A 57,671-nucleotide genomic window follows, 5' to 3' on the forward strand; every position below is an offset into this window, starting at 1 on the left:
TCGATCACGTGCTGGAGACGCTCGGCCAGGAGCGTGCCCGCACCGAGGCGCTGCGCCGGCGGGTGACCGACGCGCTCCATTATCCGGCCTTCGTGCTGCTCGCCGCCGGCGGCGTCCTGGTCTTCTTCGTCGTGTTCGTGCTGCCGCAGTTCTCCGCGGTGCTGCGCGATTTCAAGGCGAAGACCGATCCGGTGGTCGAGACCTTCATGGCGCTGTCCGACCTCCTGCGCGGCAACGGCGTCGAGATCGGCGTCGGCGCGCTCGTGATCGTCGTCGCCGGCGGGCTCCTGCTGCGCCGTCCGGCCGTCAAGAGCGCGGTGCTGGGCGGGCTCGCACGGCTGCCGGTGCTCTCGCTGGTGTTCGAGTTCTACCGCACCGCCCTGTTCTGCCGCAGCCTCGGCGTGCTGCTCGGCAGCGGCGTGACGCTGACCCAGACGCTGCGCATCCTGATCGACATCATGGCGGCGACCGGCGACGCGGCCGTGTGGAGCGCCATGGCCGATCGCGTCCGCCACGGCGGCAAGCTGTCGGAGGCCCTCGCCGGCGCCTCGGTGCTGCCCGCCATGGCGGTGCGCATGCTGCGGCTCGGCGAGGAGACCGGGCAGCTCCCGGTCCTCTCCGGGCGGGTCGCCGAGTTCTACGAATCCAAGCTGCAGCGCCAGCTCGACCGCATGGTCGGGATCATCGGCCCCGCCGCGATCGTGCTGATCAGCGTCGTGGTCGGCGGCCTGATCGTGTCGGTGATGACGGCGCTGCTCTCGGTCAGTCAGGTGGTGGGATGACGAGGGGAGGTGCGAGATGCGGGTTCGTGCACGGCGGGTGAGACGGTCGGCGCCTCGCCGCCGGGGGCGTGGCGGCGAGGCTGGCTTCACGCTGGTCGAGATGCTGGTGGTGATCACCATCATCGGCCTGATCATGGGCCTCGTCGGTCCGCGTGTCCTCAATTACCTGAGCGACTCGCGCGTCAAGACGGCGAAGATCCAGATCCAGAGCTTCGCCAGCGCGCTCGACCTGTTCTATCTCGATGCCGGGCGGTTCCCGTCGAACGGCGAAGGGCTCGACGCGCTGGTCCGCCCGGTCAGCGGCATCAGCGCGTGGAACGGGCCCTATCTGAAGGGCGGCACGGTGCCGAGCGATCCCTGGGGCCACCCGTATCTCTATCGCTTCCCCGGCGACCGCGGCGGCTACGAGGTGCGCTCGCTCGGCTCGGACGGGCAGGAGGGCGGAACTGGAACCGCAGCCGACATCGCCTCGGGCCAGGACTGAGCGGCGCCGAGCGACCGCCGGCTTCACGCTGCTGGAGGTCGTCTGCGTCCTCGCGCTGGTCGCGATGCTGGCCGCGATCGTCGTGCCGCAGGTCTCGCGCGGCACGTCGGGGCCGCGGCTCGACGCCTATGCCGTGGAGATCGCGAGCGTGCTGAAGGCCGATCGCAGCGCCGCCATCCGGGCCCGCACCGCGGTCGCCGCGGTGGTCGATGCGCCCCGGCGGACGATCGTCGGTGGTGCCGGCGGCCGGGTCGTCCGGCTGCCGGAGGACGTGACGGTCGACGCCCTTCTGCCGCAGCGCTGCGAGGGGCGGCCGGCGATGTCGACCATCGGCTTCCTCGCCACCGGCATGTCGTGCGGCGGCACGATCCGCCTGTCGCGGCCCGGCCGGGCCGTCGAGGTGCGGGTGAACTGGTTGACCGGAGGGATCGACATTGTCGCGTCGGCGGCACCGTGACGAGCGCGGCTTCACCATGGTCGAGGTCGTGGTGGCGCTCGCCTTGCTGGCGGCCGGCCTCGCGGCGATCGCGTCGCTGGTCGCGACCACGGCGACCGGCGCGCGCACGCTCGAGCAGCGCGTCGCGCTCGCCGAGGCGGCGCGGCTCGTCGCCACAGCCCTGCCGCGGCCGGAGGCGATGACGGCCGCGGATCTCGCCGGCACGGTCGCGGGCCATCGCTACGAGGTGCGCGTGTCGCCGTATTTCGGCGGCGGCGCGGCGGTGGCGGATTCGCCGTGGCTGCCGGTGCTGGTCGAGCTGCGGGTGCGCGCGCCGTCGGGCGCCGTCTTCGCCACCGAGACGGTGCGGCTGCAGCGCCGGCCGAAGCCATGAGTCGCACGAGCAGTCGCCCACCCACCCGGAGCCGCCCCTCGACCGGCCCCGGCGCGGCCGGCTTCACGCTGTTCGAGATGCTGGTCGCGATCGCCGTGATGGGGCTGGTGATGGGCGTGCTGGGTCAGGTGACGGGCCGCTGGATGCCGGACTGGAGCCGCGTGCTGCTGCGCGTCGAGCGCACCGAGCAAGTGGCGATCGTGCTCGACCGGCTCGCCGCCGATCTCGCCGCCGCCGAGCCGATCGCGGCCGGCCGGACGTCGCCGCGGCCGCTGTTCGAAGGCGACGAGACCGGCGTCACCTTCGTCCGTCCGGCCCTCGGTCCCAACACGCCGCCCGGCCTCGAGGTGGTGCGGATCGTCGAGACCGCCGACAGCCGCGGCCCGGTGCTGGTGCGGCTGCGCGCCCGCTACGTGCCGCCGGCCGAGGGCGACGATCCGTTCGCCGGCATCGCCTTCGCGGATCCGGTGGTGCTGCTGCGCGCCCCTTGGCGGGTCGGCTTCGCCTTCGCCGGCGGTGACGAGGCGGACCGCCGCTGGCAGCCGAGCTGGGTGCGCAAGCCCAAGCTGCCGGGCGTCGTGCGCATCACGGTCCGCGACCTCTCCCGGGCGGGCGGCGCGCTCGAGACGGCGACCCGCGTGCGGATCGAGGAGGCCGGTCCCAAGCCGCCGCCGGAGGGCGACGAATGACGCTGTCCCGCCCTCGCCGGTCGGCGCGCCTGCCGGTGTCGTCACGGTCCCGCCGCGGCGGCTTCGTCGTCGTCGCGGTGCTGTGGATCATGATGGCGCTCGCCACCGTGGCGTCGATCGCCTCGGTCTATGTGGCGCAGTCGGCGACGGCGCTGTCGCTGGTCGACGCGCCGGCCGAATCCGATGCGCTGATCACGGCCGCGCTCGAGCTCACCGCTCTGCAGCTCTCGTCGCGTGCCGTGACGCCGGTGCCGACCCGCGGCGGCTTCGCGTTCCGTCTCGGCCGGGCCGACCTGCGGGTCGAGTACGTGGCCGAGGCGGCGCGGATCGATCTCAACGGCGCCGGCAAGGGGTTGCTCGCCGGTCTGTTCGCGTCGCTCGGCGCGCCGCCCGAGGCGGCCGAGGCCCATGCCGAGCGGATCATCGGCTGGCGCAAGCGTCTGAAGCCTGCCGCCGAGGCCGAGGAGCGCGAGCACTACCGCGCGGCCGGCCTCGCCTACGGGCCGCGCCAGATGCATTTCGACAGTGTCGACGAGCTGTGGCTGGTGCCGGGCCTGCCGCCCGGCCTGGTGCAGCGCGCGCTGCCGCTCGTCACCGTCTACACGGGGGCCAATGTCGTGAACATCCTCGACGCGCCGCCCGAGATCATGGCGGCGCTGCCCGGCATGACGCCGCTGCGGCTCGCCGACTTCCTGTCGCGCCGCGCCGTGCCCGGCGTCGAGCCGAAGGATCTGCTGGAGGTGCTCGGGCCGCGCCAGGTCGGGGCGGGGGTCGGCGCCGCGGGCGGCGGCGGCGACGTCTACCGGGTGCGGATGCGCGTCGCCTTCGCCGACGGCCGGCGGCAATCGCCGGAGGTGGTCGTCAAGCTCGGCGGCGGGAGGGCGCCCTACACGGTGCTGTCGTGGCGCGACGACATCGACCCGGTCACCGGGACGGCGCGGCTGCCGGGAGAGACGCGATGAGCCTGGCAGCGGACATCGGGGCCTCGTTCGGCCTGTGGATCGACACGCTCGCCCGGCTGGCGAACGAACGGCTCGGCGTGCTGAAGCCGGTGCGCCGGATCGAGGTCGTCGAGGAGCCGGACGGCCGCTTCACGCTGCGCCCGCCGGCGCAAGGGGGGCGCCAGCAGGCGCGCCGCAAGCAGGCGCGCCGCAAGGACATGCCGGCGACGCCGGCGCGCGTCACCATCGTCGACGGGGTGGTCGGTGACGATCTGCCCGACGCCTGGGCCGCCGCGCTGCGCGGCAGCCGGGTCGATCTCCTGCTGCAGCCGTCGCGCGTCCTGAGCCGGCCCCTCGACCTGCCCCGGAAGGCCGGCGAGTTTCTCGACGGGATCGTGCGGTCGCAGATCGACCGCCTGACGCCGTGGAGCGTCGCCGACGCGGTCTATCACTGGACCGGGCCCGTCGAGGCGGGCGGCGACCGCATCGCCGTGACGGTCGTCGCCACCGCGAAGGCGCCGGTCGTCGCGCTGTCGCAGGCGCTGACCGATCTCGGCGCGACGCGCGTGGACGTCGCGGTGGGCGGGCTCGCGGCGGGGACCGGGCCGATCACGCTCCATGCGCAGCGGATCGGAACCCGCGAGCCGCATGCCGGACTGCGCGTCGCGCTCGCCGTCGTGCTCGTCGTGTCGGCGCTCGCCGCGACGCTCGCGCTCGGCGCCGGCGGGCTCGTCGCCGATGGGCTGGAGAGCGAGCGGGCCGCCATCGAGCGGCGCATCGCCCAGCGGCGCGTCGCGTTGCGGGCGGGCCGGAACCCGCAGGCGAACTCGGCGCTCGACCTGCTCGCCCGCCGCAAGCACGCGACCCCGGCCGCCGTGATGGCGCTCGAATCGCTGTCGGCGGCGCTGCCGGACCACACCTACGCGACCGAGCTGCGCATCGAGGGCGACAAGCTGCAGGTGATCGGGTTCAGCCGCGACGCCGCCGCGCTGATCGCCATCATCGAGCAGTCGCCGCAGTTCACCCGCGCGACCTTCTTCGCGCCGACCACGCGATCGACCGCCGAGCCCGGCGAGCGGTTTCATATCGAGGCTCGGCTGCGGCCGTATTTCGGAGGCGGCTCGTGAGCCTGGTGGAGCGCACGCGCCGGCTGCTGGCGCGCTTCCCGGTGGCCGCCGCGGCCCTCTATGGGGGCCTCGTCGTCCTCTTCGTCGCCGTCGCCGTGACGACGGCGCTCGATCTCGCCCAGCGGCGCGACGAGGTCGCCGCCGCGGCCGCCGTGCTCGAGCAACTCGCGGCGCGCGCCGCGGCGCGGCCGGCCGTCGTCGCCCCGGTCGACGCGGCGGTGCCTCCGGGCTCGCCGTTTCTCGAAGGTGCGACGATCTCGGTCGCGGGCGCCGCGCTGATGCAGCGGGTCGCGACCGCGGTGACCCGGGCCCGCGGCACCATCCTGTCGTCGCAGGTCGACACCCAGGGCCCGCAGGCGAAATCCGGCTTCGTCAGCGTGGTGATGAACGTCGAACTCGATTTCTCGTCGATCCAGCCGCTGCTCTACAATCTCGAGGCGGGGATGCCGTTCCTGTTCGTCGATCAGCTCGTGATCCAGTCGCCTCACGGTCCGCAGAAGGGTGCGACGATGCTGCGGGTGTTGCTGGCCGTCTCCGGGCAATGGCAGGGAGCGAGCCCATGAGCGTGCCGCGAAACTCCGGCGGGCGTTCGATCGCCACCCTCGTCCTGGCGGCCGGGCTCGGCGTGCCGACGGTGGGCGTCGCCGCTCCCGGGCCGGTGGCGCCGCCTTCGGTGGCCGGGCCGGCCATCGCGCGGTCCGACGCCGATCTCGAGCGTCCCGGGCCGGTGGCTCCGGCCATGGTGCCCGGTCCGCGGGCCGAGACCGCGGAGGTCGCCCCCGCGCAGGGCAACCCGCTGTGGTCGGTGCCGCTCGGTCGCCTCACCACGACGCGGCAGCGGCCGCTGTTCGCGCCGACCCGGCGGCCGCCGGCCCTGCCGCCGGGCGCAGCCGTGCCGCGGCCGGTCGTCCGGCCGGTCGAAGCGGCGCCACCGCGGCCGCCCGAGAAGCCGCCCCTGCAGCTCGTCGGAACCGTGGCTGGACCCGACACGGCGGGCCTCGGCGTGTTCGTCGACACCGCCACCAAGGCGGTTGTCCGCCTGAAGGTCGGGCAGGATCACAAGGGCTGGATCCTGCGCCACGTGCAACTGCGCGCCGTCGCCCTGGAGAAGGGTCTCGATCGCGAGGTGCTGACCATCCCGCCGCCCGAGACCGCGAGCCGGCCGGCCGGCGGGACGACCGCGCCGGTCCCGCCGACGCCCGGGATGGCGGGCGTCGCGCCACCCGCTCCCGGCGGCTTCGGTCCCGTGCAAGGTTCCGGTGTCGAAGGTGCGGGCACCCAAGGTCCGGGCGCCCAAGGTCCAGGCGCCCAAGCCCCGGCGCCGTCCTCGCGGCTCCCGGCTCCGCCCCCCGGCCTGCCGGCGCTACCTGCCGGTCTACCGCCCGGATTTTTCGGCCCGCCGCCGATCGGACCCGCGGGGGCGACACCGCGCCCCGGCGCGCCGGCCCCATAGCGGTCCTCGAAGCCGGCCGCGAGAGGCGGCCGGGAACCGGAAAACCCATTTCGCGACAACCGACCGAGCCCGGTTCCGCGGTGTGCCCGGAGGCATGATGCTGACGTTACAATAACGTTACGGTATTAAGACGTAGATCATGATTGATAAATCGTTATAGTCGGGGCGCGGAGACGCCATGGCGCGTATCGCCACGATATCGCGGTGATACCGCCGTCGCGTCGCCTTGTGAACGTCGCCCTCGCGAAGATCACCGCCGTGCGGGTCGCCTCCATGCAGGTGGCTGCCATGCGTGTCGCCCGGGCGAGAACGCTGCCCGACGCGAGTCCCTTGTGCGGGGCGCGGAGCGAGATCGACCGATGACCAAGTCCGCAAGCCACCTCCGCCGCGGCCTCGCGCCGCTCGGTCCGCAGCCTTGCGACACGCCGCCCTGCGTGCGCGCGGCCCGCGATCTGCCGGGTCGCGAGCGGGCGCCGGGACGCGCTTCGGCGCGGGCCGCCGCGCTGCTCGCCGGGGTCAGCCTGCTGGCGCTGGTGACAGCCGGCGGGCCGGGCCATGCCCTCAACCTGAAGAGCCCCGGCGTGGTCTCGCCGGGCGCGGCGGCGGCCGCCGCCCAGCAGGCCGCGGCCGCGCAGGCGGCCGCCGCGGCGCAGCAGGCCAAGGAGTCGCTCGCCGCCGCGGCCGCCGCCCTGCAGGCGCTGCGCGCCAGCCAGGACGCGGCCCGCAGCCTCGCCCTGCAGGCGGGCGCGACGGTGCCCAACGGCATCGCGACGGGGGGCCTGATGCCGCAGGGCGGCGTCACCCGCGACGCGTCGTCCACGGCGGCGGAGACGCGGTGGATCGTCGACGGGGCCGATCCGACGCTCTGGCAGGGCGCCTCCCGCACTGTCACCGAGACCACCGAGGGCGGACGCACCACGGTCGGCGTCACCCAGACCGAGAAGAAGGCGATCCTGAACTGGGAGACGTTCAACGTCGGCAGCGCGACGACGCTCGCCTTCGGCCAGCAGGCGGCGGACTGGACGGTGCTCAACCGCGTCGGCCCGTCGGTGGCGCCGAGCCAGATCCTCGGCAACATCACGGCCAAGGGCGGCGTCTACGTCATCAACCGCAACGGGATCATCTTCGGCGGCGGCGCGCAGATCAACGTCCACGCCCTGGTGGCGTCGACGCTCGATGTCGGTCAGCTCGGCACCGACCGGCAGACCCGCGACGGGTACTTCCTCAACACCGGCATCGCCACCGGTCAGGCCTTCTCGGTCTTCGACCCGAACGGCGGCGTCACGACGTCGCTGCAGGCCGACGTCCTCGTCCAGCCCGGCGCCCGGATCACGACCGACATCGTCGACCTCGATTCGCCGGGCTTCGTCTTCCTGTTCGGCGCCAATGTCCGCAATGCCGGCACGATCACGTCGCCGGGCGGGCAGGTCGCCATGGTGGCGGCTCGGCAGATCGAGATCACGCCCGGCGTCGACGCGGCGGCCGACTTCCCCGCCGACGTGCTGCCGAGCGACCGGTCCTTCAAGGGCGTCGGATTCCTGATCCGCAACTATTCGAACAGCTATCGGGCGACCGACGGGTCCGGCGATTCGTGGAAGGCCGGCGATCCGGTCGACAAAGCGTTCAAGGCGGGTACCGGCGGGGTCGTCAACGACGGCCTGATCGAGACGCCGCGCGGCATCGTCACCCTGGTCGGCGACAAGCTCCGCCTCGGCAGCGGGGGCGTCATCTCGGCCGATACCGGCATCAGCCGCAACAGCATGGTGCTGATGCACGCGACGACCAGCATCGACGTCGACGGCGTGATCAGCATGCTGCCTTACGACGACCCGGACACGCCCACTCTGCCGCTCGGCGGCAGCGGCAGCACCGTGCAGAGCTTCGCACCGGCCTATGTCGAGCTCGCCGCCCAGAGCACCGTGACGATGAGCGGCAGCGGGCTGATCTCGGCGCCGTCGGCCAGCGTGACGCTCACCGGCCTCACCTTCACGAACGCCACGTCCGGCGCAGCCGGCTCGCGCGATCTCGGCATCGGCACCACCCAGTTCAATCCCAGCGTCACCGGGCCGCAGCGGGTGCTGCTCGCGGCGGGCGCCGTGATCGACGTCGCCGGACTGCAGGACGTCGAGGTTCCGGTGTCGTGGAACTACGTCTCCTTCGAGCCGCGGTCCGAGTTCGCCGACATGCCGCTGCAGCGCAGCAGTGCGCTGTACGGTCAGGAGCTGTGGATCGACATCCGCGCGTCCGGCACCCGCAGCGACGGAACGACCTGGGTCGGCACGCCGCTCGCCGACGCCAGCGGCGTCGTCGCCGGCGTCGGGCGCAGCATCTATCAGCTGATGACGACCGGCGGAAAGGTGAGCCTGACGACCGAGACGACGGCCCCGTCGACGACCCAGACCGGACGCGAGGTGATCCAGCAGGCCGGGTCGGTGGTCAACATGGCCGGCGGCAGCGTGAGGTACACGGCCGGCATGGTCAACACGACCCGGCTGCTCGGCATCGACGGTCGCATCTACGCGATGGAGAACGCCAGTCCCGACATGATCTATGTCGGGATCTTCGGGCAGTTCACCCGCAATCACCAGCGGTGGGGCGTCAGCGAGACCTGGGGCCTGCCGACGCAGCGCTGGGAGGGGGGGTACGTCGACGGCGCCGATGCCGGCGGCTTGACGGTCGCGACCATCACCCCAGTGCTGCAGAGCACGATGCTGTTCGGCTCCACGCCGGGCGAGCGGCAGATCCGGACGGCGGCGCTGCCGTCGCAGGGCTATCTCGACCTGACCACCACGTCGACCGTGGTCATCGGCGCGAACGGCGCGGTCCTGCCGGCCGACTTCGCCACCGCCTATGCGAGCACGGCGCTGCCGCAGACCAATCCGATCTCGGCCGCGCTCGCGGTCTCCGACAATTTCCGGTCGACCAGCAAGGTCCAGACGCTGCTGTCGGCCGACACGCTGTCGTCCTGGGGGCTGAGCGCGCTCACGATCACGTCGAACGACCTCGTGGTGCAGAAGGGCAGCACCGTCACGCTCGCCGCGGGGGGCGAGTTCACGGTGAAGACGGGCGGCGCCATCGACATCGCCGGCACGGTCCGGGCGGCGGGCGGCGCGATCAGCCTGACGACGGATTCGAACGCCGTGAAGTCGGCCGTCGACGGGCAGACGCTGTCGGTGACGGCGTCGGGCCATTTCGACGTCTTCGTCGGCGGCACGCTCGACGTCAGCGGCCGATGGGTGAACGACACCGGGCGGTTCGGCGGCGACTCGGGGGCGCAGGGCTCGGCCTACACGGATGGAGGAACGATCGCGATCCAGACCAACAACTGGAGCGCGGCCGGCAACGATCGGACCGGGAGCATCCTGCTCGCCCAAGGCAGTGTCCTCGATGTCTCGAGCGGCGGGTACGTGTCGCCGAGCGGAACCGCCAAGATGGCATCGTCCGGCCTGATGAGCGGGAAGGGCGGCAGGATCTCGTTGGCTCTCTACGGCACCCAGTGGGACGAGGAGCGCCCTCCGGTTCGTCCGGTCGGCGGAGGCATCGCCCAAATCCAGCTCGACGGCACGCTGCGCGGCTTCGGGTTCGAGACCAACGGCACGCTGGAGATCTCCGCGCCGCTCACCGTTCGGATCGGCGGCACGCTGGCGGCGGGGGAGGAGTCGGCGATCCGCATCTCGTCGATCGACGCGACCAAGGGCGTGGCGCTGCCGCTCTCGCTGTTCACCGACGGCGGCTTCGGCGCCTACACGATCGCCTCAACGCCCGACGGCTATTCCGGCAAGCCGAGTGGCGTCACGGTCTCGGCCGGGGTCGAGCTCGCGCTGCGTCAGGTCAACCTCGCCAGCGACGTCGATTACGGCACGGTGCCGACCGGCACGACGATCGCAGACGTGGCACCCCGCGCCGTGCAGCCGCTCGACCGCCGCGCGCCGGTGAATCTGACGTTGAGGGGCGACACGATCCTGATCGACGCCGACGCGACGCACGGCGCCGCCCGCATCGTCACCGATCCGGGCGCCGTCGTCACGCTCGCCGGCCGCGCCGACCTCGTGAAGTTCGGCCGCGCCGTCAATGTCCTGATCCTCGGCGAGATCGAGAATCACGGCGGCACCGTGGCCATCAACGCCGAGCGGACCTGGTTCGGCGCGACCGCGAAGATCGACCTGTCGGGTGTCTTCGTCGAGCGCAGCGACTTCGGCCTGCCCGGCGGACCGACCATGAGCGGCACGGTGCTGGCGGGCGGCACGCTCGCGATCGAGGCGGCGCGGACGACCGATCTGCAACCGACCGCGACGTCGGGGGCGACCACCGAGACGAAGCTCGACCTCTCCGGCACCTATGTGGTGGCCGAGGCGGGCGCCGTGGTCGACGTCTCGGGCGCGACCGGCACGATCGTGGTGCCCGGCACCGTGTCGGAGCCGAACGCCGTGTTCCAGGCGTGGAGCGACGCCGGCACGGTCCGGGTGAACGCCGGCGCCTTCGTCTGGGGCGGCAGCTTCGTCGCCGACGCCGATCCGCGCGCCAACCGCGGCACCCTGATCCTCGGCGGCTCGCCGACCGTCAATCTGCGGCAGACCTCGACGGCCGTGCGGGCCGCGCTCGCCGCCGTCACCTCGCCGGTCACGGCGTCGGCGCTGACTGCACTGACGGCGACCCCCTCGCTCGCCGCCTACAACAACACGATCGAGGTGGCGGTCGCCGATCTCGGCGCCTTCGACAATGTCTATCTGTACGCCGGAACGTCGCGGGGCGGCGCCGAGCGGATCTTCACGGGGCTCGACGGCGGCACCGAGATCTACAATCACCGCAACCCGAATCTCGGCTCGATCTACATTCGCGAGAGCATCGACTGGACGGTCGCGAACCGCCTCGCCATCGCGGCGCAGGGCATCTATGCGACGGGCGCGACCGCCACGTCGGCGACGCTCTCGGCGTCCTATGTGGCGCTGACCGGCGGCGGCCCACGCTGGACGACGCCCGGTACGGGCACCGGCACCTTCACGGTGGCGGCCCAGACCATCGACGTCGAAGGGGCGGCTGTGGGCGGCTTCGGCCGCGTCGCCCTCGTCGCGGCGAACGATATCCGCCTGAGCACGCCCAAGGTGGTCAACGGCATCGATCCGACCTCCAAGGCCGAGACCAATGCCGCGACCTTCGCGGGCCGGCTCGATCTCGACGGCAGCCTGGTGATGGAGGCGCAGCGGATCTACCCGGTCAGCGCGGTGGACTTCACCATCCAGACTCCCGGCACCGTGACGGTGCGGGCGCCGGCCGGCAGCGACACCACCCTGCCGCTGTCGGCGGGCGGCTCGCTCACCGTGCTCGCGACCGACATCGTCCAGGGCGGCAACCTGTTCGCGCCGCTCGGCAAGATCACGCTCGGCAACACCAATCCCGACGTGTCGCCGATCGTCACCCGCAGCGTGACGCTCGTCGACGGCAGCCTGACCTCGGTGACGCTCGCCGACACCGTGGTGCCCTACGGCGCGACGCTCGACGGCACCGGCTGGTATTACAACGCGTCGCTCGCGCCGCTGGCGACGCCGCCGTCGAAGGGGCTCGTGCTCGACGGCGGCACCGTCGACGAATCGGCGGGGGCCGTGATCGACGTGCGCGGCGGTGGCGACCTGCTGGCGACGGAGTTCGTCCAGGGCAAGAACGGCTCGCGCGACGTGCTGGCGCAGCCCGGCGTCTACGCCCTCGTTCCGACCCGCAGCGACACCATCGCCGCCTTCGACATCCACTTCACCACGGCCGACAACGCGAGAACCGCGACCGACGCCACCGCCAGCAAGCCGGGCGATGCCTATCCGCTCGCCGGCACCCAGATCACCATCGCGGGCGGCGGCGGCATCCCGGCCGGCACCTACACGCTGTATCCGGCCCACTATGCGACCCTGCCCGGCGCCTATGCGGTGAGCGTCTCCGGCAAGGTCGGCGGCGTCACGCTCGGCAGCGCGTCGGGCACCCGCATCGCCTCCGGCACCACGTTGCCGGACGGCACTGTGCTGGTCACGGGGCAGTACACCCAGTCGACGGCGTCCGGAAAGACGACCTCCGGCACCGAGCTGTTCGCGATCCGGTCCGGCAGCGTCTGGCAGCAATACAGCGAGTATGCCTTCTCCGGCGCGAACGCCTACTTCACCAGCAAGGCCGTGCACGACGGCACCGTGGTGCCGCGGCTGCCGGTCGACGCCGGCCGCGTCGCCGTCGTGGCGCAGCAGCAGATCGTCCTCGACGCCATCGCCCGCACCCAGCCGGGGCCGGGCGGCCGCGGCAGCGAGCTCGACCTTTCGGCGGCCAAGCTCGCCGTCGTCGACCACGCCCGGATGGCGGCGAACGATCCGTCCCTGCAGGCGTTGCGGGCCGAGGGCTACGTGACGTTCGACGTCGCGCAGCTCGACGCGATCGGTTTCGAGAGCGTCCTGTTCGGCGGCCTGCGCTCCGACACGGCCAAGGGCACCCGAATCGACGCCAAGTCGATCCAGGTGCTGGTCGACTCGAGGGGCGAGGCGCTGTCGGCGCCGGAGATCCTGCTCGTCGCCCAGCAGGGGCCGCGCACGCAGCAGACAGTCCGCTACTATCTGAAGGCCGACATCGACGGCACCGCCCCGATCGACACGATGGTCGAGGTTCCGGTCTACGCGCCGGCCGCCGGCAGCGGCACCGTGACGATCGCGTCGGGCAGCATCATCGACGTCAGCGGCACCATCAATGCCGGGGCGGGGCGATATTATTACTTCGACAACCCGACCGTCGATCCGGCGGCGGCGGCGGCGCTCGCCACCTATCTGGGCGGCACTCTCGATGGAACGACGATCACCGGCGCGCAGCTGACCAAGCTGCCGCTGTACGTCGCCGGCGGCGTCGATGCGAACGGGGCGACGATCTGGGTGCCGCAAACCACGCAGCCCGGATCTCCCGAATATGCGGCGCTCGTCGCCGCGCTGAACGCCGTCTACAAACCATCCGCGACCGGAGCGCCGGGCGCCCTCTTCGCCGCGTCCGCCGACCCGGGGCTGCGCGTCGCCGGGCCGACCAGCGACGCGCTGGTGGTGAGCTTCGCCAATCAGGGCGATTACACGCTGCGCAACACCGTCGCGCTGTCCGACAACGGCGCCGGGCGGGTGGTGATCCAGCCGGGCGCCACGGTGCGGGCGCCGGACGCCACCGTCACGATCCAGGCGACCACCCATACCGACGCCATCGGGCTCGGCGCCGACACGCTCGTCGCCCGGCAGGTCGACCTCCGGGCGCCGACCGTGACGATCGGCGCCACCGGTCCGGCGGCCGCGCTGCGCATCGTCGGCGACACGTTCCGCCGGGTCGAGGGCCTCTCGGTCACGGCACTGTCCGGCGTCATCACGCTCGGCGGCGACTTCACGAGCGACACGCTCCAGCGGCTGACGCTCGATGCCCGGACCATCCTCGGCATCGGCACGAGCGCGTCGATCCTGACGCCGAACGCCGCCGTCACGCTGGTGAACTCCGGCACGGCCGGGGCCTCGACCCTCCCCGCGCCGACTGCCGGCACCTTCACGATCGCCTCCTCCGAGCTGGTGCTCGGCGGCGGCAAGCAGGCGATCCTCGGCTTCGTCGCGGCGGACTGGACGGCGAGCCGGCAGATGCGGGTCGCCGCGTCCGGCACGTTGGGGCTCGGCTTCGATCCGGCCCGCCTCGACGCGACGACGGGTGCGCCGCCGTCCACGGCCCCGGCCGTCGCCCTGACCGTGACGACGCCGTCGATCCTGGTCGCCGGCGCGAGCGCGACCGGAACCGGCTCGCAGTTCGCCCTGATCACCAAGGGGCAGGCGCGCTTCACCGGCCGCAGCGGCACCGACGAGCCGGCGCCCGGCGCGGAGCTCGGCGGCAGCTTCGCCGTGACGGCGGCCGGCATCGTGCTCGACACGGTGCTGCAGGCGCAGTCCGGCACGCTGGCGCTGACCGCGACCACGGGCGACGTCGTGCTCGGCGATCACGCCTTCGTGGCCGCCGGCGGTTACGCCAAGACGATGGTCGACCAGACCGTCTACGTGATGGGCGGCAAGCTGACGCTGACCGCCGACACGGGCCGCGTCGTCACCCGTTCGGGCAGCGTCATCGACCTCGCCCAGCCGGCCGGCGGGCTCGGCTACGGCGGCGAGCTGATCATCTCGTCCGACGGCACGCCCGTGCTGGACGGGCAGCTGCGCGGCAGCGGTGGCCCGGGCCTCGGCGGCCGCTTCGAGCTGACGACGAAAGGCGCGCTCGACACCGCGCGGTTCAACGCGCTCGCCGACGCGCTCTATGCCGGCGGCTTCGACGGCCTGATCGACATCCACACCCGCCAGGGCAATCTCGAGCTTCTGGAAGGCCACACGCTGAAGGCCAACGCCGTGGCGCTGACCGCCGACGGCGGCGTCGAGGTTCCCGGCGACGGCAACGGCGACGGCACCGTCACGTCGGGTGAGACCAAGTGGATCGTCGACCCGACCGGCGCGACCGGCCGCGTCGTCATCGCCGGCACCATCGACGCCCGCGGTTACGACGGTCTCACCGTGGACGGCACCGGCCAGGCCGGCGGCCAGGTCGCGCTGTGGGGCGGCAACGCCGTGGTGCTGACCGGCACCGACGGCGGCCGGGCGGGCGGAAAAATCCTCGCCTCGACCGAGCACGCCGACGAGCGCGGCGGCGACGTCGCCATCGGGGTCGCCTGGGACGCCAAATGGGACGCCGCGACCAAGATCGGCGGCATCGACCTGCAGGCCGGCTCGGTGATCGACGTGCACGGCGGCACCAAGGGCGGGCTCTCCGGCGGCACCGTGACGCTGCGGGCGCCGCGCGACGGCAACGACGACGTCAAGGTGCAGCGGATCGAGTCGACCGTCACGGGCGCCCGCGCCGTGGGGATCGAGGCCTATGTGGCGTTCAGCACCTCCGGCGAGGGCGGACTCGGGAATGTCGGCTGGGACGGCGTGGTCGATCCGGCCGGCTACTACAAAGTGCTGCCGACCGGCCAGATCATTCTCGAGAACGGCACCTGGACGGGCGTCGGCGGCTGGACCCTCTCGATCGGCGGCACCTACACGTCGGCACCCGTGGTCGCCATCAACGGCGTGAACCAGACGACGGTGCTGAAGGTGGCGAGCTCGACGCTCTCCGTCAGCAGTGGCGGTTCGTACTCGCAGCTTCCGATCGTGACCTATGTCGCCGACGGTCAAGTGGTCGCGCAAGGAACGGCGCCCGGACGGGTCACCGCGATCGCGATCACGGGCGGGCCGGCCGTATCGACGTCGGCGCCTGTCATCTTCTCCGGCAGCACCCTGGTCGGGACCGGGATCGTGCAGAACGGGGTGCTGGTCGGCGTCAACGTCACCAACACGGCGCTCACCACTCTGCCGTCCAGCCTGTTGGTGATCGGCAGCGGCACGATCACAAACGGTACTGGAGGAGTGGCGTTCTCCGGCACCTACACGGTGACGAGCGGAGCCGTCACCGGCATCACGTCGCTCGCCAGCTTCTCCGGAACGCCGACGATCGCGATCGACCCGACCTATGCGGTCGGTGGCGCGACGGCGACCGTGAACGCCGCCGCCTCGACCGTGGGTCTCGGCGTGGCGGTCAAGATCGCGAGCAGCACCGGATACAGCGCGGCGCCGACCGCCGCGGCGGTGTCGATCAACGGCGTGACGTGCCCCGTCGCGACCTGCACCTGGACGACGGCGAGCGCCGGCACGGGCCAGCTCGTCGACGGCGTCTTCGTCGCCGAGAATTTCGTGCCCCGGACCGGCACCTACAGCACGACGAGCCCGACCCCCATCGGCACCGCGTCCTACACGCCGTCGACCGGCACCGGCAACGCCCACTACACGTTCTACAACGACACGCTGGCGAAGGTCGTCGACGGCACCTGGACGTATTACGGCGCGTCGTTCGGCTTCTCCAACGCCGTGTCGCGCCTGCTGGTGCCGCTCGCCCAGAAGCTCGGCGACGGCGTCGTCCACCTCACGCCGGGCGTCGAGCTGATCAACCCGGTCACCTGGGCGAACCAGGGCAACATCACGGTCGTCTCCAACTGGAACCTGGCGGCCGGCACGGCCTACAATCCGACCACCGGCACCAAGCTCGCGGACGGATCGAAATACGTCCAGGTCGACGATCCGTCCGGTGCGCCGCCGAGCTATGTCGATCTCCTCTACCGCTACGTCGGTGACTACGGCACCGGCCGCAAATACGTCGAGCCCGGCGCGCTGACCCTGCGGGCCCTGAACGACGTCAAGATCAAGGCGTCGATCTCCGACGGGTTCTTCCAGTTCGGGAACACGCTCGACGCCAGCTACCGGACGTCCGTCGCGACCTACCTGAACAACACGACGGCGAGCAACCCGACGATCGACGGCGGGCTCTATTACATCCGCGGCTATTCCAGCGCCTACACGGTTCCGGTCGCGCCCTACCGGGCGGCGTCGAACGGCACCAGCCCGACCACCGACGCGCTCGCCGCGGCCGATCTGTTCCCCAACCAGCTCCGGGTCTGCGTCAGCGCGAATTGCGATCCGGGAGCCGGCGCGGTCGAGGTCGCCACCGTCACGGATCCGGGCTCGTGGTCCTATCGGATCACGGCCGGTGCCGACACGGCGAGCGCCGACCCGGGCGCCATGCGGGCACCGACCGGCGCGACGCGCGGCGACATCGTGGTCGACGGTCATGCGACCACCACTCTGAGCTATCGACAGAGCGGCACGACGACGGGGACGACGACGGTCGATCTCGCCACCATGGTGCGGACCGGCACCGGCGACATCACGCTGCGCGCCGCGCGCGACGTGATCCTGGCCGACACGGTCGCGCCGGGCGTGATCTACGCGGCCGGCGTCAACACGCCCAAGCTCCCCGATCCCGGTTATTCCTCGGTCGGCGGGGCCGTGGTCGCCGCCGATCCGGACGGCTTCTACGAGCCGGTGCTGGTCGGTTACGGGGCTGCCAGCGACAACGGTCTCAAGATCGCCGGCGGACTCTACGGCCCGGTGACGGCCGCCGCCTTCCCGCACAAGGGCGGCGACGTCGACGTCGAGGCGCAGCGCGACATCGTCGGATACGCCGGGTCGACCGCGACCGCACGGACCGGCTACCAGTATTACGAGCCGTGGCTCCTCTCGCTGGCCGGCACGTCGTCGTACCAGCTCGTCACCATCAACGCAGTCGATGTGTTGCTCGGCACCCTCGGTGCCGGCAGCTACGCGCCCAGCGCGACGACCAGCACGCCGCAGACGGCGTGGTGGATCGAGTACGGCAGCTTCCGCCAGGGCATCCTCAGCGCCGGTGGCGACGTCACGCTGACGGCCGGGCGCGACATCAAGGACGTCTCGGTCTCGCTGCCGACCACCGGGCGGGTGAGCGGCGGCCTCGTCTCGCGCGCCAGCGGCACGCTGAGCACGCCGGTCGTCCACCTCTACGACAGCGGCACCATGGCGGTGCGGGCGGGGCGCGATCTGCTCGGCGGCGCCTATTATCAGGGCTCCGGCCACGGCACCGTGACGGCGCGCGGCTCGATCGGTGCCTACGGCAGCATCAAGAACCTCTCCACCAGCAGCGTGACCTTCCCCAACGTCCCGGTGCTGGCGGTCGACACCGGCCGACTGTTCGTCACCGCGGGCGGCGCCCTCACGGTGGCGAGCCCGGTGAACCCGGCCGCGCTCCACCAGCAGGCGCAAGTCACCGCCAAGGGCACGTCCGCGACCTACATGGACACCTACGGACCGGACAGCCTGGTCAGCCTGACCGCGGTGTCGGGTGATCTCACCATTCGGGTCGCGCCGACGTCGATCGGGACCACGGCCGCGGCCGACACCACGGCCAACCCACTGGCCGTTCCGGTGAGCGCCGCGGCCACCTATCCGGCCAGCTTCGCGGCGGTCGCCGTCAGCGGCGACATCGTCACCACCGGGATCGTGGCATCGTCCACTCTGCAGTTCGGCACCGTCGGCATGATGCTGAGCGGGTCCGAGCACGGCAGCCTGCGCCTCCTGGCGGACGGCAGCATCGATCTGACGTTCGGCTATCGGAACGGAACCTACAACGGCTTCGCTGTCGCCGGGGTGGTGGCTCCGCCCTACGTCTCGGCGGGGCCCGCGTTGCTCGATGCGGCCTTCGATCCGTTCCGGCCGAATGCGTGGTACGGCACCCGCCCGGACGACCCGACCTTCGCGGGCGAGGCGCTGAGCAAGCCGGTGCTGGCGCATGCCGACGATGCGGCGGTGGCCCGCATCTACGCCGTGACGGGCGACATCCGCGCGGCCGGCGCCACGACCAAGGTCAGCAACCTGGATCGCACCGTCACGGGCCTGATCCGGGTCGAGCTCAATCAGCCGGCCGAGATCTATGCCGGGCGCGACATCGTCGACCTGAATCTGATCGTCCAGAACACCGCGGCGAGCGACGTCAGCAGCGTGATCGCCGGGCGCGACATCACCTACACGGGCTACAACAACGCCGGCGGGCTCCAGGTCGCCGGGCCCGGCACGTTCCTGGTTCAGGCGGGCCGCGATCTCGGCCCGTTCGTCGCGCCGGCCTTCAACACCCCCGACCGGCTGCTGATCCAGCAGGGCATCGCCTCCGTCGGCAATGCCAGCGAGACGCCGGTCGGCAATGTCCGAATCGCCGGCCAGCCGATCGGGCTCTACAACGCCGCCTTGGTCGGCGCCTACGAGAAGGGCTACAACGTCGGCAAGTCCCGCAACAGCCTGCTCGGCTCCACCGGCGCCGATCTCGTCGTGCTGTTCGGGGTCGCGGGCGGCCTCGACACGACCGCGATGGCGGCGACGTATATCGACCCTGTCGACGCGACCACGGTCGCGCACACCTATGCGGGCGAGTTCGAGGCGTTCCTGGCGCGGATGAACATCGCCCGCGATCCGAGTCGGAGCCTCCTCGACGCCTTCGCGGCGCTGTCGCCGAACCTGAAGACCGTGTTCTCCGCGCAGATCCTGTTCGCCGAGCTGAAAGCGGTGGGCGAGAGCGTGAAGACGGGTGCCGACTATGCCCGCGGCTATACGGCGGTGAGCACGCTGTTCCCGGCGCGCCTCGGCTACACGGCGAACGATCTGACGGGCGGCAGCAACGGCGCGAACCTGCAGGTGTCGACCGGCGACCTCGACCTTCGGCACGCGACCATCCAGACGCGCTTCGGCGGCGACATCTCGATCCTCGGGCCGGGCGGCGACGTCATCGTCGGCTCGCTCGCCACCGAGCCGAACACCAATCTGAAGCTCCGCGACCTCGGCCTGATGACCTTCGCGGGCGGCCGGATCGCGACCTTCACGGACGGCAGCGTGCTGGTGAACTCCAGCCGCGTCCTGACCACCCAGGGCGGCGACGTGCTGATGTGGAGCTCGAACGGCGACCTCGACGCCGGCCGCGGCTCCAAGACGACGCTGTCGCTGCCGCCCCTGCAGGTGGAATACGACAGCGACGCCTATCAGTCCGTCGATCTCGGCGGCCTGGTGACCGGCGCCGGCATCGGCGTGCTCAAGACGTCGCGCCTGGCCCGCACGTCCAACACCTATCTGCTGGCGCCGCGCGGCATCATCGACGCCGGCACGGCCGGCATCCGCGCCTCCGGCAATCTCACGGTCGCGGCCGTCACCATCGTCAACGCCGACAACATCAAGGTCGGCGGCGCGACCACGGGCGTGCCGACCGTGACGGCGCCCAACGTCGGCGGGCTGACGGCCGCCTCCAACGCGGCGGGGGCGGCGGCGAAGCCGGCCGAGACGCCGACCGCCGGCGGCCGCGGCGACCAGGCCTCGGTCTTCGTCGTCCAGGTGGTGGGCTATGGCGGCGGTGACGCCGACGGCGGATCGACGCCGACCCCGGTCTCGCCGCCGGCGCCGCCCGCGGCCGGGCCGTCCGCCTCGCCGACCGGCTCACCAGACGGGTCGGCCGCGCCCGCGGGGCGTTCGTCGCGGCCCGGCAACGACACGAACGACCAGGGTGGGCGGTGATTCACTGCGGCGCCGATGGCGTCCGGGGACTCGCGAGGCGCAGCCTGAGGCCCACCAGCGGCTCGCTGCCGGTCGGGCCGTGGAGCACGACGCGCGGCGCGACGAAGCGGGCGATGGGCGCCGCGAGGAACAGGGCTTCGATCACCACGGCGACGCCGGGCCGCGGCGCGTCGAGTGCGACCATGACATGCGTGATCGCCCGGCTTTCATTGCGCGTCCCGACGAAGTCGCCGGGCCGGACCGCCGCGGCCGCCTCGCCGTCGCCCGCGAGCCTCACCGCGTAGCGCAGCTCGAACCCCGACAGATCGAAGGTGCCCGGACCGTCGGGGCCGGAGACGTCGCCCGGCGCGAGGCCGAACGGATCGATCGCGAAGCCTTCGATCCGAGCGGGCAGGTCCGGCCCGCCGAGCCATGCACCGGGCGCGGTGGCGACGACATCGCCGCGTCCGACGAGCCGCCCCCGCAGCCGCAGCCCATGGACCGTGACGGTGGCGCGCGAGGTGCCTCGGGCGGCGAGATTCGACGGCTCAGCTTCGCTGGCCGGAGGCTCGTTCGGCCGTTCGTTCGGCGGCTTGGTCATCGGCACGTCAAGGGCCTCTGCTTGCTGGGACCGGGGCGGTCGGCGCGGTCGCCCGTGATGATATCGCCGATCGATATGACGTTTGCCCGGTGCGGCAGCATGACGACCACGTGCCGGGCCGCAGGCGCCGATCCAGGTCCGTCCGATGAACGTGCTGTTCGTCCACAACAACTTCCCGGCCCAGTTCGGCGCCGTGGCGCAGGCGCTGGCGCGCGAGCAAGGCGTCCGCGTCGCGGCGATCGGCAGCCCGACGGCGCGCCCGGTCCCGGGCGTGACGGTGCTGCGCTACGACGACGCCCGCCGCGCCGATCCGGCCGTGGTCCATCCCTTCGCCCGCCGGTTCGAGACCGAGTGCCGCCGCGCCGAGCAGGTGCTCTATGCCGCGACGGCGCTGCGCGCGTCCGGCTTCGTGCCCGACGTCGTCGTCGCGCATCCCGGCTGGGGCGAGACTCTGCCGCTGCGCGAGGCGTTCCCGACCGCACGCCACATCGTCTATTGCGAGTTCTATTACGCCGCCGAGGGGGGCGACGTCGGCTTCGATCCGGAGTTCCCCGGCTACGGGCTCGACGGCCGGGTGGCGATCGACATGAAGAACGCCGCGACCCTGTTGGCGCTCGCCGGCCGCGCGCGCGGCGTGTCGCCGACCCGCTGGCAGCGCTCGACCTATCCGGAGAGCCTGCAGCCGCTGATCGAGGTGGTGCACGAGGGCATCGACACGACGCGAGCGACGCCCGATCCCGTCGCGACCGTCGTGCTGCCCGACGGGCGCCGTCTGCGCGTCGGCGACGAGGTGATCACGTTCGTGGCCCGCAACCTCGAGCCGTTGCGCGGTTATCACGTGTTCATGCGGTCGCTGCCGCGGGTGCTCGCCGCGCGGCCGAACGCGCGCGTCCTGATCGTCGGCGCCGACGGCCCGGGCTACGGTCTGCGGCCGCCCCCCGGCACCACCTGGAAGGCGCGGTTCCTCGACGAGGTGGCGCCGCGACTGGATCGCGAGCGGGTGCATTTTCTCGGTCCCGTCGCTCACGACGTCTTTCTCGACGTGCTGCGCGTCTCGTCGGCGCACGTGTATCTCACCTATCCGTTCGTGCTGTCGTGGTCGCTGCTCGAGGCGATGAGCGCCGGCTGCCTGGTGATCGCCTCCGACACGCCCCCGCTGCGCGAGGTGATCGACGGCGACACCGGCGTGTTGGTGCCCTTCTTCGACGTGCCGCGACTCGCCGACACGGTCGTCGAGGCGCTCGCCGCGCCCGAGCGGTTCCGGCCGCTGCGCGCGGCGGCGCGCCGGCGCGTGACGGCGCATTACGACCGCGACCGCGTCTGCGTGCCGCGGATGCTGCGCTTGGTTCGCGGCGAGGCCTGACGCCGCGGGGCTCCGGCCGGCGACCGTCATGGTCACGTCAAAGCGGCGTCATCCCGGGGAATCGCCGATCGCAGGGTGGCGAGGCCGAATGTCGCGGAATGGTACTCTCTCCTTTCAATGTTAAGATTCGAGTTGAATGTGACCGAAAATGATCGCACAAGATTAACATAGACGCGAAGCCCATGGCCTTTCGACAGGCCACGCGTCCGAGATCGAATGACCGATCATGCGCGCGGGCGTCCTGTGCCCCGCGACCAGTGCGACCAAGTCTCACGATGCCGGATGCGGCGAGGAGGATATGATGAGCGACACGATCATGGGGACGCCGGATGGCGACATGCTGGTCTCGACCAGCATGTCGGGCGACGGCAACGAGGTGCTGGGCCTCGGTGGCAACGACACGGTGCTGGGCGGTGCCGGGTCCGACACGATCGACGGCGGTGCGGGTGACGACTGGCTGGTGTCGCAGAGCGTCGTCGGCGAGGCGACCGTCGTGACCGGCGGCGGCGGCAACGACTGGCTGTGGAGCGGGCTCGGCGCCGACACGCTCTCCGGCGGCAGCGGCAACGACGTGCTCGTCTCCCGCAGCGCGTATGATAGCCCCACCACCGAGGCCGTGCTGCTCGATGGCGGCACCGGCAACGACACGATGTTCGGTGGCACCGGCGACGACACCCTCCTCGGGGGGGCCGGCAACGACCAGATCGTGGTCGGCTCGGGCCACCAGGTGGCGCTCGGGGGCGCCGGCGACGACCTGATCATGGACGGTGTCGCCGGACAGGGCTGGGGCCTGTCCTCCGGGTCGTCGACGCTCGACGGCGGTGCCGGCAACGACTACATCGTCGGCAGCGGCTCCGACACGCTGCTCGGCGGTGCCGACGACGACATCCTGATCTCGCACAGCGGCACCGGCGACAGCGCCTGGCTCGACGGCGGCACCGGCAACGACACGCTGATCGCGGCCGGCTCCGGGAACGACGTTCTCGCGGGCGGCGACGGCGACGACATGTTCGTGTTCTGGACGTCGACCGGGAACTTCACCATCAGCGGCGGCGCCGGGAACGACTCGCTCGTCTTCGATCAGTTCGCGTCGACCGACGCGACCGTGGTGGCGAAGGGCGACCAATACGAGATCACGTTCGCCGGGCACGATCTCACGCTGACCGTGTCCTACGTCGAATCGCTGCTCTTCGGCCACGACGGCACGGTTCTGATGCTGGCCTGATCCGGACCGACGCGGCGGTGCCTCGGCTCATCGGGGCGCCGCTCGTCGTCGGCGGCGCATGGCCGCCGCACGGCCCGCCGCTCGGGCGACGGCTTCAGCCGGCCGCGGACACTCGATCCGGCGTGGTCGCCGGGGTGACCGGCGTCACCATCAGGGCATGCACGGCTCGAAGGTCGGCTACGCAGCCTCGCAGCCGCTCGTCGATTTGGTGCTCGACCAGGCGATCGAGAAAGCGGGCGACGAGCACCGCGTCGAGCTTGGCACGGGTCCGCCCGTCACGGCTCTTGCGGCGATCGAGCGGGATCGCCGCGGCGGCGGCGCGGGCCTGGGCCGCGTCGCAACCGAGCAGGGCGCCGAGTTCGTCGTAGTCCAACCAGATTTGCGGCACGGCAGTCTCCATCGGTGCGCGATTGTCGCTCCCGCCGCCCTAACATTCGTTTAACGGTGCCGCCGGCGAAGGCCCGCGCGGGAGCCGTACCGAGGAGGCCGGCCGCACCGCACGACCGCCTTCGGTCACATTGGCTTTATGCTGGAGCGGTAGCGTCCGCCGCATGCTGGAGCAGTAGCGTCCGCCGCCGCCCCGTCGCGTGCCGACTCCTGCGGCGAGGGCCGGCGCGGGCCGGCGGCGTCGGCGAGACCCGTCGAATATGATACAAATGATAGCGGATGCACGTGGCGAGGTGACGTCACGATTCGAGGAGAGGCAGATGCCACGAACGATCCGCCGTCCCGCCGGGCGGCCGGTCGCGTCCGGAGTCCCCGTGGGCGTCGCGGGTGGTGCCGCCCTCGCGCTCGCCGTGCTGATCTGCTCGACCGGCCTCGCCGTGGCGCAGGCCGCCGGCTCCGGCGAGCGTCGTGAGGCGATCATCGGCGGCGGCGGCGCGCCGTCCTCCATGTTCCAGCGCTGCATCGACGTCGAGGTCGGCGGCGATCGCGGGTTCGGCTGTCTGAACGAGCAGCTTCGCCGCGAGGTGGATCGCGTCCATCCGAGCCTCAACCTGCCGCCGCTCGACGCCGGCTCCTCGGATCTGCGGGTCGGGAACGTCAACCAGGCCGCGGTGCAGCAGCAATACGGTCGCAACTTCGGCGTCTCGGCCTATCCGTACCGGCCGCCGCCTCCCGTCTACGCGATCCCGCGCCGATGATGTCGGTGGTGCCGTCCTCGGCCCGTGACGTTGCGCGGGCCGATCGGAGGCGCGCGCTCGCCGCGACGCCGCTCATGCTCCTGTCCTGCATGGCCGTCGCCGCCGCCGCGGTCACGACCTTCGCCACGAAAGCGGTCCCGCCGACCGTCCCGGCGACGGTCGCGGCCGCGGCGTCCGCGCTGCGTCCGGATGGCCGACGCGCAACGGTCGAGCCGGCGCGGGACGGGGCGGTGGACGACGCGCAGGCTGCCCTCGGCTCGCCGGATTCGGCGCTTCCGAGCGACGACGCCATCGACGCTCACGACGTGGACGCTCACGACGTCGACGCCCGCGACGGGGACGACGCCAAGGTCGACGATGCCGACGACGTGCCGCCGCTTCGCCTCGAGATGCCGACCGTGCGGGCGCTCACCGCGGCCGATCTGCCGCCGGCCAGCGTCTTCGCCTATGGACGTCGGGACCGCCTGCGCGGCCTGCCGGGTCGTGCGTGGTCGGCCGACATGGTGGCGCGCCTGCTTGCCGCCGGCGACCGCACCGGCTTTCGCGCGATCGCCGAGCGGGAGGCGCGGGCGTTCGGGATCCCGCCGGAATTCGCCGACGCCGTGATGGCGATCGAGAGCAGCTACAACCCGGCCACCATCGGGGCGGACGGCGAGATCGGCCTGATGCAGCTCATGCCGGCCACGGCGCGCATGCTGGGCTTCGCCGGGACGCTCGAGGAGCTCGCGGTTCCGGAGACCAACATCCACTACGGCGTGCGCTATCTCGCCGGCGCCTGGCGGCTCGGACGTCAGGACATCTGCACGGCGGCGATGAAGTACCGGGCCGGTCACGGCGAGACGCGCTTCTCGTATCGCTCGGTCGACTATTGCCTGAAGGTTCGGGCCCATCTCGCGGCGCGTGGCGTCGTGGTCACGGGCGCCGTGCCCGAGCCGACCTTCGGAGAGCCCGTTGGAGCCGGCGCGGTGCGCCGCCCGTCGCTCGCGGCACGGACCGATCTCGACGCGCTGAACGCCGGACTTCGCCAGATCGGCGCCGCTCCGGCGCGAGATACCGCACGATGATCGGCCGCAATTCGATACTGTTACGCTATCGATCACGTCGAATTCCCACAGCGCGGAACATCTGGCCGTGCGCGCGGGCCACACTCTCGCGCCATGTTAGGTCTCTCCGTTACTGTTGTTACAGCGTCACAAATTCGTTGTCCCCCCTCGTTAGGTTTCCGCGCGATTGATGCGGGTGGGGTCGGAGTGTTATGTGTGCGGTTTCGACCGTTATAGGGGCGGGCCATCGGCGTGACCGTAGGACGTGGCGCGCTCGCCCGCCGGTCCGGCAGCGCCCGGTGACGGACGACGGAATCGCCGGCGTCGCATGCGACGAGACGGCGGGCCCGCAGCGCGTCGGCATGCGCGTCCGGTCGCGGATCGCCGGGACGGCATTGGTGGCGGTCGCCGTCGCGGTTCACGCTTCGCTCGCCGCCGCGGCGCCGTCCCGCGCCGGCGACACCGCCACGGTCGATACCGCCGCCGCCGACACCGCTGCGGCCGGCGCGGGCCGCGACGCCGGCGGAGGTGCGGCCACGGACCGAGCCTCCAAGCCCAAGGACGCCAAGGTCAAGGACGCGAAGGGCAAGGACGCCAAAGGCACGGCCGACAAGCCGGCCGAGACGGTGCGGTTCGACATCGACGAGTACCGAGTGGAGGGCGCCGAGGCGCTGCCCGACATCGAGGTCGAGGAGGCCGTGTACCCGTATCTCGGCCCGAACCGCACGCCCGAGGACGTCGAGAAGGCCCGCGCCGCGCTGGAGAAGGCCTATCACGCCAAGGGCCTGCAGACCGTCACGGTGTCGGTGCCGCAGCAGAACGCGCTGCGCGGCTTCGTCGTCCTCAAGGTCGCGGAGAACAAGGTCGGGCGGCTGCGGGTCAAGGGTTCGCGCTATTACGATCTCGACGTCGTGAAACAGAACGCCGGGTCGCTGCGCGAAGGCAAGCTGCCGAACTTCAAGGAGGTGACGAAGGACATCGTCGCCCTCAACGCCTGGCCGGACCGCCGCGTCACGCCGTCGCTGCGTGCCGGCGTGACGCCCGGCACCGTCGACGTCGACCTCAATGTCGAGGACAAGCACCCGGTCCACGCCAGCCTCGAGCTCAACAACCGGCAGAGCCCGAGCACCACGCCGCTGCGCCTCAACGCGACGGTGCGCTACGAGAACCTCTGGCAGCGTGGCCATTCGTTGTCGTTCTCGTACCAGGTCGCGCCGATGCGCCAGAAGGACGCCGAGGTGTTCTCCGGCTCGTATCTGGCGCGCACCGACCACGAATGGCTCAACATCCTGATCTACGGCCTGACCTCGTCGAGCTCGGTGGCGACGGTCGGCGGCGCCAACGTGGTCGGTCCCGGCCAGGTGATCGGCACCCGCGGCGTGATCACGCTGCCCAACAAGGGCGACCTCTTCCACACGCTGTCGCTCGGCTTCGACTACAAGCGCTTCGAGCAGACGCTGTCGCTCCAGGCCGACGCGTTCTCGTCGCCCGTCGCCTATGTGCCGATCGTCGGCAGCTACGGCGCGAGCCTGCAGGGTGACGGCCGCCTCACCCAGTTCAACGCGACCGTGCTGGGCGGCACCCGCGGGCTCGGCAGCGACCCGTATCAGTTCGACGCCAAGCGCTACAAGGCTTCGGGCAGCTTCTTCATCGTCCGCGCCGACGTCTCGCACACCCAGGACATCTGGGCCGGTGCGCAGGTCTTCGTGAAGGTGCAGGGTCAGCTCGCCGACCAGCCGCTGGTGTCGAGCGAGCAGTTCAGCCTCGGCGGTCTCGACACGGTCCGCGGCTATCTCGAGTCCGAGGCGCTCGGCGACTACGGCGGTGCCGGCACGATCGAGCTGCGCACGCCCAATCTCGCCACCTATCTCGAGCAGACGCTCGACAACGGCGCCGGCCGGAGCGTCAAGTTCAACGCGTTCACCGACTGGCGCATCTTCGCCTTCGCCGACGCCGGCCGCACGCGGCTCAAGTCGCCGCTGATCGAGCAGCAGCAGCAGTTCGACATGGCGAGCTTCGGCTTCGGCTCGCGGATGCGCGCCATGCAATACCTCAACGCCATGGTTCTCGTCGGCCTCCCGCTGATCGGCCAGCAGGAGACGATCGCCTGGGATCCGCGGATCAGCTTTCGACTCTGGGGCGAGTTCTGATGATCGACCTGATGACCGGCCGGTTCCGACCGGATCGCCGAGGCCCCGGCATGCCGACCCCGAGGGTCCGCGTCGCCGCATTGCTGCTCGTTCTCGCCGCCGTGCTGGCGCCGGGACCGGCGGCGGCATGGTGGAACGACCAGTGGGCGCTGCGCAAGAAGATCACGCTCGACACCGGGGCGTCCGGCGCCGGGGTGAGCGACCCGATCGGCACAACGCCGGTGCTGATCCGGCTGCATGTCGGCAATTTCCGCTTCGGCTCCGCCAAGGAGGACGGCGGCGACCTGCGCTTCGTCGCCGGCGACGACAAGACGCCGCTCAAGCACCACGTCGAGAAGTTCGACTCGCTGCTCGGCGAGGCGCTGGTGTGGGTGCAGGTGCCCGACCTCAAGCCCGGCACCAAGTCGGACATCTGGCTCTACTACAACAACCCGAAGGCCCCGACCGCGGTCGACCCTAAAGGCACCTACGACGCCGACACGGTGCTGGCCTATCACTTCGCCGAGCGCGGCACGCCGGCGCAGGACGCCTCCGCCTGGGGAAACGGCGCCCAGTCGGTGGTGCCGGGCGCCGACGGCGCCATCATCGGCAACGGCCTGCGCTTCGACGGGCAGACGCCGCTGGTGCTGCCCGGCGCGCCATCGCTGGTCGTCGCCGAGGGGGGCGCGCTGACCTGGTCGGCCTGGGTGAAGATGGCGGCGCCGCAGCCGCGCGCGGCGCTCTACTCGCGCCGCGACGGCGCCAACCGGCTGCTGATCGGGCTCGACAACGGCGTGCCCTTCGTCGAGGTGGCGACCGGCGGCGCGACGGTGCGCACCGGCGAGACGGCGGCGATCTCGCCCGGCGCCTGGCATCACGTCGCGATGACGGCCGCCGACGGCCAGATCGTGCTCTATGTCGACGGCGCCAAGGTCGCGACCGCGGCGGGTGCGCTGCCGACCCTGACGGCCGGTGCTCATGTCGGCGCCCCGATGGCCGCGACCACGGCCGTGGCGCCCGGCGCGGATCCGGCCGCCGCGCCGGCCGATCCCGCGACGTCGCCGGCGACCGCGACATCGCCGACACCCGCCGATCCGGCGGCGCCTCAGGCTCCCGCGGATGCCCCCGCGGGAGCCGCCCCGGATGCCTCTGCTGCGGCGTCCGGCGGCGCCGCCCCGGCGTCCGCCGGGACGATCGGCTTCGTCGGCGACATCGACGAGCTGCAGATCGCCAAGGTGGCGCGGCCGGCCGGCTTCATCAGGTTGGCGGCCATCGGGCAGGGGCCCGATCACGCCAAGCTGATCACGTTCAGCGTCGACGAGGAGACGTCGAGCTGGCTGAGCGGCCACTTCGCCGTGATCCTGAAATCGGTCACGCTCGACGGCTGGATCGTCATCGCCCTGTGCGGAATCATGGCGGTGATCAGCTGGGTCGTGATGGTCGAGAAAGTCTCGTATCTGAACCGGGTGACCAAGGGAAACACGCTCTTCCTGCACCGGTTCCGCGAGGCGGCGACCGACCTCGACGGCCTCTTGCGCGTCGACGACGAGGAGGAGATCGCGCTCGCCCGCGACGCCGGCAAGAAGGAGACCCGGCTGATCGAGGGCGCGCCGCTGCATCGCCTCTTCCATCTCGGAGCCGAGGAGATTCGCAACCGCTTCTCCGGCAACGGCAGCGGCGCCCGCATCCTGTCGCCGCAGGCGATCGCGGCGATTCGCGCGGTGCTTGACTCCGGCTACGTGCGCGAGACCCAGAAGCTCAACCGCTCGATCGTGATGCTGACGATCGCGATCTCGGGCGGGCCGTTCCTTGGCCTGCTCGGCACCGTGATCGGCGTGATGATCACGTTCGCGGCGATCGCGGCTTCCGGCGACGTCAACGTCAACGCCATCGCGCCCGGCATCGCGGCCGCCCTGGTCGCGACGGTGGCCGGCCTCGGCGTCGCGATCCCGGCGCTGTTCGGCTACAACTATCTGGTCATCAGGATCAAGGACACGACCAGCGAGATGCAGGTCTTCATCGACGAGTTCGTCACCAAGATGGCGGAGTCGTTCCACGGGACGCCCGAGCGGCCCCTGAAGATCGCGGCGGAGTGACGGTCATGCAGGTCCAGGCCGACTCCAAGCCGTACGACGACATCAACATCACCCCGATGCTCGATCTCGCCTACGTGCTGCTGCTGATCTTCATCATCATGACGACGGCGACCGTGCAGGGCATGAAGGTGAACCTGCCGAAGGCGAGTGCCGCGCCGAGCCTCGCGCAGCAGACCACCAAGGCGATCACGGTGGCGGGCGACGGCAAGATCTTCGTCGACACCGTGCCGGTCACGCTCCCCGAGCTCGAGCAGCGGCTGGTCCAGCAGCGCGCCCTGACGCCCGACTTTCCGGTCGTCGTGCGCGGCGACAGCCAGACCCAGTATCAGAACGTGATCGACGTGCTCGATCTGCTCGGGCGCCTCGACATCAAGCAGGTCGGGCTCGCCACCAAGCCGCTGGTGAAGTGACGAGCGGACGAAGCGACGAAGCGACGAACCGACGGATCGGACGAGACAGGACGAGGCTGCGGACCGATGGCCCGGCGATACCACACGAGCGACGACAGCGGACGATCGGGCGGCCGCGGGCGGCTGCTCGCGGTCGGCACCGGGCTCGTCGTGCTGCTGCTGCTCGGCGCCGGCGTCGCGGTGCTGCTGAGCGGCGATCCGGAGCCGCCCCGCAAGGTCCAGGATCTGACCGTCGTCGCCATCCTGCCGCCGCCGCCTCCGCCGCCGCCGCCGCCCGAGAGGGAGCCGCCGCCGCCGGAGCAGAAGGTGGTCGAGCAGACGCCGGTCAAGCAGGAGATCATCGAGGAGAAGCCGGTCGAGATCCCGAAGGAGGCGCCGCCCGACGACACCAAGTCGGATGCGCCGCCGGACGGACCGCTCGGGCTCGACGACGCCGGCAAGGGGCCGGGTGATCTGCTCGGCCGTCCCGGCGGGCGCGGCATCATCGGCGGCGGCGGTGGCGGCGGGGGCGGTGGCACCAAATGGGGATGGTACGCCGCCATCGTGCAGTCGCAGATCGAGGCGGCGCTGCGCGCGAACGAGCGCACCCGCTACGCCGTGATGCAGGTCCAGGTCCGGCTGTGGTCGGACGGCACCGGACGGGTGAACCGGGTGCAGCTCGTGTCGTCGACCGGCAATCCGGAGCTCGACGCGGTCATCCAGAACGACGTGCTGGGACGGCTGACGCTGCGCGAGCCGCCGCCGAGAGACATGCCGATGCCGATCATCACGCGGGTGATGGCGCGGCGACCGACCTGAGATCCGGACCCGGGCCGGACCGGACGGACAGACGGGCCGGACGGACGAGCCGAGCAAAAAACCGAGTGTGCAGGTGTGAGGGGGTTGTCATGATCGACAGGGGCACGGTGCGGAGCATCATTCCGATCGTGGTCGCGATGGCGTGCGGGCTCGCACTGCCGACGGCGGCCGCCGCCCAGGACGAGGCTCCTCCGCGCGGGCCGCGACCGACCGTGTCACGCAGCGCGCCGCCGTCACCGAACGCCACCGTCAACCTGATCAACCTGCTGGTGAAGCAGGGCGTGCTCGACGAGGCGCAGGCGGCCGCGCTGGTCAAGCAGGCCGACGAGGAGGCCTATGTGGCCCGCCAGGCGGCGCGCGAGGCGGCCACCAAGGCGGAGGGTGCCAAGACCACGGCCGACACGGCCCTGGAGGCGACGTCTCCGAAGGGCACCAAGCGCGTCACCTATGTGCCCGAGGTGGTGAAGAAGCAGATCCGCGAGGATCTGCGCCGCGAGGTGATGGCGCAGGCCAAGACCGAAGGTTGGGCGGCGCCCGGCAAGTTCCCGGAATGGGTGTCGCGCATCCGCTTCATGGGCGACCTGCGGGTGCGCTACGAGGGTGATTTCTTCCCCAAGGGAAACGATCCGTACACGGCCGTCAACTACAACGCGATCAACACTGGCAGCCCTTACAACACAAGCAACACCGGAACCGGCGCGGTCCTCTGGCCGACTTACAATGTCGATCAGGACCGCGACCGCGCGCGCCTGCGCGCTCGGCTCGGCATGGAGGCCGATCTGTTCGACGGCTTCACGGCTGGCCTGCGGATCGCCACCGGCGACACCAACGCGCCGGTCTCGTTCAACCAGACGCTCGGCGGCTCCGGCGGCAACTTCAGCAAGTACGCGATCTGGCTCGACCGTGCCTTCATCAATTACCGGCCGTGGGACGACCTCTCGTTCTATGCCGGCCGGTTCGACAATCCGTTCTTTCATCCGACCGATCTCGTCTATCACCGCGACCTCGGCTTCGACGGCATCGCGGCGAAGGCCCGGTACGAGATCGCGCCGGGCATCACGCCGTTCTTCGTCGCCGGCGTGTTCCCGCTCTACAACACCGACTTCAACGTCGGGAACGGCATCGACTATTCGACCGGGACGGTCGGCAAGTTCCCGAGTCACGACAAGTGGATGGTCGGTGCGCAGACGGGCAGCGACTTCCGCATGACGCCGGAGATCGACCTCAAGCTCGGCGTCGCCTACTACGACTTCATGAACGTGCGCGGCCAGCTCTCCAGCCCGTGCTTCGTCTACACCTCGTCGGATCTGTGCGACACCGACCTGACGCGGCCGTCCTTCGCGCAGAAGGGCAACACCTACATGGCGCTGCGCAACATCGTCCCGGTCTACGTCAACAACGTGCTGGGCCCGCAGTACCAGTATTTCGGGCTCGCCTCGGCATTCCGCGACGTGGTGCTCAGCGGCCGGCTCGACTTCGGCCACTTCCACCCGGTGCATGTCGTGCTCGACGGCGAGTACGTGCAGAACGTCGCCTGGGACCGCGCCGACATCGCCGCCAAGGTGAACGCGAACCCGATCTGGGCGTCGGGTGCGGTGGCGCCGTGCCCATCCGGCCAGAGCGGGTGCAATCAGGTCTACGAGGGCGGCAATGTCGGTTGGCTCATGCGGATGACCGTCGGCTACAAGCAGCTCAAGGAATTCGGCGACTGGAACTTCCACGTCGGCTACAAGTATCTCGAGTCCGACGCCGTCATCGACGCCTTCGCCGATTCCGACTTCGGTCTCGGCGGCACCAACCTGAAGGGCTACTTCGTCGGCGCCAACTTGGCGCTCGGTCAGAACGTCTGGGCCTCGGCGCGCTGGATGAGCGCCAACCAGGTCGCCGGCGCGCCCTATGCGGTCGACATCATCCAGGTCGACCTCAACGCGCGGTTCTGATCATGCGCCCGTCCGCCCGTCCCGTGGCGATCGCCCTCGCGGCGATCGCGCTCGTCGCCACCGGCCTTGCCGGATCGGCCCCGGCGCAGGCCCAGTCGGAGACCGATCGGCTGCGCGAGGCGCTGCGCAGCGCCACCGCGCAGGTGCGCTCGCTCGAGGATCAGCGCGCCGTTCTCCAGGCCCGCCAGGCCGAGGCCGAGCGCGAGCGCGACCGCCTGCGCCGCCAGAACGAGACGCTGCGGGCCCAGGTCAAGGAGGCCGAGCAGGCCTATCGCCAGGCCGTGTCCGACTTCAACCAGCGCCTGACCGAGCGCGACGAGACGCTGGAGAAGTGGAAGGACGCCTATGGCGAGGCCGCGACCGTGGCGCGCGCCAAGGAGGCCGAGCGGGCCAGGCTCGAGCAGAAGGCGGCGGTGCTCGAAGCGAGCGGCAAGAGCTGCACGGCGAAGAACACCCAGCTCCTCAAGGTCGGCACCGAGCTCCTGCAGCGCTACGAGGCGATGAACCCGTTGGAAGCCGCCGTGGTCCACGACCCGATCTTCGGCCTGCGCCGGGTCGAGCACCAGAACCTGGTGCAGGACTATCGTGACAAGCTGCTCGATCAGAAGGTGAGACCATGACCAAGCCCTCCGCCCGCGTCGCGGGAGTCGCCGGCGCCGCGGGAGCGGCCCTCGTGATCCTGGCTGGTCTCGGCGGCACCGCGATCGCGCAGGCGCCCGCGCGCAATGCGCCGCCGGCCCGCCCGACCGCTCCCGCTGCGGCGCCCGCCGCCGCGCCGGCGACCGCAGCGCCATCGGCTGCGCCGCCGGTCCGCCCGGGCGAGGCTGTCCGCCAGGGGAGCGACAAGGGCGGCGAGGTGATCGCCCGGGTCGCCGGACGCGACGTGACGGCGGACGAGATCCGGGCCGTGGTGGAGAGCCTCGATGCGCGCCAGCAGGCGGCGCTCGCGCGCGATCCCGGACTTCTCAGCCAGACGGTGCGCTCGATGCTGGCCAATCGCCTCGTCCTCAAGGAGGCGCTCGACAAGAAATGGGAGCAGCAGCCGGCCGTCGCGGCGCGGGTCGAGCGGGCGCGCGAGAACGCCATCGTCGAGAGCTATCTGCAGTCGGTCACGGTGCCGCCGGTGGACTTTCCGAGCGAGGCCGACATCAAGGCCGCCTACGAGGCGAACGCCAGCGCGTTCCTGCTGCCGCGCCGCTTCCAGCTCGCCCAGGTCTTCGTCGCCGTGGAGAAGGGCGCCGACCAGGCCACGGAGGACAAGGCGCGCAAGAAGCTCGACGACGTGATGAAGAAGCTGAAGGCGCCCGGCGCCGATTTCGCCGCGGTGGCGAAGGCCGAATCGGACGACAAGGAGAGCCTCGACAAGGGCGGCGAGATCGGCTGGCTCGCCGAGGCCCAGCTCCGCCCGGAGATCCGCGGCCAGGTGGTGGGGCTCGCCAAGGGCGCGATCTCCGAGCCGGTGCGGCTCGACGACGGCTGGCACGTCCTCAGGCTGATCGACACCAGGCCGTCCGAGAGCCGGCCGCTCGCCGAGGTGCGCGACGCGCTGGTGCAGCGCCTGCGCGAGGAACGGGCGGAGGCGAACCGCCGCGCCTTCGTCACCGAGCTTCTGCGCAAGAGCCCGCCCGCCATCAACGAGCTCGCCCTCTCCAAGCTGCTCGACGGCATCCCGGCCGAGCCGCGCTGACGCCGCCGCCCTGGCTCGGGCCCGGTCGTTCGAGCACTCTCATTCTGGCACTTTCATTCTGGAACTGTCGTTCGGCGCGGTCATTCTGCCGCGCCGAACCCGACGTCGGCGCGTTTCGCATGAACGGGGCCGGGGTGCGGGTCGGCGCTGCCGGCGCCGACACGGCGTGATCCCGACGCCCGCCATCCGCGTCACGACCCCGCCAGCGTCTCGCCCTCCCGCACCGTGGACAGGGTGATGCCGGCGGCCGCCAGCGTGCGCATCAGCCGGTCGGCGTAATTGCGCCATTGCACCCGCATGGGCTCGGGCAGCTCGGGCCACGGCTCGCACTCGTTGCCGAACTGAGCCCGTCGCAGCGCATCGCCGACGACATCGATAACGCCACGATCAGCCATTCCCCCTCCGCCATGGTACTCGGATGCGAACATTATCGTTCGTTTATGACGTTTTTCACGCTGCGGTGCGTTGGAGCGTAGCGCCCCGTCCGCCCCGGTCTCGGTCCCGATCCCCTGTCGCGGAACGTGTGCGCCGGCTCCGTGCGAACGGTATCGAGGTCGCGCCCCTCTATCATCCGACGTGCCACATGGCGCCATCTGTAACGATACCGTCACGCCGCCGATATCGTTGAATGTTAGTTAAAGCCCGCCGAACGGCGGGCTGCCCGACGTCGATGCGCGAACGCCCGCGCATCGGGCGGCGGGGGCTTCCACAACATCCGGGTCGCGGGGCTTCGCCGCGTGTCGCGCCTGCCGCCGACGGCCGAGCACACACGCGTCGAACTGACACTCGTGACGCGTCGGCGTGAAGCGGACACGCGCCGATCGGACAGGCACCGGGCGGGCACGAGGAACGGAGCGTCATGCGCGTCCTGATCTGCGGCATCAACTACGCGCCCGACCTCATCGGCGTGCCGAAATACAACACCGAGCTGGCCGAAAGCCTGGTGTTGCGCGGTCACGAGGTCCGCGTCGTCACGGCGCCGCCCTACTACCCGGACTGGACCGTGCCCGAGGCCTATCGGCGGATGTGGTATGCGGGCGAGACGTTGAACGGCGTCCGGCTGACCCGTGCGCCGATCTACGTGCCGGGCCGACCGTCCGGCGGCAAGCGTCTCCTCCATCATGCCTCCTTCGCGGTGACGAGCATCGCGCCCGTCGTCTGGCACGCGCTGCGCTTCGCACCCGACGTCGTCTTCGCGGTCGCGCCGTCGCTCCTGTCGGCGCCGCTCGCCGCCGCCGCCGCCCGCCTGTGCGGGGCGACCTCGTGGCTGCATGTCCAGGATCTCGAGGTCGATGCCGCCTTCGAGCTCGGCCTGCTGCGCAACGCCGGCGCCCGCAGGGCCATGCTGGCGGCGGAGCGGACGATCCTGCGGCGCTTCGACCGCGTCTCGACCATCTCGCCGCCGATGATGCGGCGGCTGCGGGAGAAGGGCGTCGCCGCCGAGCGCCTGCGCGAGATCCGCAACTGGGTCGACACCGCGGCGATCGACCGCCGCGACCGGATGACCGCGATCCGCGCCCGGCTCGGACTCGGCGAGCGCGACATCGTCGTCCTCTATTCGGGCGCGATGTCGCGCAAGCAGGGGCTCGATCTGGTGATCGAGGCGGCGGCGCGCACCGCGTCGGCGCAACCGCGCGTTCACTACGTGCTGTGCGGCAACGGTCCGCACCGCGCCGAGCTCGAGGCGCTGGCGGCCGGCCGACCCGACGTGCATTTCCTCGACCTGCAGCCGGCCGCGCGATTGCCCGAGCTGCTCGCCACCGCCGACATCCACGTGATGCCGCAGCGGGCCGAGGCGGCCGATCTGGTGTTGCCCTCCAAGCTCTCGGGCATGTTCGCCTCGGCGCGCCCGATCGTCGTGATGGCGGCCCCAGGCACCGGCGTCGCCCAGGAGACGGAGGGGGCCGGCCTCCTGGTGCCGCCCGGCGAAGCCGACGGGCTCGCCGACGCGATCCTCCGCCTCGCCGCCGATCCGGCGCTGCGCCGCCAGCTCGGCACCGAGGCGCGGCTCCGGGCCGAGCGGCTGTGGGACCGCCTCGCCATCATCCGTAAGATCGAGCGGGAGTTCGTCGCGTCCGGCCGTCGGATCCCGATCGCCGGCGACGCGCCGGTGCCGGAAAAGAACCTGTGAGGGGGCGCCCGATCGTGGCGCTCGGGTCGCGGCGGCGTCCCGGCGAGAGCCGGGATCGTGGCTCGGATCCGGGATCGCTCGACCGTGCGGCCTGGCTCAGCCGCGCCGTGCGCGCGGGTCGCGCCCGGTGTCGCGATACTTCAGCTCCTCCTCCAGCCCGACCTTTTCGAGCAGAAGGTCGGTGACGAGACGACGGAGCCGCGCATTCTCCTGCTCGAGCTCCTCCATCCGGTCGAGCTGTCGCGATCGTCCCCCGGCCGGGGGCGTGTAGCGCGGCTCGTCGTCCACGACGGGTGCCAGCAGAGGTTGCCGGTGATCGTCGCCGTCGCGCGTCTGGCGCATCGGCCCGCGCTGCTTCCGCCAGCGGTGGTAGGTCATCACGCTGATGCCGAGCGCCTTGGAGATCTCGTGCTGGTTCTTGCCCTTGGCCGCCAACTGGTCGGCCTGCGCCAGCTTGTCGGCGATCTCTTCGGAGCCGTGACGCCTGCCTACCATCTCACTCGTTCCCGGCGAATCGAATTGGTCGAGAGAATCCAGGGTGAGCTGTGTACACCGGATTTCGCACGTTCTCAAACGCCGAGCCCGATCGAGCGACGGTGTCGAGGACGCGAATGTTCGGTCCGATCCGAGTATAACGTATCTTGTCTCATGATTTCTCGGAATAACCAACGGTGCCGCGGCCCGGATTTACAGACCGCATCGTCGGCTCCGTCCGACATAGGCCGCTGTTACGTCGCGATCCGGCGAGCGCCGCGTCGGCGAACCTCGGCTCGATCCGGTCGGCGCGGTCTCGCGTCCATTCGGGGGGATGCGACACCGCGTCGACCTGCGACCCACATGACGGTCGACGCGACGCCACATCCGATCCTCCATCCAGTGCGACATGCGGCGAGGCCGCACGTCCGGCCCGACGGCAGGGTGCGGTCGCCGCGCTGATCACGCCGGCTGCGGCTGCAGGGCCGGGTAGTCCGTGTAGCCCTCGGCGCCGCCACCATAGAACGTCGTCTGATCCGGCGGGTTCAGCGGCGCGCCGCGGCGCAGGCGCTCGACCAGGTCCGGGTTGGCGATATAGGCCTTGCCGAAGGCGACGAGGTCGGCCCGCCCCTCGGCGACAGCGGCTTCCGCGAGCACCGGCGTGTAGCCGTTGTTCGCGATATACGCCCCCTTGAAGGCGCGGCGCAGCGCCGCCCAGTCGAAGGGCGCGTTGTCGCGCGGGCCGCCGGTCGCGCCCTCGATGACGTGCAGATAGGCCGGCGCGAGCGTGTTCATGCGGGCGACCAGATGACCGAACAGGGCGGCCGGATCGCTGTCGGCGATGTCGTTGGCCGGCGACACCGGCGAGATGCGGATGCCGGTGCGCTCGCGGCCGATCTCGCCGATCACGGCGGCGAGCACCTCGAGCGTCAGCCGCACCCGGTTCTCGAGCGACCCGCCGTACTCGTCGCTGCGCTGGTTGGTGGAGTCGCGCAGGAACTGGTCGAGCAGATAACCGTTGGCGGCGTGCACCTCGACCCCGTCGAAGCCGGCCGCGATCGCGTTGGCGGCGGCCTGCCGGTAGGCGGCGACGATGCCGGGCAGCTCCTCGGTGCGCAGCGCCCGCGGCGTCGAGGTCTCGACGAACTGGCCGCCGACCCAGGTCTTGGTCTTGGCGGCGATCGCCGACGGCGCGACCGGCGCGCGTCCGCCCGGTTGCAGCGAGACGTGCGAGACGCGGCCGACATGCCAGAGCTGGATGACGATGCGCCCGCCGGCCGCATGCACGGCGTCCGTCACGGCGCGCCAGCCGGCGATCTGCTCTTCCGAATGGATGCCGGGGGTCGCCTCGTAGCCCTGGCCCTCCGGCATGATCTGGCTCGCCTCGGTGATCAGCAGGCCGGCCGAGGCGCGCTGCGCATAATAGGTCGCGGCGAGCGGGCCCGGCACGTTGCCGGCGGCGGCGCGGTTGCGCGTCAGTGGCGCCATGACGATGCGGTTGGGAAGCTCCATCCCGCCGAGCCGGAACGGCTCGAACAACTTGCCCGTGGATGCGGGAGTGGCCATCGTGATGTCCTTCGTTGGTCGCGTCTCAGGTTGATCGCGTCGTGATTGCATGCAACGACGCGCCGCGCGGGACGCGGCGGTCGCGGGGGCGGGACGGCCGGCGCTGTGGCGTCCGCGGCTGAGTTGGGTGCGCTGCACCCCGTCGTCAATGGCGCCCGCCTCGGCGCATCGGAGCACCTGCCATGCAGCCGATCACGGATCCGCGAGACGGCGACGCCGAGGACGACGCCTCCAGCACCAAGCAGCGCTCGCTCCTGTCGCTTGCGGGCAGCCTGCTGGCCGAGATCAGCCTGCCGAAGCTGGTCGTCGCGTGGATGTGGCTGATCGGCGTGCCGGGGCTGTTGCTCGGCGTCGCGCCGCTCCTCGCCTCGGTCTGGCTGTCGACGGTTTCGACCAAAGTCGCATATGCCGTCTCCGGCGTGTGGTCGGCCCTGGTGCTCGCCGCCGTGTTGGCGCTCGGCTGGTTCGGGGGGCGTCGGCTCGTCCGGATCGCCGAGGGCAGCTTCTGGGCGCTGACCTCGCTCGCCGTGCAGCCGATCTATGCGCTCGCCCGCGAGGGGCTGCGCCATCTCGCCGAGGCCGTGCTGGCGAAGGGCGCCGGGCAGGCGCGCCGGGCGCGGCTGCGCGCCGCGACCGCGGCGGTCGCGGGCCTCGCGGTCGCGGTGCCGGCCGTGCTGCTGGTCGTCTGGCTGTGGCCGTCGACCCGCTGGAGCGGCAGCATGGCGGATCTCGCCGCGCCGCTGCGCCTCGCGGCCGCCGGTGCCGCCAACGCGGCCGTGCTGATCGCCGGCTACTTCGCCGCCGCCGCGGCCGTGTGGGGCATCGCCGACGCCACCATGTCCCAGCCGCGCACGCGGCGCTTTTCGGGGGCGGGGGGCGAGAGCGACCCGGACGAGGCGTCCCCCGGCACGGCACAACCCGACGCGATGGTTCGACGCTGGCGGGTCGCGCATCTCTCCGATGTCCACATCGTCGGCGAGCGGTTCGGCTTTCGCATCGAATGCGGCCGTGCCGGACCGCGCGGCAACGGCCGGCTGCATCGCGTGCTCGCCCGCCTCGCCGAGATCCATGCGAGCGCGCCGCTCGACCTCGTGCTGATCACGGGCGACGTGACGGATGCCGGCCGCTCGGCCGAATGGGCCGAGTTCTTCGATGCGCTGGCGCCGTATCCAGAGCTCGTGGCCCGGATGCTGATCCAGCCCGGCAATCATGACGTCAACGTGGTCGACCGCGCCAACCCGGCGCGGCTCGACCTGCCGTTCAGCCCGGTCAAGCGGCTGCGTCAGGTGCGCACCCTCTCCGCCATCGCGGCCGTGCAGGGGGATCGCGTTCACGTCGTCGATCTCGCGGCCGGCAAGGTCGGGCCGATCCTCGGCGCGGCGCTGGCGCCGCACCGCGACGCGCTCGCGCGCTTCGCCGACCGCGCGGCGCTGCGCGGCGTTCCGGCCGTCGCCGATGCGTGGGCGCGGGCGTTCCCGCTGGTGCTGCCGCCGGCGACGCCGGACGGCCTCGGCGTCGTGCTGCTCGACTCCAACGCCGACACGCATTTCTCCTTCACCAACGCGCTCGGCCTCGTCACGGCCGAGCAGATGCGCGGCGTCGAGATCGCGCTCGAGGCGCATCCGGCGGCGTGCTGGCTCGTCGCGCTCCATCATCACGTCGTCGAGTATCCGATGCCGGCCAAGCAGCTGTCCGAACGGATCGGCACCGCGCTCGTCAACGGCACCTGGTTCGTCCGCCGCCTGCAACGCCTCGTCCCCGACGCCGTGGTGATGCACGGTCATCGCCATGTCGACTGGATCGGCACGTGCGGCGATCTGACCATCGTCTCGGCCCCGTCGCCCGTGATGGGCGCGACGAACGACCGCGACACCGCCTTCTACATCCACACGCTCGCGCGCGACGCGCAGGGGCGCCTGCATCTGCTCACGCCGGAGCGAGTCGTGATTCCGGGCGTGACGGAGGAGTGACCTGGTCTCGACCGTCCACGCTCCGCGCGTCCCCGTTTCCAGCTACGGGATGCACACATCGCGTGCCGTGCATGAGAGCGTCATGCGCGGGCTCGACCCCGCATCCATCGACGTCGCCAACAGTCGGTCGATCGCAGAAAGATGGATCGCCGGGTCGCGCCCGGCGATGTCGTCGGAGGGTGTGGCCGGCGCCTGCCGTCGTCTGACGTGATCAGGACGGCGTCTTCTTCGCCGCCGTCTCCGCCGCCGTCTCCGCCGCCGCCGTCTCCTCCGGCGCCTCGCCGGCCAGCAGCGTCGCGACCCAGCGGCTTCTTGGATACTGCTCGCACACGGTGAGGATCGCGATGACGATCGGCACGCCCATGAAGGCGCCGGCGATGCCCCACAGGAAGCTCCACAGGAACACGGCGAGCAGCACCACGAAGGGCGACAGTGACAGCCGGCTGCCGGCGACCCGCGGCTCCAGATAGCTGCCGACCACGAACTGGATGAGGTTGAGGGAGGCGAAGACGGCGAGCATCGTCTCCCACGACTGGAAATGGGCCAGCGCGAACAGGGTGGGGGCCAGCGTGGCGACGAACGGCCCGATGAACGGGATGTAGTTGAGCGCGAAGGCGACGACACCCCATTCGGCATAGAGCGGCAGGCCGATCGCGACGGCGAAGCCCGAGACCAGCGCGCCGGTGATCACGCTCATCACGGTGCGTACCAGCATGTAGGTCTGCAGCTTGGCGGCCGTCGCGGCGCCGGCCCGCACGAGCCGCTCGGCGCCGATCGCGACGAGCTTGCGGCCCGTGTCCTCGACCTCCAGCAGGCCGAGGATCAGGAACACCAGCGCCACCACGGAAAAGCTCGCGACGCTCTGCAGGCGCGACGCGACGGTCTGGATCGCGCCCACCATCCAGCTCGGGCTGAGCATGTCGGAGAACACGCCCGTGACGGCGAAACCGTGGCCCTCCAGCCAGACGGTCGCCTGCTGATACATCGCCTGGAACCGCGCCGTGTCGGCGATCAGCCAGCGCGCGGCGCGGCCGAAGCCCCAACCGATCATGGTGCCGAGCCCGGTCAGCACCACGGCGACGGCGACGACCGTGATCAGCAGCGCGAGCAGGCGCGGCAGCCGTTTCTGCAGCGTCGCCTGGACCGGCCAGGCGACCGCGACGACGAAGATGCCGAACGCCACCGGCGCCAGGATCACGCGGCCGAAATGGAGCGCGATGCATACCAGCACGGCCGTGCACACGGCCAGCAGGGTCAGGTGTCCACGGTTCGGCGTCATGTGGATTCCGAAGTTCGTTGGTCGTCATTCCGGGGCGGCGCGGAGCGCCGAACCCGGAATCCAGCCCAGACTGCGGAGCCTGACCCTGGATTCCGGGTTCGGGTCTTCGACCCGCCCCGGTACGGCGACCGATTCTGGTCGTCGATCACGTCTCGGGAGGATACGTGCTTTCGTCTCCCGCTGCCCAGCGCGCGGTTCCGCCGTCACGCACGAATCGCGTCGGGGGCCTCGATCGCCTTGCGCCAGTGGCAGTCGGCGAAGCAGCAGCCGACGATGCCGCGCTGCAGCCGGTCGCCGATGCGGGCGAGGCGGCCGGACAGGCCGGCGGCGACGATCGGCTTGCCGATCGGATAGCAGGTGTTGAGCCCGAGGCCCCAGGCGAAGTCCGCCGCGGCGAAGCGGTGTGCGCGATTGCCGGCGCCGATCAGCAGCACCGGCGCCGTGTAGCAGATCTCGGCGAGCGCGCGCAGGAAGCCGGCGACCGGCGTGCCGTCGACCGTCAGATCGGTGATCAGGCAGTCGAAGTTCTCGGAGCCGAGCAGCGTCTCGGCGTCCGAGAAGCGCGCCGCCGCCATGGCGGCCCAGCCGGTGCGGTCGGCGATGGTGCAGATGGTCCGGCACACCGCCGGGTCGTCGTCGACCACCAGCAGCCCGCGCTTCCAGGTCTGGCCGCAAGGCTCTGGCCTCAGCGGGGTCGCGCGGGTCGGCACCACCGTCTCCTGTCCGGCTCGGGTCGGCGTTCGACGGGCGGAGGCCGTGCGCGTCCTCCGCACGGGCGGCCGGACGGTCGTCGCGGGTGCCCATCGGCCTCGTCGGGACGTCACTTTCGTACACCGTTCGCTGAAAAGCCGTTAACGGCTGGCCCATGAAACGAGGGGTTGCCGGTTCCCGACGCGTCGTCCGCGGGAACCGGCTCCGTCGCCCAGCCGAAACCGCGGGGCAGATCCGCCGGCCGGCCCGCTTCCGCCGCGTTCGGGCGCCCCCGTAGAAATGGGGCATCGAAACCAGAAAAAGAGGAAAACGCCATGGCTCGGCTGCAGGGGAAGGTCGCCGTCGTCACCGGGGCGGGCGCCGGCATCGGCGCCGCGGTCTGCCGCGCCTTCGCGGCCGAGGGTGCCGCCGTCGTCGCCGTCGACATCGCGGCCGGACCGCTCGAGGGGCTCCTCGCCGACGTGACGCGGGCCGGGGGCCGCATCACCGGGCTCGTCGCCGACGTCGCCGAGGAGGCGACCGCCGAGGCCGCGGTGGCGCGTGCCGTCGGGGAGTTCGGCGGGCTCAACGTGCTGGTGTCGAACGCCGTGCTCGACCTGCCGCTGGCGCCGCTCACCACGCTGTCGCTCGCCGACTGGCGGCGCACCTTCGCGGTCAATCTCGACGCCTCGTTCCTGTTCTCGAAGCACGCCATCCCGGTGATGGAGCGGGGGGGCGGCGGCAGCATCGTGCTGGTCGCCTCGCAACAGGCGCGCGTCGCCCGGCCCGGCCGTCCCTGGTACTGCGCCGCCAAGGGCGCGCTGGTGCAGCTCGCCAAGGCCATGGCGGTCGACCACGCGGAGCAGAACATCCGGGTCAACACGCTGTCGCCCGGCCCGATCGAGACCGGCCGCTACCTGAAGAACTTCGCCACGGCGGAGGCGGCCCGCGCCAGCCACCACACGCTGCTCGGCCGGCTCGGCCGGCCCGACGAGATCGCCGGCGGCGCCGTGTTCCTGGCGAGCGACGAATCCTCGTTCATGACCGGCTCGGATCTCTTGATCGACGGCGGCTACACGGCGGTGTGATTTGGTCGGCGGATCGTGATCTCGGTCATTCAAGGGCGGCGCGCAGCGCCGAACCCGGAATCTAGCGACAGACTGTGCACCCTCGGCTGGATTCCGGGTTCGCTGCTTCGCAGCGCCCCGGAATGACGACCGACGTGATCAGGCGAACGCTTGTGAGAGGAGCCGCGCTCACGGCCTGCGCGCGGCGAGCCGTGTGACGCCTAGCCGCTGATGCGCTCGATCTCGGCGCCGCAGGCGGAGAGCTTGCTCTCCAGCCGCTCGAAGCCGCGGTCGAGGTGATAGACGCGGTTGACCAGGGTCTCGCCCTCGGCGACCAGCGCCGCGATGACCAGCGACACCGAGGCGCGCAGATCCGTCGCCATCACGGGCGCGCCCTTGAGCCGCGGCACGCCGGCGATGGTCGCCGTCTCGCCGTCGAGTCTTATGTCGGCGCCGAAGCGGGCGAGTTCCTGCACGTGCATGAAGCGGTTCTCGAAGATCGTCTCGGTGATGCGCGACGTCCCCTTGGCGCGCGTCATCAGCGCCATCAGCTGCGCCTGCAGATCGGTCGGGAAGCCCGGGAAGGGCGCGGTCGTCACCGTCACGGGGGCGATGCCGGCGCCGTTGCGCTGCACCCGGATGCCCTCGTTGGTGGCGGCGATCTCGACACCGGCCTCGACCAGCACGTCGAGCGCGGCCTGCAGGAGCTCGGGGCGGGCGCCGTCCAGCATCACGTCGCCGCCCGTCATCGCCACCGCCATCGCATAGGTGCCGGTCTCGATGCGGTCGGCGAGAACGCGGTGGCGGGTGCCGTCGAGCCGCGCCACGCCCTCGATCTCGATGCGCGGCGTGCCGGCGCCCTTGATGCGGGCGCCCATCTTGACGAGACAGTCGGCGACGTCGGCGATCTCCGGCTCGCAGGCGGCGTTCTCGATCACGGTCGCGCCCTTGGCCAGCACGGCGCCCATCAGCGCCGTGTGGGTGCCGCTCACCGTCACCTTGGGGAAGACGATCTCGCCGCCGCGCAGCCCGTGCGGCGCGCGGGCCAGCACATAGCCGCCGTCGATCTCGATCTCGGCGCCGAGATGTCGCAGCGCCATCAAGAGGAGGTCGACGGGCCGCGTGCCGATGGCGCAGCCGCCCGGCAGCGACACCTTGGCCTCGCCCATGCGGGCGACGAGCGGGGCGATCACCCAGAAGCTCGCCCGCATGCGGGAGACGAGATCATAGGGCGCCGTGGTGTCGACGATGCGCTTGGCCGAGATGTGCAGGGTCTGGCCGTCGTACTCGCCGTCGCCCGGCCGCTTGCCGCCGACCATGATGTCGACGCCGTGATTGCCGAGGATTCTCTGGAGGAGCGCGACGTCGGCGAGGCGCGGCACGTTCTCCAGCACCAAGGGCTCGTCGGTGAGCAGGCTCGCGATCATCAGGGGCAGGGTGGCGTTCTTGGCGCCCGAGATCGGGATGCGCCCCTTCAGGGGCTGCCCGCCCACGATGCGAATCCTGTCCATCTCGCCCCCTCTGCCCGCGCCCCGAGCCGCCCTTGCGGTGTCCGCTCGCCGGCGCGTCTATCCATCGATGCCGGATTGCTTTTCTGTGACGATTCCGGCGGAATCGTGGGACTCGGAGCCGTGCGGCTCGGCCGGCGCGGCCGTGCCGCAGGCCTGTCCGCCCGTTTCGGCCGGCGCCGCCCGGTCGCACGGATCGACCGCACCGGGCGCCGTCGTCAGGCCGGTCGCCTCCGGCAGGCCGGCCGCCGCCGGCGGATCGGCCGCCTCCGGGGCGCGGCGCGCCCGCGACTGCATCTTGCGGCGCTTGAGATTGTCGCGCAACGCCGCCGCGAGCCGCTGCTCGCGCGCCACGCGCTCCCGATCCTTCCCGGCCGCCGTCATGGCGGCCTTAGAGCACGGCGAGGAGGGGGGCGCAACACGGCGGGCGACACGGGACGCGAGTGGCCACGGCGACCCGGAGCCGGCTTGGCGCGCGTGCTGTGACGATCCGAGACGGACACAAATCGCTGGTGCTGCCGGACAGGATTGAACTGTGGCAAGCGCCGTACAGGTTATTGATCTTGAACGGCTTTCGGCTCCGTCGTGAGACTTTGGTGTACCAGGCCGGGGCTCCGAGGGGAAGCCGATCGGTGGCGCCCCGACCAAAAAGACAGATGACCTGAAACCTCGGACGAGAAAAATGCGGTGATCACGTCGCGACCCGCCGCAGCACCCGCGACACCTGCATGGGCGTCCAAGCGCCGCCGCCGCGGCTCGTCGGGATGCCGCGTGCAGTCAACGCTCGCGCCATCGCGCCGAGCGAGGTGACGCCGGCCGCTCTCAGCTCGCGGATCACCGGCTCGAGATCGGCCGCTCGCGCCTCCGAGCGGGCCGTCTGAGCGGCGCGGCCGGCCGCACGGGCTTCCGTCGACACGACCACGCCGCGGTTGCCGCCGAGCTTCCGGCCCCGCGCCTTCGCCGCGGCCAGTGCCGCCTTCGTGCGGGTGGAGATCAGCCCCGCTTCAAGCTCGGCGACGGCGACCATCTGTTGCAGCATGAACCGGCCGGTCGGCCCCTCGATCGCCGGAAGGTCCGCGAAGCGAACGTCCACACCCGCGTCGAGCAGCCGCGACAGGAAGCTGACGGACCGGGTGAGGCGGTCGACCTTGGCGACGATCAGCGGCGCCCGGTGAAGCCGCGCGGCGGCGAGCGCCCTGTCCAGCTCCGGCCGGTCGGACTTCCGCCCGCTCTCCACCTCGGTGAACTCGGCGACCACCGACCAGTCCCCGCCGTTCAGATAGCGGGCGACCGCCTCGCGCTGCGCCTCGATCCCGAGGCCGGAAGCGCCCTGCTTCGCAGTCGAGACGCGGTAGTAGGCGACGAACGCGCCGTGTGCCATGGCGGCTCCTCCTCAGTCCCGCGGGGTCGGGTTGCCACGGAGGAGCGCGAACAGGACGAAGTTGACGACGACCCCCAGAACGAAGGTCACGAGAAGAGGCACCATGAGGATCACCAGCGTGTAACGACTGTGTCAACGAACGTCGACACGGATGTTATGCGCTATGGCGGTGCGGCTGGCAAGCCCGTTCTGCGGCTCACGCCCCCTTCGGACCGCCGGGAAGCCGGAACGAGCCCCACGGCGTTCCCTTCGGCGAGTGCGGCGGGGGCGGACCATCCAGCGTGGCGACCTTCGGCGGGTCGGTGCGGTGCCAAGTCCGTGCCGGGAGCGGCCACGGGCACGAGGTCGGCCGGGGCTCCGGAACCAGATCGCGGTGACGGGTGATCGCGTCCGGGACGTAGTTCGAGAGACCGCGCAGGTCGTAGACCTTGTCCACTTCGCCGGGCCGGAGCACGAGCCACCATGTCCGCTCCGCCGCCCTGCTGGTGATGCCGAGGTTCCGCCGGAGCAGGTTTAGCGGGTTGCCGTCCCGGAACGCCGGGCCGAGACCGTACTCGGTCGGCCGGAAGCCGAGCAGCAGCCGTGCCACGATCGGCCGGCCGGCCCGCGGATCGTCATCCCCGACCACGACGTTGCCGTGCTGGACGCCCCACAGCCGGAAGCCGGTGGCGGCGGTGACGCGGTCGAAGTCGTCGGGGGTGATCAACACGGGCCAGCCGGCGGGACCGACCGACAGCAAGAGCGCCGGGCTGCCGTCCAGCGTCTCGCCGGATTGCACGATGGGCGCCGACACGATGCGGCTGGTCATGGGCGAGTGCTCCTTCGGTGTGGTCGGGGCGGTGCCGGCTCGGCGGCGGAAGGCAGGGCGACGCGCGGCGTGGCTCTCGGAACGACGGGCTGAGTCGCTGTCCAGTTCAGCGACCGCCCCGGCCCGGGGGGAATGACCGCAGCGGCGTGGATCGAGGGGGCGGCTCGGAAATTGTCGCCAAAACATGCCGGGTCGTTTCCCCACGGCCCCATCCGCGGGTCATCCGGCGTTCTGCTACGCTCTCGAACGGACGTGAACGGACGCGCTCCGATCGGCGGCGAGGCCCGGGCGGGCAGACGTGAAATCGTCCTTGGGTGCGGGGCAGATAACGCATTGTGAAAAAAGCGAAAAATGCCGACGTTCAGCGTTCACGACCTATCATGAACATGAACAGTGAAGCGTCTGGCAGGGCGAAGCACCAAGGTGACTTCTTGGGGCGACTGTGACCGCCCTGAACGCGCCGGCCGGGGCGGGTGTCGGACCCGCTGGTCTCCCGGTCGGTCGGGTGGTGGTTCAGAAGTCGTTGTGCGCGTCGTCCTCGTCGGCCTCCGCGGCATCGGGGAAGGCGTCCAGGCCGCTCTCGCTCGCTCGTGCCGCCTGGACGCAACGCTTCCAGTCCGGCGCCGTGATGAGCTTGCCGGCGATGGCGGTATTCTTCAGGCCCGATAGCTTGCCGGTCGACACGCCCAAGGCCTTCGCGAGGTCCGCGTCACGTCCGTAGCGGCAGGTCTTCACCAGGGCCACGACCCGCCCCAGTACCGCGTTCTCGCTCTCCTTCCACCGCCACCGCAGCGTTCCGTCGTCGGCCTCCTCCAGCCACACGCTGGTCTCCACGATGGTGTCGTTCCGGCGCCCGCGGTACTTCGTGAACGCCAGATCGAAGGCGGTCGTGTGCCGGGACGCGACGCCGCTGTTCGCCTTCAGGCCGATGATCGCCTCGAAGGTCGTCGCGATCTTCGACGACCCGCGGTAGCTGTCGCCGCCCTTGTTGGAGTGGTGGACCAGGATGGTCGCGATCCCCGCCTGCTTCATGCGGAGCAGGAAGGTCAGCACCGGGTTCATCGCCGCGGCGTCGTTCTCGTCGTCGACCCCGGCGAGGACCGAGAAGTTGTCCAGGATCACGAGGTCCGCCTTCATGCCGCGGGCGCGGGCGTAGATCGTCTGCTGCCCTTCCGGCGTGGCGATGTCCGGGAACGACGCCTCCGGATCCTGATGGCTGCGCACCAGGAGCCGCAGGTTCTTCGCCGCCGCGTCCACGTCCAGGCCCTCGACGGCGTCCTTCAGGACCACGAGGCGGTCCTTCAGGTCCGCCAGCGCCATCTCACCGTCCACGTAGAGGACGCGGAAGGGGTGCGGCGCCTTCCATCCGAGGAACTTGCCGCCGCCGGCCGCCGCGAGCGCGATCGACAGGGCCGCCATGGTCTTGCCGACGCCGGGCGCCGCCCAGAGCATCAGGCTCTCGCCCTGCTTCATCAGCGGGTCGAGGATGTAGTCGCGGACCGGGAGGTCCGTGCTCAGCAGGTCACCGAGGGACAGCGAGCGAAGGCGAGCGCCATCGTCCGCCCCACGGTCATTCCGTTGGGTCATGTTCACCTGTTCGAGGTTGAGGTGGTGGATCGCCAAGCGGCCGGCCGAGCCCGTCAACGGGCAGGGCGGTCCGATCTAGGCTGTTAGTGTCCCAATTGCCATTCTGGGCTGCAGGGTTAGATTGTGCTGCCGAGAGTTGAGCGTTCCAGGCTGCTATTGTAGGCCCGATTGACCGCCGGCCGGACGGAGGCCGGGCCGGTCCATAGTCGGTCCACGCTTATGCTGTTGCTCACCCTTCTGCGCCGCGCGGCTTCAGGCGGTCCGCCTCGGCCTGCGCCTTGGCCTTCGCCGCCTCGGCCGCCTGCTTCTCCGCCTGGGTCCGGGCGTGGGCTTCCTGCTCCTCGGCGAGCCGGATCAGGGTCGCGGCGTGCTGCCGAAGCGCCTCCGTGAAGGTCGCCGGGAGCGGCATCATCTCGGTCGCGCCCACCTCCACGGTCGCCGGGTCGGCGCCGGCCAGGACGTAGCCGCCCGTCTTGCGGATCGCCGGCAGCACCTCCCGGACCACCCAGTCCTGGAACGGCCGGGCGATCGGCTTCTTCGACCGCATGATCAGCCGATAGAGGCCCGCCTCGGAGACGGTGCGGGCCTGCTGGGGGCCGCCAGGGGTGTCAATTGAAGTGACCCCCTTCTCGTCGTCGCTCAGCTTGCGGAGGGCCATGGCTTGATGCTGCCGGAGGCCAAGGACCGAGGTCACGTCCCCCGCCACGAACCAGGGCGCCCCGTCGAGGGTCGCCACGCGGACCTTGTGGGTGGTCTCCAGCCCATTGATCAGGGCCGTGAAGTCGAAGGTCGAAACCGTCACCCCCCGGTTCAGCTCGTCCTCGGACAGCTCGCCGGTGACGACCTTCTCCTCCCCGGCGATGTAGCCGTGGTCCTTGCGGATCGCCGGCAGGACCGTGCCGTTGAGCCAGTCCTGGAACGCCGCGACCTCTGGCCGGACCCGCTGGGCCCGCCCGATGAGCTTGTAGAGGCCGCTCTCGGAGATCGCGAGCAGGTAGGGGTAGCCCCGGATACCGAGGGAAGTTTCCGCGGTATTGCGATGGATGAGGCGCGTCTCGTCGTCGTTCAACCCCCGCATGAACATGCTTGCGCTGCCCTCTTTGGGGATGCGGTAGCCGAGCGCGACACACACGTCCTTCGCCACGAACCAGGGCGCTCCGTCGATGGGCACCACCCGCACCTTGCGGATGATCTCCTCGCCCCCGACCAGGGCCGTGAAGTCGAACGTCGAAACCGTCATTCCGGTTCAGCTCGTCCTCGGACAGCTTCGCGGGATGCCGTGATGGCGGCCGTGAGCAGCGGCTGGCGTGAGGAGGGCATTCACAGTCTTGCGTGTCGCCGGCAGCATCAACAGGGAGCGGGTGCCAAGCAGCGGACACGCTCATCCCCCGTCTAACGAAAACGAGCTGGGACATGGCCCCGCTCGCTGTCGCCGCAAGTCACTGGATGCGCTCAGTCGCGGCCGTCGAACCCACCACCGCCACGCCATCCCTTCATCCAAGCGAGCCAAACGCCGAATGCTACGGGCAGCACCCAAAACAGCAAGAATAGCCACACGCCATGCATATACGCCTCCTCACCGCTCGCCGTGCCCTTCCGGGACTCCCTGAGACGCGAAGGGCGGGCCGATGGCCGTCACACCGCCCGCCCCCGAGAAGCCGCCAGCGACCCGCTACGGGCCGCCAGCGCCGGGTCTGTCCACCGTCAGGGATTGACCGGGAACACCACCTCCCACACCGCCGCCGGGGCGACCGTGACGTCTTCCACGCCAGCCTCCCGGAGCACGTCGGGAGCCGGCAAGGTGCGGCAGGGGAGCATGGTGCGGGCCTTGCGGTCGTCGACCACCAGTTCACGGACGGGGTCCACCATCAAGCCGAACACCCATGGCTCGGTGCGGGCGAGGAAGCTCCACGCCGTGTCGAAGCCGGCCGGAATGTCCGGCGCGAGCAGGGCGGCGGGAATGGCGGAGAGGTTGCAGTTCTCAGTTGCGCTCACGGTCAGTCTTCTTGCCTGGGTCATGGTTGCCAAAACGGGATTGCCTTCGTAGTGGCAGGAATTCAGTCCCACCACCAGGGAGCGGTATGCCGGCCCGGAGTCCACGGGTCAAGCGCCTCAGCACGATCCGCCTTGGTCTGCCTCGCCGGCCCGGCGTCGGCCGGCCCCGTTCAGTCGTCCGACAGCTTCCTGCGGCTCCACGCCCGCAGCGGCGTCCGACGGCCGTTCTTCCGCTTCTCGTCGCGGGCGGGGGAGGTCAGTCAGCGGCGTCGTAATCGCCCTACACTCGCCTCCGATGGGCTCGACTGCTCCAAACTCAAAGCCGCCAGCTCCCGAGCAAACGCCCTGATGTGCTGTCGCGCTTGGTGTTTGAAGTAGAGGAACGGGGCGAGGAAACAGATCAAGCTCGTCCAGGCGATCGCGCTCGCGAAGGCCGTGCCGTCCAATCCTGCGAACGCCAGAAACACTGTGAGAACGGCCACGGCGACAGCCAGCCCGGTCATACCAGCAACGAGGGGATCGTGCTCGGGAGGCGGGGCATATGCCGAAGCCCTCTTCTTCGCAGTTTGCCACCGGAGATCAAAAAGATCGGCATGCACCGGCATGGAGGAAGGCATTGCCTCTGATCTCAGATCAGGGGCTGCGTCGCCCTCCTTGTCCGTCTCTCGGTCTGCAGCGTTCGCCTGATCGGCCTCCTTGAGCATCTTGTGTGCAGCCTGCAGTGCCGGACTGCGTTCAGCATCGAGCGGCGCATCGTTCGCCTGTGCATCCGCCGGGGCGGGGCGCGGTGGCGCGAAGGATTGCTCAGTTTCGACGGATGCATTCTCTCTCGCCTGTATCCGCCGCCGCCGCTCAGCAGCCCAGATCACCAAGCCGGTCCAGATGAGCAGAGCGACCGTGGTCATCGCGAGGGAAACGAGGCTGATGGGACGATACGATAGGCTCGCTACGGCGTAGATCGCACCAAACATGAGGGCTACATAAAGGGCCATGCCCGGATGGCGAAGAAAGCCCCCACACAAAATGGCTATCACGATGATAACGGGGTCGAACAGATGCGCGACCACGGTGCTCAGGACCACGGCAGTCTTCCTTTCGTTCTGACAGCAGGGCGGGCTACAGGGCGCCGTACCGAGGGAACTTCTCCATCAGCTCAATCCGGGCCTTCAGGGTGACGCGGGTGTACTTCCGGCCCTGCGTGACTGCCGCGTGGCCGCAGATCGCGTCGAGCTTGACCTCGTCGAGACCGGCTTCACTGCCTCGCGTTTTGAAGGTGTAGCGCCACGCATGGCTGGGCTGGACAGCCGGGTCGGGGACGACCTCACGAACGGCTTCCCGGATGCGGCTATACACGCCCTCGGCGGACCCTGTGGCGGTGCCATCCGCACCGCGGCGGCAGAAGAGGTGCCCATCTTCCGCGGCCTTCACGAAGTCGATGAAGCCCACCTCGATCAGATGTTGATGGACGGGCACGTCGCGGAACTGGTTCGTCTTGATCCCACCGGCTTCCGGCGTGAGCCGGATCACCCACGCCCCGTCCTCCCGCCTCACGTCCTGCTTCCGAAGCTGGACCATCTCCATGACGCGGGCGCCTGAGTACGCGCACAGCCACGGCACCCACCGCTTCGCCGCGGTCGTCTTCGGATCCTCCCGGTCCGTGCCGGTGACGGCCAGCGCCGCGCGAAGGATCGCGGCGGCTTCGTCGGGCGTGAAGTACCGTTCCCGGACCTCGGGTTTCCCACGCCCTTCGATCCACGCCTCCTCCGCCGGGTTCGTGCCGAGCCATCCGGCCCGCTTCCCCCACGCGAACATCGCGCGAAGCGCGGCAAGGTCGGTGTCGTTGATGGTCTTCGCGCTGATGCCGGAGGAGCTTCGCTCGTTCGCCCATCGCTGAACCGCAGCCGGGGTCACACGGCGCAGATCGTCGTGCCCGAGCGCCTTCGTGAAGCGCAACACCGCCGCCTGCCATCGCTTCGCCGTGCGTGGTCGGACGCCTCGGGCGACCGCCGCAACCTGCCACGCCTCGACCAGGGCGCTGATGCTGCGGCCCGCGTCGGGCTTGGCGTCCGGCCCTTCCCATGTCGGGAACCGCGTCGCGTAGGCGTCCGGCGCGTAGTCGCCGTCCGCGTTCCGCGCCAGCTTCTCCGCCGCTTCGGTGAGATCCCGCGAGAGCGCCTCGATCAGCCGCCAGCGACTCGTGTCGTCGGTGACGATGCCTTCGCGCAGAAGCACGGCGTCGACCATCTTCCCGAAGCGGCTCTCCAACGAGAACTCGCGCCGGTCGGCATGGTCGTCGAAGATGCCGAGTTGGGCACCGAGCCCATATTGCCCGAGCCGCGCATCGCGGTTCGCCTCGGCGATCGCCCGCCATTGCTCCGCCGCGATCACGGGATCCTCTTCCAGACCTTCGGTGAAGGCTCGGTAGACCAGACCGGAGAGCCCGGCGACCTGCTTCGGGGTCAGCGGCGTCGGCCCCTTCCGTAGCGCCTCAATCTGGCGCTCGACCGCTGCAGCGACCTCCGCACACTTCGCCTTCGCGGCCTCCCGGTCGGCGGTGCCGAGAGACACCTTGATGTGCGTCGCACCCCACCCGGCCGGCTTCCGGGCTCGTGGAAGCGCCGCAACGATGTGTCGCAAATCGGCGGGTATCTTCCGCCGGTAGTACCAGCGGTCTGAGCCTTTGAGCTTGGTCGGGCAGGTCATTCTGAGGGCCACGGTGTACCATCCCGGTGTACCAGGGACGGAGCCGAAAGGCCAAGAAGATCATTAACCTACTGATATTGATTAGTTATTTCTGGTGCTGCCGGACAGGATTGAACTGTCGACCTCTCCCTTACCAAGGGAGTGCTCTACCACTGAGCTACGGCAGCATCAGGCTCGCGCGGGCGGTGCGACGCGGTGCGACGCAGTCTCCGGCGACGCGGTTCCATGCCACAAGCCCCGGGGCGGCGCAAGCGCCGCGGCGGAGCTTCTCCCCCGGGGTCGGCCGGCGGCCCGGACCCGGCCGTGAAGCGGCGAGTTCCGGGCACGCGGGCGCCGCGCGTCCTTCCGCACCGACCGGCGGCGCGGCGGATCCTGCGGCGGATCCTGCGGCGGATCCTGCGGCGGGCTGTGGCGTGGCGAGGTGCGCGACGCGAGCGCCGCCGCCGGCCACGACCGCCGCCCCCGGAGGCGCGACCGCCCCGGCGGGCGGGTGACCCGGCCGGGGCGGATCTCCGGCCCGGCCGGCGGGGTGGCCGGGCCGGAGGTCGGGAGCGAGGGCATCGCCCTCGCTCGGGGCATCGCCGTCAGTTGGGCATCACCGTCGGTTGGGCATCACCGTCCCCGGGACAGCGAAGCCGTCACTTCGGCAGCGAATCGGCGAGCTTGCGGAGCGCGTCGATGCTCTTCGCCAGCGACGCCTGCCATTGCGCGCCCGGCAGATAGGCGAGCACCGGCGCGTCGCCCGGCGAGGCGGCGATGAACTCGGGATCCCGCACGCTCTCGGCGATCGCCGTCTCGAGCTTCTGCACGATCGCGTCCGGCACGCCCTTGGGCACCGCGACGCCGCGCTCCGACGACATCACCACGGCGATCCCGCCCTCGCGCGCGGTCGGCACGCCGGGCAGGGCCGGGGAGCGCGCGTCGGAGAGCTGCGCCAAGACCCGCATCTCGCCGGTCGCCCCGCCGTGCAGCTCTGGCACCTCGCCGACGCTGATCAGCCCGACGTCGAGATGGCCGCCGAGCACGTCGGTCTTTTGGGCCGCCGTGCCCTTGTAGGGCACCTCGTTGGGCGCGACCTCGGCGGCCTCGGCGAGCAGCCGGATCGCCAGATGGCTGTTGGTGCCGGTGCCGTTGTGGCCGAGCGCGATCGTCCCCGGCTTTTCGCGCAATGCCGCGAGCAGGTCGCCGAGCGTCTTGAAGCGGCTGTCGGCGCGCACCACCAGCACGGTCGGATCGTCGACCACGCGGGCGACGAAGCGCACGTCGTCGACGCTGTACTGCGCCTTCTTGATCATCGGCACGACCACGAAGGGCGGCAGGTTGACGACGCCGATCGTGTAGCCGTCCGGCGCCGAGCGGGTGAGGTACGCGCTGGCGATCTCGCCGGCCGCGCCGGGCTTGTTGATCACCACGATCTTGGCCTTGTCGCCGAGCCGCTTCTGCACCGACTGGAACAGCTTGCGCGCCATCACGTCGGTGCCGCCGCCGGCCGCGTAGCCGACCACGACCTCGATCGGCTTGTCGTCCGGCCAGGCCGCGAGGGCGGGCTGGCCGAGCGCCAGCGCGAGCGCCACCCCCGCGACGGTGCCGACCATGTGCCTGCGAGACATTCGTGTCATTGTTCGCCTCCCCTCGTGATCTTGCCGTCTCTCGCTCTGTCCGTCTCGGATCCGGGCCGCTGGTCGCGCGCCGTCGGGGGCGCGGCCCCGGCGCGATCAGAATCGATAGACCTCGTCGATGATCTCCGTGCCGCTCTGGCGCAGCTTGGCGTCGACCCAGGTGCGGTCGTAGCGGCCGGCCGCGATGTCGGCGAAGATCGTCTGCTCGTTGGCCGACATCGCCTGCGCGGCGGCCAGCACGGTGCGGGCGTCGCGGGCCGGGACGAAGACGACGCCGTCGGCATCGCCGACCACGATGTCGCCCGGCCGCACCACGGCGCCGCCGCAGGAGATCACCGTGTTGATCTCGCCGCAGCCGTTCTTGTACGGCCCCATCGGCGTATAGCCGCGCGAGAACACCGGCAGGACGCCGAGCGCCGCGATGCCGGCGCGGTCCCGCATCGTGCCGTCGAGCACCAGGCCGCCGATGCGGCGCTGTGCGGCATAGCGCACCATGATCTCGCCGATCAGCGCGTTGGTGGTGTCGCCCTGGCCGTCGACCACCACGATGTCGCCCGGCTGGGCGAGATCGAGCGCCTTGTGGATGAAGAGATTGTCGCCGGGATTGACCTTCACGGTGAAGGCCGGCCCGCACAGCGCCATGTCCGGGAGAACCGGCGCGATGGCGCTGCAGGCGCAGAACATGCGCGACATGTTGTCGGCGATGTTCGGCGTCGGCAGCCCGCGGAAGGCCTCGACGAGGTCGGGAGAGGGGCGCTCGATGCGGGTGTAGATGCGATTGCCGGGAAGCGACACGTCGGGCTCCGATTCGTGCTGGGCGTGACCGTCTCGGCCAGACGAGCCGGTCGTCGTTGTCTCAGGCGTAGGCGAATTGCGGGGCCGCGCCGCGCAGCACCGCGAGCACGTCGTCGACCACGATGGTGCCGACGCGCAGCAGCGCCTCCTCGGTCGCCGCGCCGACATGCAGCGTGCCGACGAAGTTCGGCTGGGCGAGCAGCGGATGGTCGGGCTTGGGCGGCTCCTCCTCGAACACGTCGCAGGCCGCGCCGGCGAGGCGGCCGGCGGCGAGGGCTGCGGCCAGCGCGCGCTCGTCGACCACGCCGCCGCGCGCCGTGTTGATCAGCAAGGCGCCGGACCGGCAGGCGGTGAGCTCGGCGGCGCCGATCAGATGGTGCGTCTGCGGGCCGTAGGGCACGCTGATGCTGATCACGTCGGCCTCGGCGAGCAGCGTCTCCAGGGCCGCGTGATGCGTGATTCCGAATGCGGCGGCGCTCTCGGCGCAGACGTAGGGGTCGTAGCCGGCGAGCCGCATGCCGAATCCGGCGCGGCCGATGGCGGCGATGCGCCGCGAGATGCGGCCGAGGCCGACGAGGCCGAGCGTCTTGCCGCCGAGCTCGGTGCCGGTCAGCTCCGGCGGGGCGAGACGGGTGGCCCCGGCGCGCAGCAGCCGGTCGTTCCCGGGCAGCTTGCGGGCGAGCGCCAGCATCAGGCCGACGGCGAGCTCGGCGACCGAGTCGACATTGGCGGTCGGCGTGTAGACGACCGTGACGCCGTGCTCGCGGGCCGCGCCGACGTCGATGGCGTCGACCCCGATGCCGTGCTTGCCGATCACCTTCAGTCTCGGCGCGGCCGCGATGCGGGCGCGCGGCACCGCGGCGGCCCGCACGATGACGGCGTCGGCCTGCGACCAGTCGCCGGCGCGCGGGTCGTCCCAGGTCACCACCTCGGCCTCCCGGCGCAACCGCGCGAGGGGGACCGCATGAATGGGCTCCGTCACGACGACTTGCATGGGCGCTCCGAGCGATCCGGCGAACCTGCGGTCGGGTCTCGCCTCCTCGGTGCCACGAGACGGATTATCGGAAAAGCGATCTATTCGAATGAATAATATCGGCTATAAGAATAATAACGTCAGTGTCGCGAGGACGCATGGACTCCCAGGATCTCGACCTCTTCCTCCAGGTGGCGCGGCACAGGACTCTGTCGCGCGCGGCCGAGGCGGCGCATCTGGCGCAGTCGACGGTGAGCAAGCGGATCAGGATGCTGGAGGAGCGGCTCGGCTATCCGCTGCTGGAGCGCGGCAAGGGCCTGAAGCGGGTCGCGCTGACGCCGCAGGGCGAGGCCTTCCTGCCTATCGCCGAGCGCTGGCAGGAGCTGGCGCGCGAGGCCTTCGAGGTGAACCGCTCGACGCC

At 71.0% G+C, this 57,671-nt stretch carries 43 protein-coding genes, 1 tRNA gene and 2 pseudogenes (2 of these 46 cut by a window edge); 25 read left to right on the top strand and 21 right to left on the bottom strand.

Translation table 11 applies throughout. The features are described from left to right. From ACFSOX_RS16070 to ACFSOX_RS16115, 10 genes are all read left to right on the top strand, one after another. Window positions 1-782: the 3' portion of a type II secretion system F family protein gene (locus tag ACFSOX_RS16070; protein ID WP_378478825.1), read on the top strand. 427 nt of this gene lie to the left of the window's left edge; the window shows 782 of its 1,209 coding nt (coding positions 428-1,209); its start codon lies beyond the left edge, outside the window; its stop codon occupies window positions 780-782. 16 nt (window positions 783-798) lie between these two features. Continuing rightward, the gene (gspG, locus tag ACFSOX_RS16075) at window positions 799-1,266 is read left to right on the top strand and encodes a type II secretion system major pseudopilin GspG (protein ID WP_378478826.1); all 468 of its coding nucleotides are present in this window, start codon (window positions 799-801) and stop codon (window positions 1,264-1,266) included. After that, on the top strand, window positions 1,229-1,723 hold the full coding sequence (locus ACFSOX_RS16080) for a Tfp pilus assembly protein FimT/FimU (protein WP_378478880.1): 495 nt from the start codon (window positions 1,229-1,231) through the stop codon (window positions 1,721-1,723). Before gspG ends, ACFSOX_RS16080 begins: the two co-directional genes overlap by 38 nt. After that, on the top strand, window positions 1,701-2,096 hold the full coding sequence (locus tag ACFSOX_RS16085) for a prepilin-type N-terminal cleavage/methylation domain-containing protein (protein WP_378478827.1): 396 nt from the start codon (window positions 1,701-1,703) through the stop codon (window positions 2,094-2,096). Before ACFSOX_RS16080 ends, ACFSOX_RS16085 begins: the two co-directional genes overlap by 23 nt. After that, window positions 2,093-2,785, top strand: coding sequence for a PulJ/GspJ family protein (locus ACFSOX_RS16090; RefSeq protein ID WP_378478828.1), 693 nt, complete (start codon window positions 2,093-2,095; stop codon window positions 2,783-2,785). The genes ACFSOX_RS16085 and ACFSOX_RS16090 overlap by 4 nt, the downstream gene beginning before the upstream one ends. Then, window positions 2,782-3,747: a type II secretion system minor pseudopilin gene (locus tag ACFSOX_RS16095; protein ID WP_378478829.1), complete on the top strand. Its 966-nt coding sequence runs from the start codon at window positions 2,782-2,784 to the stop codon at window positions 3,745-3,747. Before ACFSOX_RS16090 ends, ACFSOX_RS16095 begins: the two co-directional genes overlap by 4 nt. After that, the gene (locus ACFSOX_RS16100) at window positions 3,744-4,853 is read left to right on the top strand and encodes a PilN domain-containing protein (protein WP_378478830.1); all 1,110 of its coding nucleotides are present in this window, start codon (window positions 3,744-3,746) and stop codon (window positions 4,851-4,853) included. Before ACFSOX_RS16095 ends, ACFSOX_RS16100 begins: the two co-directional genes overlap by 4 nt. Then, complete coding sequence (gene gspM / locus ACFSOX_RS16105; RefSeq protein ID WP_378478831.1) at window positions 4,850-5,416, top strand: type II secretion system protein GspM; 567 nt, start codon at window positions 4,850-4,852, stop codon at window positions 5,414-5,416. Before ACFSOX_RS16100 ends, gspM begins: the two co-directional genes overlap by 4 nt. Then, window positions 5,413-6,306, top strand: a complete 894-nt coding sequence (locus tag ACFSOX_RS16110) for a hypothetical protein (RefSeq protein ID WP_378478832.1) — start codon at window positions 5,413-5,415, stop codon at window positions 6,304-6,306. Before gspM ends, ACFSOX_RS16110 begins: the two co-directional genes overlap by 4 nt. 359 nt (window positions 6,307-6,665) lie before the next feature. Then, complete coding sequence (locus ACFSOX_RS16115) at window positions 6,666-20,288, top strand: filamentous haemagglutinin family protein (protein ID WP_378478833.1); 13,623 nt, start codon at window positions 6,666-6,668, stop codon at window positions 20,286-20,288. 1 nt (window position 20,289) lies between these two features. Here ACFSOX_RS16115 and ACFSOX_RS16120 read toward each other — a convergent pair whose 3' ends face one another. Further along, window positions 20,290-21,036 (bottom strand): NlpC/P60 family protein, encoded by a 747-nt coding sequence (locus tag ACFSOX_RS16120; RefSeq protein ID WP_378478834.1) that lies wholly within the window; start codon window positions 21,034-21,036, stop codon window positions 20,290-20,292. On the opposite strand from ACFSOX_RS16120, the gene ACFSOX_RS16125 reads away from it, so the two are divergent. Both ACFSOX_RS16125 and ACFSOX_RS16130 read left to right on the top strand, forming a co-directional pair. Further along, complete coding sequence (locus tag ACFSOX_RS16125) at window positions 21,014-22,231, top strand: glycosyltransferase (RefSeq protein WP_378478835.1); 1,218 nt, start codon at window positions 21,014-21,016, stop codon at window positions 22,229-22,231. The genes ACFSOX_RS16120 and ACFSOX_RS16125 overlap by 23 nt on opposite strands. A 301-nt stretch (window positions 22,232-22,532) precedes the next feature. Further along, the gene (locus ACFSOX_RS16130; RefSeq protein WP_378478836.1) at window positions 22,533-23,456 is read left to right on the top strand and encodes a calcium-binding protein; all 924 of its coding nucleotides are present in this window, start codon (window positions 22,533-22,535) and stop codon (window positions 23,454-23,456) included. A 94-nt stretch (window positions 23,457-23,550) separates the two neighbouring features. Here the strand turns inward: ACFSOX_RS16130 and ACFSOX_RS16135 are convergent, their stop codons facing one another. Next, window positions 23,551-23,856, bottom strand: a complete 306-nt coding sequence (locus ACFSOX_RS16135; RefSeq protein WP_378478837.1) for a hypothetical protein — start codon at window positions 23,854-23,856, stop codon at window positions 23,551-23,553. A 307-nt stretch (window positions 23,857-24,163) separates the two neighbouring features. Here ACFSOX_RS16135 and ACFSOX_RS16140 point away from each other — a divergent pair, with 307 nt between their 5' ends. From ACFSOX_RS16140 to ACFSOX_RS16180, 9 genes are all read left to right on the top strand, one after another. Continuing rightward, entirely contained in the window at window positions 24,164-24,601 is a 438-nt protein-coding gene (locus ACFSOX_RS16140; RefSeq protein WP_378478838.1) for a hypothetical protein, read from the top strand. A 74-nt stretch (window positions 24,602-24,675) separates the two neighbouring features. Next, the gene (locus ACFSOX_RS16145) at window positions 24,676-25,665 is read left to right on the top strand and encodes a lytic transglycosylase domain-containing protein (protein ID WP_378478839.1); all 990 of its coding nucleotides are present in this window, start codon (window positions 24,676-24,678) and stop codon (window positions 25,663-25,665) included. 278 nt (window positions 25,666-25,943) lie between these two features. Next, window positions 25,944-27,794, top strand: coding sequence for a ShlB/FhaC/HecB family hemolysin secretion/activation protein (locus ACFSOX_RS16150; RefSeq protein ID WP_378478840.1), 1,851 nt, complete (start codon window positions 25,944-25,946; stop codon window positions 27,792-27,794). Between the two features lie 50 nt (window positions 27,795-27,844). Further along, window positions 27,845-29,869 carry a DUF2341 domain-containing protein gene (locus ACFSOX_RS16155; protein ID WP_378478841.1) on the top strand — a complete coding sequence of 675 codons (2,025 nt, stop codon included), beginning with the start codon at window positions 27,845-27,847 and terminating at the stop codon, window positions 29,867-29,869. A 5-nt stretch (window positions 29,870-29,874) separates the two neighbouring features. Continuing rightward, window positions 29,875-30,279 carry an ExbD/TolR family protein gene (locus ACFSOX_RS16160; RefSeq protein ID WP_378478842.1) on the top strand — a complete coding sequence of 135 codons (405 nt, stop codon included), beginning with the start codon at window positions 29,875-29,877 and terminating at the stop codon, window positions 30,277-30,279. Between the two features lie 66 nt (window positions 30,280-30,345). Continuing rightward, window positions 30,346-31,077, top strand: a complete 732-nt coding sequence (locus ACFSOX_RS16165) for a TonB C-terminal domain-containing protein (RefSeq protein ID WP_378478843.1) — start codon at window positions 30,346-30,348, stop codon at window positions 31,075-31,077. Window positions 31,078-31,166: 89 nt separating this feature from the next. Further along, window positions 31,167-33,017, top strand: coding sequence for a putative porin (locus ACFSOX_RS16170; protein WP_378478844.1), 1,851 nt, complete (start codon window positions 31,167-31,169; stop codon window positions 33,015-33,017). A 2-nt stretch (window positions 33,018-33,019) separates the two neighbouring features. Then, window positions 33,020-33,637: a hypothetical protein gene (locus tag ACFSOX_RS16175; protein WP_378478845.1), complete on the top strand. Its 618-nt coding sequence runs from the start codon at window positions 33,020-33,022 to the stop codon at window positions 33,635-33,637. Beyond that, window positions 33,634-34,704: a peptidylprolyl isomerase gene (locus ACFSOX_RS16180; protein WP_378478846.1), complete on the top strand. Its 1,071-nt coding sequence runs from the start codon at window positions 33,634-33,636 to the stop codon at window positions 34,702-34,704. The genes ACFSOX_RS16175 and ACFSOX_RS16180 overlap by 4 nt, the downstream gene beginning before the upstream one ends. 191 nt (window positions 34,705-34,895) lie before the next feature. On the opposite strand, the gene ACFSOX_RS16185 is transcribed toward ACFSOX_RS16180, so the two are convergent. Beyond that, window positions 34,896-35,099: a hypothetical protein gene (locus ACFSOX_RS16185; RefSeq protein WP_378478847.1), complete on the bottom strand. Its 204-nt coding sequence runs from the start codon at window positions 35,097-35,099 to the stop codon at window positions 34,896-34,898. 464 nt (window positions 35,100-35,563) lie between these two features. On the opposite strand from ACFSOX_RS16185, the gene ACFSOX_RS16190 reads away from it, so the two are divergent. Next, window positions 35,564-36,835: a WcaI family glycosyltransferase gene (locus ACFSOX_RS16190; protein WP_378478848.1), complete on the top strand. Its 1,272-nt coding sequence runs from the start codon at window positions 35,564-35,566 to the stop codon at window positions 36,833-36,835. Window positions 36,836-36,931: 96 nt separating this feature from the next. Here the strand turns inward: ACFSOX_RS16190 and ACFSOX_RS16195 are convergent, their stop codons facing one another. Both ACFSOX_RS16195 and ACFSOX_RS16200 read right to left on the bottom strand, forming a co-directional pair. Next, entirely contained in the window at window positions 36,932-37,330 is a 399-nt protein-coding gene (locus tag ACFSOX_RS16195; RefSeq protein ID WP_378478849.1) for a helix-turn-helix domain-containing protein, read from the bottom strand. 441 nt (window positions 37,331-37,771) lie between these two features. Then, window positions 37,772-38,875: an alkene reductase gene (locus ACFSOX_RS16200; protein ID WP_378478850.1), complete on the bottom strand. Its 1,104-nt coding sequence runs from the start codon at window positions 38,873-38,875 to the stop codon at window positions 37,772-37,774. 182 nt (window positions 38,876-39,057) lie between these two features. Between ACFSOX_RS16200 and ACFSOX_RS16205 the strand changes: the two genes are divergently transcribed. Continuing rightward, window positions 39,058-40,845 (top strand): metallophosphoesterase family protein, encoded by a 1,788-nt coding sequence (locus ACFSOX_RS16205; RefSeq protein ID WP_378478851.1) that lies wholly within the window; start codon window positions 39,058-39,060, stop codon window positions 40,843-40,845. A 211-nt stretch (window positions 40,846-41,056) separates the two neighbouring features. Here ACFSOX_RS16205 and ACFSOX_RS16210 read toward each other — a convergent pair whose 3' ends face one another. Next, window positions 41,057-42,124, bottom strand: a complete 1,068-nt coding sequence (locus ACFSOX_RS16210; protein ID WP_378478852.1) for an AI-2E family transporter — start codon at window positions 42,122-42,124, stop codon at window positions 41,057-41,059. Between the two features lie 203 nt (window positions 42,125-42,327). Further along, window positions 42,328-42,834, bottom strand: a complete 507-nt coding sequence (locus tag ACFSOX_RS16215; protein ID WP_378478853.1) for a DNA-binding transcriptional response regulator — start codon at window positions 42,832-42,834, stop codon at window positions 42,328-42,330. 315 nt (window positions 42,835-43,149) lie between these two features. On the opposite strand from ACFSOX_RS16215, the gene ACFSOX_RS16220 reads away from it, so the two are divergent. Next, a complete protein-coding gene (locus tag ACFSOX_RS16220; protein ID WP_378478854.1) occupies window positions 43,150-43,902 on the top strand; it encodes an SDR family NAD(P)-dependent oxidoreductase in 753 nt (250 codons plus the stop codon). A 200-nt stretch (window positions 43,903-44,102) separates the two neighbouring features. On the opposite strand, the gene murA is transcribed toward ACFSOX_RS16220, so the two are convergent. The 14 genes and pseudogenes from murA to ACFSOX_RS16290 all read right to left on the bottom strand — a co-directional run bounded on the left by murA (window position 44,103) and on the right by ACFSOX_RS16290 (window position 57,271). Beyond that, window positions 44,103-45,392, bottom strand: coding sequence for a UDP-N-acetylglucosamine 1-carboxyvinyltransferase (gene murA, locus ACFSOX_RS16225; RefSeq protein WP_378478855.1), 1,290 nt, complete (start codon window positions 45,390-45,392; stop codon window positions 44,103-44,105). Window positions 45,393-45,449: 57 nt separating this feature from the next. Further along, on the bottom strand, window positions 45,450-45,773 hold the full coding sequence (locus ACFSOX_RS16230; RefSeq protein WP_378478856.1) for a hypothetical protein: 324 nt from the start codon (window positions 45,771-45,773) through the stop codon (window positions 45,450-45,452). Between the two features lie 307 nt (window positions 45,774-46,080). Next, a complete protein-coding gene (locus ACFSOX_RS16235; RefSeq protein WP_378478857.1) occupies window positions 46,081-46,770 on the bottom strand; it encodes a recombinase family protein in 690 nt (229 codons plus the stop codon). A 196-nt stretch (window positions 46,771-46,966) separates the two neighbouring features. After that, window positions 46,967-47,578 carry a hypothetical protein gene (locus ACFSOX_RS16240; protein ID WP_378478858.1) on the bottom strand — a complete coding sequence of 204 codons (612 nt, stop codon included), beginning with the start codon at window positions 47,576-47,578 and terminating at the stop codon, window positions 46,967-46,969. Between the two features lie 513 nt (window positions 47,579-48,091). Then, window positions 48,092-49,165 carry an AAA family ATPase gene (locus ACFSOX_RS16245; RefSeq protein WP_378478859.1) on the bottom strand — a complete coding sequence of 358 codons (1,074 nt, stop codon included), beginning with the start codon at window positions 49,163-49,165 and terminating at the stop codon, window positions 48,092-48,094. Window positions 49,166-49,622: 457 nt separating this feature from the next. Continuing rightward, window positions 49,623-49,967, bottom strand: a pseudogene (locus ACFSOX_RS16250) (BRO-N domain-containing protein); the annotation flags it as partial. 96 nt (window positions 49,968-50,063) lie between these two features. Beyond that, window positions 50,064-50,405 (bottom strand): annotated as a pseudogene (locus ACFSOX_RS16255) (BRO-N domain-containing protein); the annotation flags it as partial. Between the two features lie 464 nt (window positions 50,406-50,869). After that, window positions 50,870-51,160, bottom strand: a complete 291-nt coding sequence (locus ACFSOX_RS16260) for a hypothetical protein (RefSeq protein WP_378478860.1) — start codon at window positions 51,158-51,160, stop codon at window positions 50,870-50,872. 260 nt (window positions 51,161-51,420) lie between these two features. After that, complete coding sequence (locus tag ACFSOX_RS16265) at window positions 51,421-52,242, bottom strand: hypothetical protein (RefSeq protein ID WP_378478861.1); 822 nt, start codon at window positions 52,240-52,242, stop codon at window positions 51,421-51,423. A 34-nt stretch (window positions 52,243-52,276) separates the two neighbouring features. Further along, window positions 52,277-53,863 carry a DUF6538 domain-containing protein gene (locus tag ACFSOX_RS16270; protein WP_378478862.1) on the bottom strand — a complete coding sequence of 529 codons (1,587 nt, stop codon included), beginning with the start codon at window positions 53,861-53,863 and terminating at the stop codon, window positions 52,277-52,279. Between the two features lie 92 nt (window positions 53,864-53,955). Next, window positions 53,956-54,030, bottom strand: a tRNA-Thr gene (locus ACFSOX_RS16275). 471 nt (window positions 54,031-54,501) lie between these two features. Continuing rightward, entirely contained in the window at window positions 54,502-55,482 is a 981-nt protein-coding gene (locus tag ACFSOX_RS16280; protein ID WP_378478863.1) for a Bug family tripartite tricarboxylate transporter substrate binding protein, read from the bottom strand. 96 nt (window positions 55,483-55,578) lie between these two features. Further along, entirely contained in the window at window positions 55,579-56,277 is a 699-nt protein-coding gene (locus tag ACFSOX_RS16285) for an RraA family protein (RefSeq protein WP_378478864.1), read from the bottom strand. Window positions 56,278-56,338: 61 nt separating this feature from the next. Continuing rightward, a complete protein-coding gene (locus ACFSOX_RS16290) occupies window positions 56,339-57,271 on the bottom strand; it encodes an NAD(P)-dependent oxidoreductase (RefSeq protein WP_378478865.1) in 933 nt (310 codons plus the stop codon). A 137-nt stretch (window positions 57,272-57,408) separates the two neighbouring features. Between ACFSOX_RS16290 and ACFSOX_RS16295 the strand changes: the two genes are divergently transcribed. Then, window positions 57,409-57,671: the 5' end (the start) of a LysR family transcriptional regulator gene (locus tag ACFSOX_RS16295; protein ID WP_378478866.1), read on the top strand. 685 nt of this gene lie beyond the right edge of the window; 263 of the gene's 948 nt are visible here — the first part of the coding sequence; its start codon is at window positions 57,409-57,411; the stop codon falls past the right edge of the window.

It is taken from the genome of Rhodoplanes azumiensis (assembly GCF_042682915.1).
Classification (GTDB): Bacteria; Pseudomonadota; Alphaproteobacteria; order Rhizobiales; family Xanthobacteraceae; genus Rhodoplanes; species Rhodoplanes azumiensis.

Coding starts and splice junctions, on each gene's coding strand:
- gspG (WP_378478826.1), top strand. CDS start 799: ATGCGGGTTCGTGCACGGCGGGTGAGACGGTCGGCGCCTCGCCGCCGG.
- ACFSOX_RS16090 (WP_378478828.1), top strand. CDS start 2,093: ATGAGTCGCACGAGCAGTCGCCCACCCACCCGGAGCCGCCCCTCGACC.
- ACFSOX_RS16095 (WP_378478829.1), top strand. CDS start 2,782: ATGACGCTGTCCCGCCCTCGCCGGTCGGCGCGCCTGCCGGTGTCGTCA.
- ACFSOX_RS16100 (WP_378478830.1), top strand. CDS start 3,744: ATGAGCCTGGCAGCGGACATCGGGGCCTCGTTCGGCCTGTGGATCGAC.
- ACFSOX_RS16110 (WP_378478832.1), top strand. CDS start 5,413: ATGAGCGTGCCGCGAAACTCCGGCGGGCGTTCGATCGCCACCCTCGTC.
- ACFSOX_RS16115 (WP_378478833.1), top strand. CDS start 6,666: ATGACCAAGTCCGCAAGCCACCTCCGCCGCGGCCTCGCGCCGCTCGGT.
- ACFSOX_RS16125 (WP_378478835.1), top strand. CDS start 21,014: ATGAACGTGCTGTTCGTCCACAACAACTTCCCGGCCCAGTTCGGCGCC.
- ACFSOX_RS16130 (WP_378478836.1), top strand. CDS start 22,533: ATGAGCGACACGATCATGGGGACGCCGGATGGCGACATGCTGGTCTCG.
- ACFSOX_RS16135 (WP_378478837.1), bottom strand. CDS start 23,856: ATGGAGACTGCCGTGCCGCAAATCTGGTTGGACTACGACGAACTCGGC.
- ACFSOX_RS16140 (WP_378478838.1), top strand. CDS start 24,164: ATGCCACGAACGATCCGCCGTCCCGCCGGGCGGCCGGTCGCGTCCGGA.
- ACFSOX_RS16145 (WP_378478839.1), top strand. CDS start 24,676: ATGCTCCTGTCCTGCATGGCCGTCGCCGCCGCCGCGGTCACGACCTTC.
- ACFSOX_RS16155 (WP_378478841.1), top strand. CDS start 27,845: ATGCCGACCCCGAGGGTCCGCGTCGCCGCATTGCTGCTCGTTCTCGCC.
- ACFSOX_RS16160 (WP_378478842.1), top strand. CDS start 29,875: ATGCAGGTCCAGGCCGACTCCAAGCCGTACGACGACATCAACATCACC.
- ACFSOX_RS16165 (WP_378478843.1), top strand. CDS start 30,346: ATGGCCCGGCGATACCACACGAGCGACGACAGCGGACGATCGGGCGGC.
- ACFSOX_RS16170 (WP_378478844.1), top strand. CDS start 31,167: ATGATCGACAGGGGCACGGTGCGGAGCATCATTCCGATCGTGGTCGCG.
- ACFSOX_RS16175 (WP_378478845.1), top strand. CDS start 33,020: ATGCGCCCGTCCGCCCGTCCCGTGGCGATCGCCCTCGCGGCGATCGCG.
- ACFSOX_RS16180 (WP_378478846.1), top strand. CDS start 33,634: ATGACCAAGCCCTCCGCCCGCGTCGCGGGAGTCGCCGGCGCCGCGGGA.
- ACFSOX_RS16185 (WP_378478847.1), bottom strand. CDS start 35,099: ATGGCTGATCGTGGCGTTATCGATGTCGTCGGCGATGCGCTGCGACGG.
- ACFSOX_RS16190 (WP_378478848.1), top strand. CDS start 35,564: ATGCGCGTCCTGATCTGCGGCATCAACTACGCGCCCGACCTCATCGGC.
- ACFSOX_RS16195 (WP_378478849.1), bottom strand. CDS start 37,330: ATGGTAGGCAGGCGTCACGGCTCCGAAGAGATCGCCGACAAGCTGGCG.
- ACFSOX_RS16200 (WP_378478850.1), bottom strand. CDS start 38,875: ATGGCCACTCCCGCATCCACGGGCAAGTTGTTCGAGCCGTTCCGGCTC.
- ACFSOX_RS16205 (WP_378478851.1), top strand. CDS start 39,058: ATGCAGCCGATCACGGATCCGCGAGACGGCGACGCCGAGGACGACGCC.
- ACFSOX_RS16210 (WP_378478852.1), bottom strand. CDS start 42,124: ATGACGCCGAACCGTGGACACCTGACCCTGCTGGCCGTGTGCACGGCC.
- ACFSOX_RS16220 (WP_378478854.1), top strand. CDS start 43,150: ATGGCTCGGCTGCAGGGGAAGGTCGCCGTCGTCACCGGGGCGGGCGCC.
- murA (WP_378478855.1), bottom strand. CDS start 45,392: ATGGACAGGATTCGCATCGTGGGCGGGCAGCCCCTGAAGGGGCGCATC.
- ACFSOX_RS16230 (WP_378478856.1), bottom strand. CDS start 45,773: ATGACGGCGGCCGGGAAGGATCGGGAGCGCGTGGCGCGCGAGCAGCGG.
- ACFSOX_RS16235 (WP_378478857.1), bottom strand. CDS start 46,770: ATGGCACACGGCGCGTTCGTCGCCTACTACCGCGTCTCGACTGCGAAG.
- ACFSOX_RS16240 (WP_378478858.1), bottom strand. CDS start 47,578: ATGACCAGCCGCATCGTGTCGGCGCCCATCGTGCAATCCGGCGAGACG.
- ACFSOX_RS16245 (WP_378478859.1), bottom strand. CDS start 49,165: ATGACCCAACGGAATGACCGTGGGGCGGACGATGGCGCTCGCCTTCGC.
- ACFSOX_RS16270 (WP_378478862.1), bottom strand. CDS start 53,863: ATGACCTGCCCGACCAAGCTCAAAGGCTCAGACCGCTGGTACTACCGG.
- ACFSOX_RS16280 (WP_378478863.1), bottom strand. CDS start 55,482: ATGACACGAATGTCTCGCAGGCACATGGTCGGCACCGTCGCGGGGGTG.
- ACFSOX_RS16290 (WP_378478865.1), bottom strand. CDS start 57,271: ATGCAAGTCGTCGTGACGGAGCCCATTCATGCGGTCCCCCTCGCGCGG.